The sequence below is a fragment of the Roseovarius albus genome (assembly GCF_900172335.1).
Lineage (GTDB): Bacteria > Pseudomonadota > Alphaproteobacteria > Rhodobacterales > Rhodobacteraceae > Roseovarius > Roseovarius albus.
Map to the genome: position 1 here is coordinate 228,414 of NZ_FWFX01000004.1, position 56,789 is coordinate 285,202.

At 51.9% G+C, this 56,789-nt stretch carries 57 protein-coding genes (2 of these 57 cut by a window edge); 28 read left to right on the forward strand and 29 right to left on the reverse strand.

What is annotated here, in order from left to right:
* On the forward strand, positions 1–698 hold the 3' portion of the coding sequence (gene tsf, locus ROA7450_RS08465) for a translation elongation factor Ts (RefSeq protein ID WP_085805268.1). It extends 178 nt beyond the left edge of the window; only the last 698 of its 876 coding nucleotides appear in the window; the start codon falls outside the window, past its left edge; it ends in the stop codon at positions 696–698.
* Positions 699–746: 48 nt separating this feature from the next.
* Here tsf and ROA7450_RS08470 read toward each other — a convergent pair whose 3' ends face one another.
* A complete protein-coding gene (locus ROA7450_RS08470; RefSeq protein ID WP_085805269.1) occupies positions 747–1,301 on the reverse strand; it encodes a GNAT family N-acetyltransferase in 555 nt (184 codons plus the stop codon).
* A gap of 208 nt (positions 1,302–1,509) precedes the next feature.
* Between ROA7450_RS08470 and ROA7450_RS08475 the strand changes: the two genes are divergently transcribed.
* Positions 1,510–2,634, forward strand: coding sequence for a serine/threonine protein kinase (locus ROA7450_RS08475; protein WP_085805270.1), 1,125 nt, complete (start codon positions 1,510–1,512; stop codon positions 2,632–2,634).
* A gap of 295 nt (positions 2,635–2,929) precedes the next feature.
* Here ROA7450_RS08475 and ROA7450_RS08480 read toward each other — a convergent pair whose 3' ends face one another.
* The gene (locus tag ROA7450_RS08480; RefSeq protein WP_085805271.1) at positions 2,930–3,679 is read right to left on the reverse strand and encodes a LuxR family transcriptional regulator; all 750 of its coding nucleotides are present in this window, start codon (positions 3,677–3,679) and stop codon (positions 2,930–2,932) included.
* Positions 3,672–4,115, reverse strand: a complete 444-nt coding sequence (aroQ, locus tag ROA7450_RS08485; RefSeq protein ID WP_085805272.1) for a type II 3-dehydroquinate dehydratase — start codon at positions 4,113–4,115, stop codon at positions 3,672–3,674. Before aroQ ends, ROA7450_RS08480 begins: the two co-directional genes overlap by 8 nt.
* Positions 4,116–4,552: 437 nt before the next feature.
* Here aroQ and ROA7450_RS08490 point away from each other — a divergent pair, with 437 nt between their 5' ends.
* On the forward strand, positions 4,553–5,248 hold the full coding sequence (locus ROA7450_RS08490) for a DUF4336 domain-containing protein (protein ID WP_085805273.1): 696 nt from the start codon (positions 4,553–4,555) through the stop codon (positions 5,246–5,248).
* 378 nt (positions 5,249–5,626) lie between these two features.
* The gene (locus tag ROA7450_RS08495) at positions 5,627–6,379 is read left to right on the forward strand and encodes a DUF502 domain-containing protein (protein WP_085805274.1); all 753 of its coding nucleotides are present in this window, start codon (positions 5,627–5,629) and stop codon (positions 6,377–6,379) included.
* Here the strand turns inward: ROA7450_RS08495 and ROA7450_RS08500 are convergent.
* Positions 6,376–7,389, reverse strand: a complete 1,014-nt coding sequence (locus ROA7450_RS08500) for a patatin-like phospholipase family protein (RefSeq protein ID WP_085805275.1) — start codon at positions 7,387–7,389, stop codon at positions 6,376–6,378. The genes ROA7450_RS08495 and ROA7450_RS08500 overlap by 4 nt on opposite strands.
* 149 nt (positions 7,390–7,538) lie before the next feature.
* On the opposite strand from ROA7450_RS08500, the gene ROA7450_RS08505 reads away from it, so the two are divergent.
* A complete protein-coding gene (locus tag ROA7450_RS08505) occupies positions 7,539–8,333 on the forward strand; it encodes a crotonase/enoyl-CoA hydratase family protein (protein ID WP_085805276.1) in 795 nt (264 codons plus the stop codon).
* Positions 8,334–8,431: 98 nt separating this feature from the next.
* Here the strand turns inward: ROA7450_RS08505 and ROA7450_RS08510 are convergent, their stop codons facing one another.
* The gene (locus ROA7450_RS08510; RefSeq protein WP_085805277.1) at positions 8,432–9,205 is read right to left on the reverse strand and encodes a 3-hydroxybutyrate dehydrogenase; all 774 of its coding nucleotides are present in this window, start codon (positions 9,203–9,205) and stop codon (positions 8,432–8,434) included.
* Between the two features lie 514 nt (positions 9,206–9,719).
* On the opposite strand from ROA7450_RS08510, the gene ROA7450_RS08515 reads away from it, so the two are divergent.
* Positions 9,720–11,546, forward strand: coding sequence for an extracellular solute-binding protein (locus ROA7450_RS08515; protein WP_085805278.1), 1,827 nt, complete (start codon positions 9,720–9,722; stop codon positions 11,544–11,546).
* Here the strand turns inward: ROA7450_RS08515 and ROA7450_RS08520 are convergent, their stop codons facing one another.
* The 3 genes from ROA7450_RS08520 to ROA7450_RS08530 form a co-directional block, all read right to left on the reverse strand.
* On the reverse strand, positions 11,547–12,845 hold the full coding sequence (locus ROA7450_RS08520; protein ID WP_085805279.1) for a metallophosphoesterase: 1,299 nt from the start codon (positions 12,843–12,845) through the stop codon (positions 11,547–11,549). It lies immediately after the preceding gene.
* 37 nt (positions 12,846–12,882) lie between these two features.
* Complete coding sequence (locus tag ROA7450_RS08525) at positions 12,883–13,191, reverse strand: cupin domain-containing protein (RefSeq protein ID WP_085805280.1); 309 nt, start codon at positions 13,189–13,191, stop codon at positions 12,883–12,885.
* 88 nt (positions 13,192–13,279) lie between these two features.
* On the reverse strand, positions 13,280–14,131 hold the full coding sequence (locus tag ROA7450_RS08530; protein WP_085805281.1) for a LysR family transcriptional regulator: 852 nt from the start codon (positions 14,129–14,131) through the stop codon (positions 13,280–13,282).
* A gap of 93 nt (positions 14,132–14,224) precedes the next feature.
* Here ROA7450_RS08530 and ROA7450_RS08535 point away from each other — a divergent pair, with 93 nt between their 5' ends.
* Positions 14,225–15,250, forward strand: coding sequence for a permease (locus tag ROA7450_RS08535; RefSeq protein ID WP_085805282.1), 1,026 nt, complete (start codon positions 14,225–14,227; stop codon positions 15,248–15,250).
* An 81-nt stretch (positions 15,251–15,331) separates the two neighbouring features.
* On the opposite strand, the gene ROA7450_RS08540 is transcribed toward ROA7450_RS08535, so the two are convergent.
* Positions 15,332–15,955 (reverse strand): helix-turn-helix domain-containing protein, encoded by a 624-nt coding sequence (locus tag ROA7450_RS08540; RefSeq protein WP_085805360.1) that lies wholly within the window; start codon positions 15,953–15,955, stop codon positions 15,332–15,334.
* Between the two features lie 65 nt (positions 15,956–16,020).
* Between ROA7450_RS08540 and ROA7450_RS08545 the strand changes: the two genes are divergently transcribed.
* From ROA7450_RS08545 to ROA7450_RS08570, 6 genes are all read left to right on the forward strand, one after another.
* The gene (locus ROA7450_RS08545; RefSeq protein ID WP_085805283.1) at positions 16,021–17,550 is read left to right on the forward strand and encodes a class I adenylate-forming enzyme family protein; all 1,530 of its coding nucleotides are present in this window, start codon (positions 16,021–16,023) and stop codon (positions 17,548–17,550) included.
* Positions 17,537–18,193 carry a DsbA family oxidoreductase gene (locus ROA7450_RS08550; RefSeq protein WP_085805284.1) on the forward strand — a complete coding sequence of 219 codons (657 nt, stop codon included), beginning with the start codon at positions 17,537–17,539 and terminating at the stop codon, positions 18,191–18,193. Before ROA7450_RS08545 ends, ROA7450_RS08550 begins: the two co-directional genes overlap by 14 nt.
* The gene (locus ROA7450_RS08555) at positions 18,190–18,672 is read left to right on the forward strand and encodes a metal-dependent hydrolase (RefSeq protein ID WP_085805285.1); all 483 of its coding nucleotides are present in this window, start codon (positions 18,190–18,192) and stop codon (positions 18,670–18,672) included. Before ROA7450_RS08550 ends, ROA7450_RS08555 begins: the two co-directional genes overlap by 4 nt.
* Positions 18,669–19,007: a potassium channel family protein gene (locus tag ROA7450_RS08560; protein ID WP_085805286.1), complete on the forward strand. Its 339-nt coding sequence runs from the start codon at positions 18,669–18,671 to the stop codon at positions 19,005–19,007. The genes ROA7450_RS08555 and ROA7450_RS08560 overlap by 4 nt, the downstream gene beginning before the upstream one ends.
* 110 nt (positions 19,008–19,117) lie before the next feature.
* Positions 19,118–20,332: an NADP-dependent isocitrate dehydrogenase gene (locus tag ROA7450_RS08565; RefSeq protein ID WP_085805287.1), complete on the forward strand. Its 1,215-nt coding sequence runs from the start codon at positions 19,118–19,120 to the stop codon at positions 20,330–20,332.
* A 130-nt stretch (positions 20,333–20,462) separates the two neighbouring features.
* Positions 20,463–20,798 carry a DMT family transporter gene (locus ROA7450_RS08570; RefSeq protein ID WP_085805288.1) on the forward strand — a complete coding sequence of 112 codons (336 nt, stop codon included), beginning with the start codon at positions 20,463–20,465 and terminating at the stop codon, positions 20,796–20,798.
* Positions 20,799–20,815: 17 nt separating this feature from the next.
* Here the strand turns inward: ROA7450_RS08570 and ROA7450_RS08575 are convergent, their stop codons facing one another.
* Positions 20,816–21,034, reverse strand: coding sequence for a DUF6356 family protein (locus ROA7450_RS08575; protein ID WP_085805289.1), 219 nt, complete (start codon positions 21,032–21,034; stop codon positions 20,816–20,818).
* Positions 21,035–21,140: 106 nt separating this feature from the next.
* Between ROA7450_RS08575 and ROA7450_RS08580 the strand changes: the two genes are divergently transcribed.
* The gene (locus tag ROA7450_RS08580; protein WP_085805290.1) at positions 21,141–21,608 is read left to right on the forward strand and encodes an Lrp/AsnC family transcriptional regulator; all 468 of its coding nucleotides are present in this window, start codon (positions 21,141–21,143) and stop codon (positions 21,606–21,608) included.
* 7 nt (positions 21,609–21,615) lie between these two features.
* Here ROA7450_RS08580 and ROA7450_RS08585 read toward each other — a convergent pair whose 3' ends face one another.
* The 6 genes from ROA7450_RS08585 to trkA form a co-directional block, all read right to left on the reverse strand.
* A complete protein-coding gene (locus tag ROA7450_RS08585) occupies positions 21,616–22,245 on the reverse strand; it encodes a pyridoxamine 5'-phosphate oxidase family protein (protein ID WP_085805291.1) in 630 nt (209 codons plus the stop codon).
* 9 nt (positions 22,246–22,254) lie between these two features.
* Positions 22,255–22,719: a nuclear transport factor 2 family protein gene (locus tag ROA7450_RS08590; protein WP_085805292.1), complete on the reverse strand. Its 465-nt coding sequence runs from the start codon at positions 22,717–22,719 to the stop codon at positions 22,255–22,257.
* Positions 22,720–22,793: 74 nt separating this feature from the next.
* The gene (gene hflX / locus ROA7450_RS08595; protein WP_085805293.1) at positions 22,794–24,071 is read right to left on the reverse strand and encodes a GTPase HflX; all 1,278 of its coding nucleotides are present in this window, start codon (positions 24,069–24,071) and stop codon (positions 22,794–22,796) included.
* Positions 24,068–24,307, reverse strand: a complete 240-nt coding sequence (gene hfq, locus ROA7450_RS08600) for an RNA chaperone Hfq (RefSeq protein WP_085805294.1) — start codon at positions 24,305–24,307, stop codon at positions 24,068–24,070. Before hfq ends, hflX begins: the two co-directional genes overlap by 4 nt.
* 131 nt (positions 24,308–24,438) lie before the next feature.
* A complete protein-coding gene (locus ROA7450_RS08605) occupies positions 24,439–25,959 on the reverse strand; it encodes a TrkH family potassium uptake protein (RefSeq protein WP_085805295.1) in 1,521 nt (506 codons plus the stop codon).
* A gap of 3 nt (positions 25,960–25,962) precedes the next feature.
* A complete protein-coding gene (gene trkA, locus ROA7450_RS08610) occupies positions 25,963–27,339 on the reverse strand; it encodes a Trk system potassium transporter TrkA (protein ID WP_085805296.1) in 1,377 nt (458 codons plus the stop codon).
* A 32-nt stretch (positions 27,340–27,371) separates the two neighbouring features.
* Here trkA and ROA7450_RS08615 point away from each other — a divergent pair, with 32 nt between their 5' ends.
* Positions 27,372–27,908 carry a hypothetical protein gene (locus tag ROA7450_RS08615; RefSeq protein WP_143534404.1) on the forward strand — a complete coding sequence of 179 codons (537 nt, stop codon included), beginning with the start codon at positions 27,372–27,374 and terminating at the stop codon, positions 27,906–27,908.
* A gap of 57 nt (positions 27,909–27,965) precedes the next feature.
* On the opposite strand, the gene ntrX is transcribed toward ROA7450_RS08615, so the two are convergent.
* The 5 genes from ntrX to dusB all read right to left on the reverse strand — a co-directional run bounded on the left by ntrX (position 27,966) and on the right by dusB (position 35,133).
* Positions 27,966–29,357, reverse strand: coding sequence for a nitrogen assimilation response regulator NtrX (gene ntrX, locus ROA7450_RS08620; protein WP_085805298.1), 1,392 nt, complete (start codon positions 29,355–29,357; stop codon positions 27,966–27,968).
* Complete coding sequence (locus ROA7450_RS08625; protein ID WP_234999471.1) at positions 29,354–31,624, reverse strand: sensor histidine kinase NtrY-like; 2,271 nt, start codon at positions 31,622–31,624, stop codon at positions 29,354–29,356. The genes ntrX and ROA7450_RS08625 overlap by 4 nt, the downstream gene beginning before the upstream one ends.
* Positions 31,625–31,722: 98 nt before the next feature.
* The gene (locus tag ROA7450_RS08630) at positions 31,723–33,060 is read right to left on the reverse strand and encodes a response regulator (protein WP_085805299.1); all 1,338 of its coding nucleotides are present in this window, start codon (positions 33,058–33,060) and stop codon (positions 31,723–31,725) included.
* A 4-nt stretch (positions 33,061–33,064) separates the two neighbouring features.
* Positions 33,065–34,141, reverse strand: a complete 1,077-nt coding sequence (locus tag ROA7450_RS08635) for a two-component system sensor histidine kinase NtrB (protein WP_085805300.1) — start codon at positions 34,139–34,141, stop codon at positions 33,065–33,067.
* A complete protein-coding gene (gene dusB / locus ROA7450_RS08640) occupies positions 34,138–35,133 on the reverse strand; it encodes a tRNA dihydrouridine synthase DusB (protein WP_085805301.1) in 996 nt (331 codons plus the stop codon). The genes ROA7450_RS08635 and dusB overlap by 4 nt, the downstream gene beginning before the upstream one ends.
* Positions 35,134–35,292: 159 nt before the next feature.
* On the opposite strand from dusB, the gene ROA7450_RS08645 reads away from it, so the two are divergent.
* The 3 genes from ROA7450_RS08645 to ROA7450_RS08655 are packed head-to-tail and all read left to right on the forward strand — an operon-like array spanning position 35,293 to position 37,404.
* On the forward strand, positions 35,293–36,429 hold the full coding sequence (locus ROA7450_RS08645) for a bifunctional 2-C-methyl-D-erythritol 4-phosphate cytidylyltransferase/2-C-methyl-D-erythritol 2,4-cyclodiphosphate synthase (RefSeq protein ID WP_085805302.1): 1,137 nt from the start codon (positions 35,293–35,295) through the stop codon (positions 36,427–36,429).
* Positions 36,426–36,911, forward strand: a complete 486-nt coding sequence (locus tag ROA7450_RS08650; protein WP_085805303.1) for a phosphatidylglycerophosphatase A family protein — start codon at positions 36,426–36,428, stop codon at positions 36,909–36,911. Before ROA7450_RS08645 ends, ROA7450_RS08650 begins: the two co-directional genes overlap by 4 nt.
* A 4-nt stretch (positions 36,912–36,915) precedes the next feature.
* Positions 36,916–37,404, forward strand: a complete 489-nt coding sequence (locus ROA7450_RS08655; protein ID WP_085805304.1) for a CinA family protein — start codon at positions 36,916–36,918, stop codon at positions 37,402–37,404.
* Between the two features lie 585 nt (positions 37,405–37,989).
* Here the strand turns inward: ROA7450_RS08655 and ROA7450_RS08660 are convergent.
* Positions 37,990–38,436, reverse strand: coding sequence for a type II toxin-antitoxin system RatA family toxin (locus tag ROA7450_RS08660; protein ID WP_085805362.1), 447 nt, complete (start codon positions 38,434–38,436; stop codon positions 37,990–37,992).
* Positions 38,437–38,645: 209 nt separating this feature from the next.
* Between ROA7450_RS08660 and ROA7450_RS08665 the strand changes: the two genes are divergently transcribed.
* From ROA7450_RS08665 to ROA7450_RS08675, 3 genes are all read left to right on the forward strand, one after another.
* Positions 38,646–38,915: a hypothetical protein gene (locus ROA7450_RS08665; RefSeq protein WP_085805305.1), complete on the forward strand. Its 270-nt coding sequence runs from the start codon at positions 38,646–38,648 to the stop codon at positions 38,913–38,915.
* 134 nt (positions 38,916–39,049) lie between these two features.
* Positions 39,050–40,357: a glycosyltransferase 87 family protein gene (locus tag ROA7450_RS08670; protein WP_143534406.1), complete on the forward strand. Its 1,308-nt coding sequence runs from the start codon at positions 39,050–39,052 to the stop codon at positions 40,355–40,357.
* On the forward strand, positions 40,350–41,093 hold the full coding sequence (locus ROA7450_RS08675; RefSeq protein ID WP_085805307.1) for a glycosyltransferase family 2 protein: 744 nt from the start codon (positions 40,350–40,352) through the stop codon (positions 41,091–41,093). The genes ROA7450_RS08670 and ROA7450_RS08675 overlap by 8 nt, the downstream gene beginning before the upstream one ends.
* 20 nt (positions 41,094–41,113) lie before the next feature.
* Here ROA7450_RS08675 and ROA7450_RS08680 read toward each other — a convergent pair whose 3' ends face one another.
* The 5 genes from ROA7450_RS08680 to ROA7450_RS08705 all read right to left on the reverse strand — a co-directional run bounded on the left by ROA7450_RS08680 (position 41,114) and on the right by ROA7450_RS08705 (position 46,319).
* Positions 41,114–42,034: a manganese-dependent inorganic pyrophosphatase gene (locus ROA7450_RS08680; RefSeq protein ID WP_085805308.1), complete on the reverse strand. Its 921-nt coding sequence runs from the start codon at positions 42,032–42,034 to the stop codon at positions 41,114–41,116.
* Positions 42,035–42,488: 454 nt separating this feature from the next.
* Positions 42,489–43,475 carry a TraB/GumN family protein gene (locus tag ROA7450_RS08690; RefSeq protein ID WP_085805363.1) on the reverse strand — a complete coding sequence of 329 codons (987 nt, stop codon included), beginning with the start codon at positions 43,473–43,475 and terminating at the stop codon, positions 42,489–42,491.
* Positions 43,476–43,572: 97 nt separating this feature from the next.
* Entirely contained in the window at positions 43,573–44,409 is an 837-nt protein-coding gene (locus tag ROA7450_RS08695) for a hypothetical protein (RefSeq protein WP_143534407.1), read from the reverse strand.
* Positions 44,410–44,472: 63 nt separating this feature from the next.
* Positions 44,473–45,207, reverse strand: coding sequence for an RlmE family RNA methyltransferase (locus ROA7450_RS08700; protein WP_085805311.1), 735 nt, complete (start codon positions 45,205–45,207; stop codon positions 44,473–44,475).
* A complete protein-coding gene (locus tag ROA7450_RS08705; protein WP_085805312.1) occupies positions 45,207–46,319 on the reverse strand; it encodes a Ppx/GppA phosphatase family protein in 1,113 nt (370 codons plus the stop codon). Before ROA7450_RS08705 ends, ROA7450_RS08700 begins: the two co-directional genes overlap by 1 nt.
* Positions 46,320–46,553: 234 nt before the next feature.
* Here ROA7450_RS08705 and ROA7450_RS08710 point away from each other — a divergent pair, with 234 nt between their 5' ends.
* From ROA7450_RS08710 to ROA7450_RS08720, 3 genes are read left to right on the forward strand one after another with little or no spacing between them, the layout of a single operon-like run.
* A complete protein-coding gene (locus ROA7450_RS08710) occupies positions 46,554–46,850 on the forward strand; it encodes a virulence factor (protein WP_085805313.1) in 297 nt (98 codons plus the stop codon).
* A gap of 26 nt (positions 46,851–46,876) precedes the next feature.
* Positions 46,877–47,803, forward strand: a complete 927-nt coding sequence (locus ROA7450_RS08715) for a methylenetetrahydrofolate reductase (RefSeq protein ID WP_085805314.1) — start codon at positions 46,877–46,879, stop codon at positions 47,801–47,803.
* A gap of 10 nt (positions 47,804–47,813) precedes the next feature.
* A complete protein-coding gene (locus tag ROA7450_RS08720; RefSeq protein WP_085805315.1) occupies positions 47,814–48,866 on the forward strand; it encodes a methyltetrahydrofolate cobalamin methyltransferase in 1,053 nt (350 codons plus the stop codon).
* 68 nt (positions 48,867–48,934) lie between these two features.
* Here ROA7450_RS08720 and ROA7450_RS08725 read toward each other — a convergent pair whose 3' ends face one another.
* Entirely contained in the window at positions 48,935–49,540 is a 606-nt protein-coding gene (locus ROA7450_RS08725; protein WP_085805316.1) for a response regulator, read from the reverse strand.
* Between the two features lie 197 nt (positions 49,541–49,737).
* On the opposite strand from ROA7450_RS08725, the gene ROA7450_RS08730 reads away from it, so the two are divergent.
* Genes ROA7450_RS08730 through ROA7450_RS08740 form a run of 3 tightly spaced genes read left to right on the forward strand, consistent with a single transcriptional unit; the run spans position 49,738 to position 53,853 of the window.
* Positions 49,738–50,262 (forward strand): putative pterin-binding protein, encoded by a 525-nt coding sequence (locus ROA7450_RS08730; RefSeq protein ID WP_085805317.1) that lies wholly within the window; start codon positions 49,738–49,740, stop codon positions 50,260–50,262.
* A 4-nt stretch (positions 50,263–50,266) separates the two neighbouring features.
* Positions 50,267–52,846, forward strand: coding sequence for a hybrid sensor histidine kinase/response regulator (locus ROA7450_RS08735; protein ID WP_085805318.1), 2,580 nt, complete (start codon positions 50,267–50,269; stop codon positions 52,844–52,846).
* Positions 52,847–52,872: 26 nt separating this feature from the next.
* Positions 52,873–53,853 (forward strand): LysR family transcriptional regulator, encoded by a 981-nt coding sequence (locus ROA7450_RS08740; protein ID WP_085805319.1) that lies wholly within the window; start codon positions 52,873–52,875, stop codon positions 53,851–53,853.
* On the opposite strand, the gene ROA7450_RS08745 is transcribed toward ROA7450_RS08740, so the two are convergent.
* Positions 53,840–55,366, reverse strand: a complete 1,527-nt coding sequence (locus ROA7450_RS08745; RefSeq protein ID WP_085805320.1) for a trimethylamine methyltransferase family protein — start codon at positions 55,364–55,366, stop codon at positions 53,840–53,842. The genes ROA7450_RS08740 and ROA7450_RS08745 overlap by 14 nt on opposite strands.
* A 197-nt stretch (positions 55,367–55,563) precedes the next feature.
* Here ROA7450_RS08745 and ROA7450_RS08750 point away from each other — a divergent pair, with 197 nt between their 5' ends.
* Positions 55,564–56,789, forward strand: partial view of a GcvT family protein gene (locus ROA7450_RS08750; RefSeq protein WP_085805321.1) — the 5' portion only. The gene runs 1,207 nt beyond the window's last position; only the first 1,226 of its 2,433 coding nucleotides appear in the window; the start codon lies at positions 55,564–55,566; its stop codon lies beyond the right edge, outside the window.

Genomic DNA, 56,789 nt, shown 5'->3' on the forward strand with positions numbered 1-56,789 from the left:
TGGTTGCGGTCAAAGTTGACGGTGGCAAAGGTGTTGCTGTTGAAGTGAATTCGGAAACCGATTTCGTTGCCAAGAATGCTGACTTCCAGAACATGGTAGCATCGGTTGCAGCTGTTGCTCTTGGCACGTCTAACATTGACGAGCTGAAGGCGGCGGATCTGGACGGTAAAACCGTTGAAGAAACCATCACTGCAAAAGTGGCCACCATTGGTGAAAACATGTCCGTGCGCCGTATGGCCGCGCTGGAAGGCGACAATGTTGTAGCTTACGTGCACAACGCAGCCGCTGACGGCATGGGCAAAATCGGTGTTCTGGTTGCGCTGAAAGGCGGCGACGAGGCGTTCGGCAAGCAGGTTGCGATGCACATCGCGGCGACCAACCCTGCCGCGCTGAACGAGGCCGAGCTGGACCAAGCTGTTGTTGAAAAAGAAAAGCAGGTTCAGATCGACATCGCGCGCGAGTCGGGCAAGCCAGAAAACATCATCGAAAACATGATCAAAGGCCGCATGAAAAAATTCATGGCCGAGATCACGCTGGTGAACCAGGCATTCGTCATAAACCCAGATCTGACCGTTGAAGCCGCGGCCAAAGAAGCCGGCGCAGAAATCACCGGTTACGTGCGTCTGGAAGTGGGCGAAGGCATCGAAGTCGAAAAAGAAGACTTCGCCGCCGAGGTTGCCAAAGCAGCCCAAGGCTAAGCTTACGCTTCATGGCTAAGAATTCAGGGCACCTTCGGGTGCCCTTTTTCATTGATCACGCGATGTGCTGTCGAGTGAAATTTGATAGTCCAGCTGTTGCATGGTTTGGCCGAAAGCCGTTGACCAAAATCTGTTTGCAACTTCAAATCCAAAACTTTCATATAATCGACATGCTTCAGGATGCCGGTCAAAGGTGGAAACAACAACAGTTTCAATGCCATTCAGCCCTGCGTTGGCCAAGACATTGCGCAGCATACGCGACCCTATCCCCTGACCACGGTGCGCGTGCTCAATAAAAAACAGTCGTATGCGTCCAACGGTTGCGGTTTCCGAACTAAAGAATATGCAGCCGACCGGTCGGGCCGTTGATTCAGTTATGAGATAGTTGGATTCCGGGTTTGATATTTTATCTTCCAATACGTCCAAAGCGGCATCCACTGCGTTGGTGAATATCACATCAAAATTGTGGAAAGACTGATAGAAATGTGAATTGGCTTTGAGAACCCAAGGACGATCACTGCGTTGATAAGGGCGAAACGTAACCAAATCACACGATCCACATTGTGAAGATAGCAATGGATTGAAGTTAGTTTGGAATGTCAAGAATGGTCAATATAGGCGCTAAATTAACGTTTGCGGCCTGATTTTAACTTTTGCGTAAATTCATGTGGTGTTATGGTCGCGCTCAGCACACGGCGATGGCGTCGCCGGGGGCAGGGGCCCTTGCTTTTTATAACATTCCTGTACGCCGGGACTTTCAATCAGGAGATTGAAGGCCGGGCCTTTTCTCCGACAGTGCAGGAGATGCGGCATGTCATGGTCGCCCGATAATACCCAAGTGAACAGCTGGAACGAATGGGATCCGCTGAAGCATGTCATCGTTGGCCGTGCGGATGATTGCCATATTCCACCAGAGGAACCCGCACTTGATGCCAAAGTTCCGGAAGACAGCGACATGCGCGGGCAGTGGGGCAGGCGGCCGCAGGAAACGATTGATCGGGCGAATGAGTTGCTGGACAATTTTGCCAATCAGCTGAAGGCGCGCGGCATTCGCGTGGATCGGCCGACATCGATTGATCATTCTCAGCCAGCAACAACACCCGATTTTCATACAGACAGCCAGTTTGGCTGCATGCCCCCGCGTGATGTTCTGCTGACCGTGGGTTCTGAAATTCTGGAAGCGACGATGTCTTATCGTTGCCGCTGGTTTGAGTATTTGAACTATCGGCCATTGATGCAGCAGTATTGGGATGAAGATTCTAACTTTCGTCACGAAGCCGCACCCAAGCCGCGCCTGACCGATGCGGATTATCACCCGGATTATTTGTCAGAAAAAATCGGTGTGGAAAAACGCTTGAAATGGGCAGAAGAAAAGTTCTTTGTCACTACCGAAGAAGAGCCTTTGTTTGATGCAGCCGATGTTCTACGCTTTGGCAAGGATCTGGTCGTTCAGCATGGTTTTACCACCAACCAAAAAGGCGTTGAGTGGCTTCGTCGCCATTTCATTGATCACCGCGTGCACACCGTGAATTTCCCTGGCGATCCGTATCCAATTCATATCGACGCGACCTTCACACCGCTGCGCCCGGGATTGATTGTCAACAACCCACAGCGCCGTTTGCCAGAAGATCAGCGCAAGATGTTCTATGACAACGATTGGGAAATTGTCGATGCCGCACAACCAGCGCACAATACGCCACCGCCGCTTTGTTATTCTTCTACCTGGTTAAGCATGAATGTTCTGGTGCTGGACCCGAAAACCGTCTGTGTCGAAAAGTCTGAAGTGTATCAAGCCGAGCAGATGGACAAGCTGGGCATGGAAGTGGTTGAGGTCGAACTACGTGACGCCTATGCATTTGGCGGCGGTCTACATTGTTGTACCGCAGATGTATATCGCGAAGGCACCTGCGAAGACTATTTCCCAAGCCTGAGTTAAAAAGTAAAGGTACCGCCTTTTGCAGGGGCGGCACCTTAAAAATCCAACTGCCCTGTTTCGGGGATGAAATGACAGTTAGGTAGCGCCGGACACCAATTCGAAAAGTTGAAACGGTGCCCGGCATCCGGTAGACCCGGACAATCGGAAGGACCTCAGAATATTGAGGATTGCCGATCAAATGTTCCCTGGCTCAAAGCCACCACTCACGGAACCCGTTTATAATGCCCAATAAATTGCATTCAGAAAAGTAGGCTATTCTGTTCTATCCGTTAGTATATTGTAAATGAACAAAACTTTATGCATCCAAGACGAACATTTGATTTTGAAATGCAGCTTTAAGGACAGCTTGCGCGGTTGTTTCAACGCTAAGGGCTTCTCGTGCGAGTCGCAGATGCTTTTCGATAGTGGCTGGTGTCAATTCTAAAAGCACTGCAATGTCCTGAATTGTTTTTCCGTCACCTACCCAAACAAGAACCTCACGCTGACGCCGGGTCAAGGCGCGTCCGGGGGCGTCATAGGGCAGGGTGAGGATCCTGAGATGAACAACATTATTAAGAGCGATGATGTCTTCACCATGTTCTTTCCAGACCTCATCAGCCTCTTGTTGCGACATACCTTCGCGCGCGGTCAGTGCGATCGCGCCTTTGGTTCGTGGAGAGATCGATTTAAAGCTGATTGAATACCCGGCGACAACGCCCATTGACCGATTGAAGTCAAATACCTTGCGCTCGGACAGGGTTCCAGTTTGCATCATTTGTGCCATCACTGACCAGCTGCAGGCTCCATCGTTTTCCAAGGACCAACGCACCATCGGGGCGTGAAAATAAAGCCCTTCACCTATGAAAACATCTGTATAGCTTGTGTCATGATTGGTCAGAAGAACAAAGTCATTGGGATCGCCTAAAGATGTCGCAGTGCGGTATCTGGTATAGCCATACATGATCCGGTCAAAACCGAATTCGGCCATCTGTCGGGTATGGAAGTCCCAAAGTTCTTCAATATTCGAGAAATTAAGTATCTTAAGTAAGCGCTTTGTTTCAATCATGATTTTGTAAATGGTTCAGCATTGCATCAATCGCCATAAGATACCCATATGCGCCAAAACCACAAATTACACCAACAGCTACTTTGGCAATATAGGAGGTGTGTCGGAACTCTTCACGCGCGTGAACATTTGATAGATGAAGCTCGATTGTCGGGATCTCGGCTGAGCTGATTGCATCCATTAAGGCGATCGAAGTATGAGTGTAAGCTCCAGCATTAAGAATTATGCCGTCCTGTGTATTACGTGCTTTGTGAATGAAATCAATCAATTCACCTTCAGAGTTAGACTGCTCAAAACTCAAAGTAACAGACTTATCTAAGGCAAGAGCCTTGCTCGCATCTTCTATATCTTTCAAAGTTGTGCTGCCATAGATGTGAGGCTGACGTTTACCAAGAAGATTGAGATTGGGGCCGTTCAAAATAAGAATTGAGGTCATGAGTATCGTTCCTGAGATATTATATAATTAATCAAGGATATAGCCGGCTGTCGACCCCTCAGATGCACAATGTATACTTAACATAATACTAATTATGCGAATTTACGATGAACAGTGAGACTCCTGTAAGTTTCCCTTAAAATTGAGACTCCTATTTTGAGACTCCCCTGCGTTTGTTTTCAATGGTCGATGAGTTTCACCAAAGTCTGCTTAGAGCCCAAATTGCCCAATGCCGCACAGCCAAACAATGTTTGGTTCGCAAAAAGAGTGTAAAGCGAGACTATGAGACCGTAATTGCTGCGAGGTGATCTCAATATCAACGCCTGATTTTATATCAAACGAGCCATCAACCTTGGGAATTGATTGGCCTTGCCAGGTCGCTCGACTATGCATTTCGCAATATTACAACGACTTTTTAATTCTTTAGGAGATCAAGAATGTTAATCTCTATTTCAGATGGTCTTTGGGTTGTGGACGGAGAATGCGTTAAGTTCTGGGGTTTTGTTTATCCGACAAGATCAGTTGTAGTCCGGTTGAACAACGGCGGTATTTGGGTCTGGTCACCGATCCAGTGCGGCGAAGAACTGGCTCAAGAGGTCGCAAATCTAGGCCCGGTTACCCATTTGGTCAGCCCCTGTCCAATCCACCATCTCTTCATTGGTGATTGGAAAGAGCGGTTTCCAGAGGCCAAAATCTGGGGGCCTCTTTCAACTCAGAAGAAACGTGCAGACTTAACGTTTGAGCCTGCTTTGACAGACGACGCACCCGACGATTGGTGCGAAGAAATTGAACAATTCCATGTGGATGAATCGCGGGCCAATGATGAGGTTTTGTTCCTTCACCACAAATCCAACACGCTGATCATGGCGGATTTTTCCGAAAACTTTACCGATGAGTTTCTCAAAACCCATTGGCGTCCTTGGCAACGGTGGATTGCCCGTCATTGGGGCGTCGTCAAGGGTAAAGGCTATGCTCCGCTGGACTGGCGCGTCACTTTCCGGAAGCGCACAAAGCTGAAAGAATTGAAAGCCACATTGCTCTCCCGCCCGGTAGAAAATGTCATTATGGCCCACGGAACCATGCAGATTTCCAATGGGCAAGCTTATCTAAATCAATGCCTGGCATGGATCTGAGCCAAGGATTCCAGCTGGAGTGAATCCGGAAGGGTTAATGCCGTAATAAAGCGGACCTTTGGAAGAATGCAGCGAAGGACCGAAAAGTCCGCTATGCAGACATTTAAGCGCCCTGCCCTGACATCAACAAGTGTCGCGGTCCACATATCGCTTACACTGGCGTCAGACGCGAGGGGCGTCACGTCATCAGCAGCATGCGAACAGTCCGGTACTATTTGGGAAAACAGCCGAACCTTAGCGAGATGCTGTTAAAATTCTCCTGAAATAATGCTGAACAAATTAGCAAACCGTTCGATCTAAATTCTCTCGTTTTTTTATACCCATTGTCGCAAGGTAACTTTCTGCTTACATAGCAAAAAAGATTAACCACGGATCGCCATGAACACCCCGTTTGACGAAGAACCCCAAAAACCACGCCAGCCCGGTCTGTTCGCACGCGTGCGCGCAAGTTTTCTGACAGGTCTGGTCGTCATTGCTCCTGTGGGTCTCACGATCTGGCTGGTCTGGACTGTGATTGGCTGGATCGATGGTTTTGTCTGGCCTCTTGTCCCCAACGCCTGGCAACCTGAAGAACTGCTAAACCGCTTTTTAGGGTATCAGCAATATCTTGACCCTCCATTCGACCGCCAAGTTAACCCCGAATGGGTCGAGGTAAATCTGCGCGGTGTCGGTGTGATTGTCTTCTTGATCTTTACGATCTTTATCGGCTGGATCGCCAAAGGGCTCATCGGGCGCTCATTGATTGCCTATGCGGAATCGCTTGTCGACCGCATGCCGGTGGTTCGCTCGATCTATTCCGGGGTCAAACAAATCGCCGAAACGGTCTTTAATCAATCTGATCGCAGCTTTGAAAAGGCCTGCCTGATCCAATACCCACGCAAGGGCATCTGGGCCATCGGTTTCATCTCGACCACAGCGAGGGGCGAGGTCAGCCAGCGTGCTGAAACCAGCGGCGAGCTGCTGTCGATCTTCGTGCCCACAACTCCGAACCCGACCTCAGGGTTCCTTCTATTCTTCCCCAAGGAAGACGTGATCGAGCTGGACATGAGCGTTGAAGAAGCAGCTAAACTCGTCATCTCCGCTGGTCTGGTCTATCCTGACCAAAATCTGCTCGCCCCGGATGACAATTAACTGAACATCGCCTCCAGATCGGTGCTGCTCCTACGGTTCAGATCCTCCTTGTGCTGGTTCAGGAAATGATCTGCGGCCTCTCGGCCCGCATTCTTCAACCTCTTTAACAATGCGGGCGTTGGCACCAGTTTTGTCGCCACAGACAGATCTCTCATCAGATCATCATCAGCAATCATATGAACATTGACCCGCTTCATCGTGCCTTTTGCCATCGCCCCCTGATCCAGCAATCGCTGTACAAAATTGATCGCCCGCAATTCGCGCAACAAGGATGAGTTAAAGCTGATTTCGTTGATCCGGTTGTGGATCTCCTGCGGGCTTTTGGGCACCTCCGGGCGCTCCAGCGGATTGATATTGATCACCACTATGTCGTCTGGCAGATCCTTTGCAAACAGAGGAAACAGCGCCGGATTGCCGGCATACCCACCGTCCCAGTAATGCTCACCTTCGATTTCAATTGCCTGAAACATCGTCGGCAGACAGGCCGAAGCCAATAGAGCCTCTGGTGTGATCTCATCTCCCTTGAATACCCGAATCTTGCCGGTATGCACGTTCGTCGCCCCGACATACAGTTGCGGCCCCTCACCGGCACAGACCTGTCCAAATTCAAACCGTTTTACGATCCGCTCCAATGGATTTTGGTACATCGGACCATAGGCATAGGGCGACACCATCAGGCGCGTAGCTTCACTGATCATGTAGGCTGGTGACATCTCTGCCATCTGGTTCAACAACTCCGCGCCGGGCAACCCCTGCCCCATCCATTCAGGCAGGCCAAGGTCCTGCACCGCGCCCATCTGCCCCCAAAACCAGTTCAGACAGGCCCGCGCGCCGTTATTGCCACCTGACAGATAACCGGATTTGAGAGCAGCCCCGTTCATCGCACCGGCAGAGGTGCCCGAGATCCCTGCCACTTCGATATCATCCTCTTCCAGCAGCCGGTCCAGCACCCCCCAGGTAAACGCCCCATGCGCGCCGCCGCCCTGCAGGGCCAAATTGATGCGCTTCATTGCTATCTCCACCGTGCCGAGTTTCCGGCCTAGTTAACCGCAGCACCATCCAATTGCCAACCACAAGCCGGACTGACGCAACGACAGTCGCACCCGGGCTTCCCATCGCGCCCAACCGCATCAATACTGATTAAAAACACGGAGGTCCCATGTCCGACACAGTTCTACTCAAGCGTAATGGTCCCGTTGCCGAAGTCCGCCTCAACCGCCCCGATAAACACAACGCCGTTGATCTTTCGGTTTTCGAGGGTCTGGCCCAAATCGGTGAAGAGCTGCGCGCTGACACCGGCCTACGCGCCGTGATCCTGACCGGCGAGGGCGAAAACTTCTGTTCGGGTATTGATACGTCACTTTTCGCCGGCGGCCTCTCCCCCAAGGACATCAATGCCCGCATTCTGGATTTCCCCGAAGGCGAAGTCGCCAACGCTTTCCAAAAACCCGCTTATGTCTGGCAGGAAATTGACGTGCCTGTCATCGCCGCCCTGCAGGGCGCAACCTATGGCGCAGGCACCCAGATTGCTCTGGGCGCTGATTTTCGCCTCGCCGCGCCCGATACCCGCATGTCGGTGATGGAGATCAAATGGGGCATCATCCCGGACATGAGCATCACTCGCACCCTGCCCCGGCTGGTGCGCGCAGATATCGCCAAGGAGTTGATCTTTACCGGACGCGTGGTCGAGGCCATTGAGGCCGCCCATATTGGTCTGATCACCCGCATTGTCGATGACCCAAAACAAGCCGCATTTGACATGGCCGACTTGATTTGCGGTAAAAATCCCGATGCAATTCGCCGGGGTAAACGCCTGCTGAACGACAGTTGGACCGCCCCTGCGTCTGAGAGTCTCAAACTCGAAGCCCAGTTTCAAACTGAACTCCTGGGCAGCACTAATCAAATGGAAGCAATCTTCGCCAACCTGCAAAAACGCGCCCCTAATTTCAAATAGATCCTGCAAGGATCCTTTTTTCATCTGACCAGAAATATCGCGGGGGTGCGGGGGCTGGCCCCCGCCTTGGTCGGATCACATCAGTGATCCGATGCATCTTATAGGGCTGTCCAGCCGCCATCGACGCTGATCGTTGTCCCGGTGATCTGCGCGGCAGCGTCTGAGCACAGAAACTGCACAGTTCCCCCCAATTGCTCCACCGTGGCAAACTCTTTTGATGGCTGACGCTGCAACATGACATTCTTGATCACGTCCTCTCGGCTCATGTCGTATTCTTTCATCGTATCCGGGATCTGCGCCTCAACCAGCGGCGTTAGTACATAACCCGGACAGATGGCATTGGCGGTGATCGGCTCTTGTGCCGTTTCCAATGCCGTCACCTTGGTCAATCCAACAACGCCATGTTTTGCCGCCACATAAGCCGACTTATACGGGCTTGCCGTCAACCCATGGGCCGAGGCGATGTTGACCACCCGGCCCCAACCTGCCGCACGCATCACGGGCAAAGCCGCGGCCGTGGTGTGAAAGGCGGATGACATGTTGATCGCAATGATCGCATCCCACTTGCCGCTCGGAAACTGATCAATCGGGCTGACATGCTGAATGCCCGCATTGTTCACCAGAATATCGCAGGTGCCTGCTTTCTCAATTAGCGCCCGGCACTGCTCGCCATCTGACATATCCGCCTGAATGTAACGCACCAATGTGCCAAACTCTTTTGCCAACTCAGCGGCCAGCGCATGATCCTCTTCTCGGTCGCTGAAGGAATTGAGCACGACATCAGCACCTGCCCGCGCCAGTTCGCGCGCAACACCTAACCCGATTCCTGAGTTCGACCCGGTGACAACAGCGGTTTTTCCTGACAATGACATTTGCACTTCCTCTCTGACTTTGATGTGGCACGAATTGCCTGCACTCTGGCATGCTGCACCTGCAAAGGAAATCCCGCTTCTGAACAATATGCTGGAGGAAGGAAACTGTCTTCAGGGTGATAGAATCGGGTGCTCCGCCTCTTGGTGATTCTGCTTGGGCTGCTTTGCGACAGCCAATCCAACTCGTTTGTGTGAACTTTGATAATTTAACGGAACGGATTGTTAGGCGTGGTATTCTCACGCTCCCATCAAAGCCAAGGATACTAGGGTTCAAGCCAGTTCATTGGATCCGATCTCCACTGGTGCAAGGGTAACCACATGCACAAAAAAAACGCCAGCACGAAGCTGGCGTTAAGTTATTGAGGCAGGTTTCATACAGGCAAGAAACCTATCGAGCAGTGATCTCTTTATAAGCAATCTGACGCCACCAGCCAAGCTAAAAGTTTGAAAAGACGTGAATCCCTCTCTACTGTCGCCCTCAAACGAAGCAGTAAATTCCAAGAAAGTCGCCCTGATGCGCCTCGATTTTTTCCGAACCAAGGCCCGGACCACCGCCGCCATCCTCTTGCTTGTTGCCCCACAAATGCCGGCCGCAGAGCCTTCGCATGGCATAGCTATGTATGGCGATCCGGCCCTCCCACCGGATTTTGTGTCCCTGCCCTATGCCAACCCGAACGCTCCGAAAGGTGGCAAGGTCGTTACTGGTAACGTAGGCAGCTACGACTCGCTCAATCCGTTTGCCCTCAAAGGAAGCTCCCCGTGGCAATTGCGCTTTCTGACGCACGAATCCCTTATGGGGAGATCTTGGGATGAACCCTTCACGCTTTACGGGCTTCTGGCCGAATCGGTTGAAACTGGCCCGAACCGCGAATGGGTCGAATTCACCCTGCGCCCCGAGGCGGCCTTTTCCGATGGGACTCCTGTCACGGTTGAGGATGTGATCTGGTCTTTTGAAACGCTCGGTGATGAAGGAAATCTGCGATACCGGAGCTTCTGGGGCAAGGTCGGCACAATCGAGCAAACCGGCCCACGCTCGGTTCGCCTGACTTTCAATGTGCAAGACCGCGAGCTCGCCCTCATCGCTGGCCTGCGCCCGATTTTAAAAAAGGCTCAGTGGGACGGCAAAACACTCTCCGATGCTGGCCCCGACGATATCCCGCTTGGCACTGCGCCTTATGTAGTTGATGACTACACATTTGGTCGCGACGTCACCCTGCGCCGTAACCCCGATTATTGGGGCAAGGATCTGCCGCTGCGCACGGGAACATCGAACTTTGATGAAATCCGCATTGAGTTTTACGGTGATAACGCGGTGATGAAAGAAGCCTTCAAGGCGCAGCTTTTGTCTTATGTGCGCGAGTTCAACGCCGAAAACTGGGCAACGCAATACAATTTTCCTGCGGTGGAACGGGGCGACATCGTGCTCTCAGAAATCCCCCATGAAAAACCTTCCGGAATTTCGGGATTTGTCATGAACACCCGCCGCGCCCCGTTGGATGACTGGCGCGTGCGCGATGCACTAATCCACGCCTTCAATTTTGAGTTCATCAATGATGCGCTCACCGGAGGGCGTCAGCCGCGTATAACATCTTATTTTTCGAACTCCGAATTGGCCATGCAGCCCGGCCCAGCTGAAGGACGCGTGCTTGAACTGCTAGAGCCGTTCTCCGATACCCTCCTGCCTGGCACAATCGAAGGTTATGCCCTCCCCCAAAGCGACGGCAGCCAGCGCAACCGGGCCAATTTGCGCATCGCGATGCAGCTACTCAATGACGCGGGCTGGGACGTCAAAGACGGCGTCTTGCAAAATGCGGAAGACACACCTTTGAAGCTCACAGTGTTGCTGCAGCAAGACGGTCTCATCCAACAAGCTACCGCCATGATGGATATCTATTCCCGCGCACTGGAACGTCTCGGTATCGCACTTGAAATCCAATCCATCGACCGTGCCCAATACACCGAGCGCGAAAGCCAATTCGATTTCGACCTCACCTTCATGCGCCGCGCCCTCACCCTCAGCCCGGGTAACGAGCAATACTCCTACTGGGGCATCGATTCCGCCGATACCCCGGGCAGCCGCAATCTGATGGGTGTAAAATCCTCGGCTGCCGAAGCAATGATTGACACCATGCTTAACGCCACGGATCGCGTCGAGTTCATCGCAGCGACCCGAGCACTCGACCGGATTCTGACGGCCGGTCGTTATGTCATCCCGATCTATCAATATTCAATTGGTCGCATCGCTCATCTCAAAGAGCTGAAATACCGAAAAGATAGCCTGCCCATCTACGGGGATGGCATTGGGTTCCTGCCCGAGGTCTGGTGGTACGAGGAAAGCTGATTACAGCGCAGGCTCTGTGCAAGCTGAGGTCACGGCCTCCTCAAGTGGGCTCATTACAGGTCCTGAGATCGGTGAAGCCTGAACAATATTCCAGCTGCGCCAGGCAGAGGCCTGTCCTTGTTTGTCCAAAACACAAACTGTCATAACCGTCTTTGCATGATCGCGGTCCAAAACCACGTATGAATACCCTTCACCGTATATCGTATCAGTGATCGCGTGCTCATCCAATTTGGTTCCACTCCCTCCGGCAATGACCTGAATGGCTGCCTTGGGTTTGTCTTGAACCGCCTGAAACAAGTGAACATGCCCGCTGAGGATCAGGCTAACCGCTTCCGGAATCCCATGTCTGAAATTTGGAAGACCTTCTGGCGCCGGGACATAACGTGTGCGCCAGAAAGAAACGAATGGAATATGAGTTGCGATCCATGTCTCTTCGGTTTCACCAACAATAGAAATGAAATCCTTCCAGCTTGGATCGAGACCGGCCGCACTATCATGTGCGAATATATTCAACGCGGGTGCGGAACCCGCTGAAAATCTGATCATTCTAGAGGCCGCCGTATCAAACTTTGCATCCAGGCAGTCTTTCAATGTGCTTGCGACAGGGGCGTCTGGTGTCGCCTGTGCTGGCACCATCGACAAAAATAACATCCAACCTCTCCAAGCGCGATTTCGGCTCCGGCAGTCTTCATGATTTCCGTGCAGAAATATCCAGGGTGCCACAGGCAGAAGTTCAGACACCGGGTCAAAGAAATCGTCTTTCCAAATGCTCCAGTCGCGCAGTTGATGCGATTCACCGCATCCTTCTTCTCCCCGGCCACAGTTATAGCGATAGATTTGATCCCCAACATGAACGATCAGATCCGGCGCAGTTTTCTTCGCTGCTTTCGCCAATGCCTCAAACGGCCAGTCCGCCCCTTCGCATTTTTGATCCTCTGGGTTTCCAAGCATTTTGCATCCAGTATCACCTAACACGACCACACGAGATGGCGCCTCACGAGCAAAGTTGAAAAGATGCCCCTCGACGGTTACCGAATTGATTTCGCTTTTCCTCAAATCTATCAGTGCTTCGCACACCGCAATTTTCGGATTTGCCTCAATTGTATTGTCTAATCGTTCCGACAGCGCGATTGAGGCCTTCAATTCCTCGCAGGACCCTGTCGAAATCGCGCGAACACTGAGAAGGTCAGTGTCTACATATTGAAGCCAAACATATGGTTCATTTGCACCCGCTGCTCCCAAATTTGCGGAACCGAGTATTAGCGAAAATGTTGCTGAAATTAACAGTGACAATTTCATCTTCAAAGGCCTACGGAATATTGCCTACCCTCAAATCTTATCGGCGCGCTTCCAACAGCTCAACCTCAACAAAGGCACATTCAAAATCATTGCCATTGATCACGTCATGTTCAACACCGATTTCTCGGTAATACGGTACACCATTCTGCATCTGAGCAATCACGCGTTCACCCTTTCCCAGATCGATCTCTAAAACACCATCAAACAAAGGCACCACCACATAATCATATTCGTGCCGGTGCCATCCCGTATTGTCACCCTTTGCTTTGAATCGCCACTCTGTGACCCGCACACGATCATTGTCGATCTTGACGGTTGGTATGGCTGTTCCTGCTGTACCGCACATGATGAAGACCTCCCAAGCAATTCATAATATGAGCCAATCACGGAGTGCTCAAAGACCCTATAGCCAGATCAGACCGTTCCTCGGTCCATCACACCCGAAACGCACTTCTGATCGCGTCTTTCATCGCCTCAGAAGCGTCTTCATGGGCAACGTTGCGACATCCCAAAACCAGTTTTGATGCAGGTGTGGGCGCAAGGCCGAATTCCGAGCCGACTCGTTTCAGGGTGTTGTCAATTGAAGTTTGTCCCAACAGGCCAATCGCAATCCCTGCTTCAATGGCGGCGATTATTCCAGACACGCTCTGGCTCGAATACACCACACGATAGGACCGCCCACTAGCCTGAACCGAGGCAAGCGCCACATCCCTCCACCAGCAAGCTTGATCGAACACTGCAATCGGTAGCACATCCAACGCCGCAAAGTCGCGGTATGGACTCGCAACCCAATGAGTTGGATCTTCATACAAGATTTCTTCATGCTCTGAAGCATCAGAAACCTCATAAACAGCTATGTCCAGACGACCTTTATCCAATGATTCCGGGAACTCAGGGCTCAATGCGCAAGTAACATCCAGCTCAACTTTTGAGTGACTACGGCTGAAATCTGCAATGATTTGCGCTAGTTTCACACGTCCATGATCCTCGGGAATGCCAACCCTCAGCTTACCTTTGAGCGGATTATCCGACAGATCCCGCAAAGCCCCATCCAGACGCGCCGTGACATCCCGAGCAATGGGTAACAGAAATTTTCCTGCCTCTGTCAAAACAACGCCGCGCCCGTGACGCTCGAACAAAGGCCGCTCAACAACATCCTCTAAGCGCTTGATTTGCAAACTCGTTGCAGATTGAGATCGATAAATTAAAGCAGCCCCATCTGTGACGCTGCCTGTATCGGCCACAGCAATAAAAGTACGAAGCAAATCGCTATCGAGATGTTCCATTTAAAAATCCAATAACAGAAGTTTAAACTATTCGTTTCATATATTACATACAGTTCCGTAGCTTTGTGTCAAACCCCAGACAGGAGGCGCAAAATGAGCGAACAATCCCTCACTCAACCGTCACGCAGCAACAAGAACTGGCGTTACATTACCGTTTTAACCGCATTCGCAATCTGTCTGGTCATCTGGCCTGTCCCCATCAAAAACGCATTAATGTTCTCTTTGCTGGGGCTGGTACAGGTCGCGCCGTTGGTTGTCCCTGGAATCATCGTCGCGGCCTGGATCATCGCCAGCGGTGCGGACACTCTGGTGCGCAAAGCCTTTGAGGGGCGTACCATGATGACAGTCCTCGCGGCCTCTGCCATCGGCGCCATCACCCCCGTATGCGGTGTCACAGTTCTGCCGCTGATGGTTGGACTTCTCGCAGCAGGCGTGCCTCTGGCCCCAATCATGGCCTTCTGGCTAGCCTCACCAGTCACGGATCCTGCAATGCTGGCCACAACTGCCGCAACTTTGGGAATGCCCTTTGCCATTGGTAAAACCGTCGGGGCTTTCGGTCTTGGAGTGTTTGGCGGCTCTGTGACCGGTATGTTTTCCAAAACTCCATGGTATGCCAATGCCTTGCGCAACAATTCTCTTGCAAATCAACTCAGTTGCCAACGCTGTGGCGAAACCACCAGCTACAACCCGCGCATCTGGTCTGAACCTGAACGTGTTCAAGCTTTCCGAAAGCAGGCCTATGCAACGTTGCGCCTGATCCTGATCTGCCTCATCCCAGCCTTTGCGGCAGAATATGCCCTCAACGCCGTCATAACCCCAGGGTCTATCGCCACCTATGTTGGCGAAGATCAGTGGTGGGCCATACCAGCCGCCGTTTTTGTTGGCGCCCCTGCCTACATCGACGGTTACGCTGCCCTGCCACTGACCCGAGCGTTAATAGACAACGGCATGTCTGCGGGTGCGGCGATGGCATTTCTGGTCTCGGGCGGTGTTGTCAGCATCTGGGGGGCCATGGCCATCGCCCCGGTTTTGCGTCCCAAACCCTTTGCGCTCTACCTGCTGCTCGCGGTTAGCGGATCACTCGCCGTCGGATACATTTTTGGGTGGATTATGGGCTGATCACCGTGAATGGCATCAAAAGTCAGGAGTTTTTACAAAACCCGCGTACGACTCGTACAACTTGTATATAAATTCCGGACCTTACGCGACGGACGTCACCCACAACAAGGTGGCGTCTTCGTCGCTGACCGAGATCACATTGTGTCCCATCGCCGCATCGTAATAAGCGCTGTCACCCCGGCGCATCTCTACCGGCTCATAAAACTCGGTGTAAAGCTTGATGATCCCCGTCAACACGTACAGAAACTCTTCACCATCGTGACGCACCCAACCATCGAACTCCTCGATTGAACGAGAGCGAATGCGCGCACGATACGGTAGCATTTGCTTGTTGGCCAAGGTCTCACTGAGCAGTTCATGCTCATAAGTCGCGGTCGCATGCTCAGTGCCGCCACCAGATTTTGTCACTGCCATCCGGCCATTGATCTGGTCTGAACGTGTCGGCGTAAACAGTTGAGGAACCGTGATTTCCAGCCCGATCGCCAGCTTCTTCAACGCCTCATAAGTCGGAGACATTTGACCATTTTCGATCTTGCTGAGGGTCGAACGTGCCAACCCGGCTTGCTGCGCTGCCTGTTCAAGCGTCCACTTGCGTGCCGTACGCAATTCACGTACGCGTTCGCCAAGATCGAGCGGCTCGATATCTTGGTAATCACTGTTTTCGCGATTAACGCGGATCAGGGGGCCAGGGTTCAGTTGTGACATATAATTTTTATAAGTCCGGCGCCCGACACTTGCAACCGTGCCTCCGCCCGCATAAGCCATTTCTTATGACTTCCGTTGTTGACACCCGCCATCTGCAAAAACCTTGCCCGCCGTCATTCAATATGGCGGCTTACGTTCTGGGGCGTGCAGACGATAGTCCTGACAAGATTGCTTTGGCGGTTCTCGGCCTGTCAAAAGCTGAGCGCTGGAGTTACGCCCGGCTTAAGGCTGCAGTTCTGGGAACGGCCACAGGTCTGTTAAATTCAGGATTAAATCCCGGCGACAAGATATTGATGCGACTGGGAAACACTGTTGATTTTCCCATTTCATATCTAGCGGCGATTGCCGTGGACCTGATCCCAGTTCCAACCTCAAGCCAATTGAGCGAGGTGGAAGTCAGCAAGATGATTTCCACCCTGCAACCCCGCGCTATTTTGCATGCAGAGGATGCCGCCCTGCCCGAGACCGATGTAACGGTGATACGAACCAATGAACTTCAGGCCATGCGCAACCTTCCAGCTGCAGACTGGCAGATGGGTGACCCGGATCGCCCGGCCTACATCATTTACACCTCTGGCACATCCGGTCAGCCACGCGCCGTCGTGCATGCCCACCGTGCCATTTGGGCGCGGCAGATGATGTTTGATGGCTGGTATGATTTGAAATCCGAGGACCGGTTGTTGCACGCAGGCGCGTTTAACTGGAGCTACACCCTTGGCACTGGCTTAATGGATCCGTGGACCAGGGGGGGCACCGCATTGATCCCTGCAGCGGGCATCGACGCAGAGGCTATACCGTTACTTATAAAACGTCATGATGCAACTATTTGTGCTGCAGCACCGGGGTTTTACAGAAAAATCCTAAAGTTAAAAAACCTTCCAACGTTCCCCCACCTTAGGCATGGATTATCCGCTGGGGAAAAACTCTCCGACACCTTGCGTGCCGCGTGGCAAAGTGCCACCAAAACAGAGGTTTACGAGGCTTTCGGCATGTCGGAATGCTCGACTTTCATCTCGTCCTCACCGACTCATACTTCTGAATCGCATTGTCTGGGTAAACCGCAACCGGGTCGCTGCGTGGCGATTTTGGGCTCCGATGGCCCTGTCGACCGAGGTGAAGAAGGTGTGATTGCGATCCACCGTAGCGACCCTGGCCTGATGTTGGAATATCTCAACGCACCAGAAGAAACCCAATCCCGCTATCAAGGCGATTGGTTTGTGACAGGAGATCAAGGGGTTATGGATGGAATTGATCAGATTTCTTACTTAGGCCGCGCCGACGATATGATGAACGCCGGTGGCTTTCGCGTCTCTCCGATTGAAGTGGAAACCGTGCTGAACACTTATCCCGGAGTCACGCAGGCCGCAGTAACCGATATCGAGGTCAAACAAGATGCGCGTTTGATCATGGCCTTTTATACCGGCCCCGAGCCCCTATCTGAAGAAGAACTGAAACGCTTTGCGGCCAACAATCTGGCCGATTACAAGCAGCCCCGAGGGTACTTTCATGTGGACGCCCTGCCAAGTGGGGCCAATGGCAAAATCCTGCGCCGTTCCTTGCGGCCGATCTATGAGGCCCTGAATGGTCAAGCTTGATATCATTTCCGATCCGATCTGCCCGTGGTGCTATATTGGGAAAACCCTGCTGGACAAGGCACTGACCGAACGTCCGAACCACCCGTTTACCATGCAGTGGCATCCGTTTCAGTTAAATCCAGATATGCCTGCCCAGGGTATGGATCGTCGCGAATATCTGGAGACCAAGTTTGGCGGCAAAGACGGCGCTATTCGGGCCTATGCCCCCGTTTTGGAACAGGCTGAGGCCGCCGGGTTGAACATCGACTTTGGCGCCATCAAACGCACTCCAAATACGCTGAACGCCCATCGCCTGATCCATTGGGCTGGCATCGAAGACCGCCAGATCCCAGTTGTGATGAAACTATTCAAAGCCTATTTTGAACAAGGCGAGGATATCGGCGATATAGACGTGCTGGCCGATATCGCCGATGGTGTCGGCATGGATGCCGCTGTGGTGCGTAAATTGCTACTGTCCGATGCGGACGCAGAGGACATCCGAACGCGTGATCGGCAGTTTCGCGAAATGGGCATCACCGGAGTGCCTGCGTTTGTCATCAACGGCCAGCACGCCGTACCTGGTTGCCAACCCACCGAATTGTGGCTCAAAGTGATTGACGAGATCAACGAACAAATTGACGGGCACGCTGAAACCGCCTCATGATCACTGCCCATTTACCTGCAGGATACATAACCGGAAGGAGTCTGGCACATTCTGGTCCTGTTGTTTTAGCTGCTGTGCTTGGTGGAATCTTTCCTGACCTGGATCTGATCAGGTTTTATTTCGTCGATGGCAGATCCATTCATCACCATAACTATTGGGTCCATGTTCCCGCATTTTGGGCCATCGTCACTTTGGTGTTTCTCATTTTGGAACCCCGCATATCTGCCTCGTTGAGACAATGCGGATGGGCCTTTCTACTAGCAGTTTCTGTTCACATTTTGCTTGATGGTCTCGCTGGCGGCATCAAGTGGCTTTGGCCGCTGTCCGATCAGCTTTACTATATAGTGACAGTCCCTACCAGGTTCGAAAACTGGATATTGAATTTCATACTTCACCCTATTTTTTTGTTTGAAATTGCCATATGGGCTGTGGCAATTCGTCTTTGGTTTAAAGAACCAGCTGGAGGGACAACACCATGAAACAAACATCTCCTTTTGTTATCCTCATTACGTCGCTGGTCGTCATTGTCTCCAGTGCCACGGTGTTTTTTCACTATCTCGAAGGTTGGAGCTGGATTGACTCTTACTTCTTCACTGTCGTGACGCTATCGACGGTTGGCTACGGTAATCTTGTGCCTGAAACTGAGATCGGAAAAGTTGCAGCTTCTATTCTTATTTTCACCGGGATTGGGATATTTGCACTGACAATTCAGAGCTTCGCCAGCCTGACCGTAAAACGCCGTTTGCGTAAATCGCGCGAGCACAAACGTAAATTGGCCCAGAGCAAGAAGAGCAAAGATACCGGTCCATCTTAAAGTTCAATAATATTTCTGTATACAATCGCATACCATCTTTCATGCAGTCCCAGACTGCGCTATGACGCAGGCAGTAATCGATTCTCGCCAGCCCTGAAAGGACATGCGCTATGACAAAGATTAAGGTCGAAAATCCCGTCGTCGAACTCGACGGCGATGAAATGACCCGGATCATCTGGGACTTCATCAAGAAAAAGCTGATCCTGCCCTATCTGGATATTGATCTGAAATACTACGATTTGGGTATCGAGGCGCGCGACGAGACCAACGATCAGATCACAGTGGATGCTGCCGAGGCCATCAAACAATATGGTGTTGGCGTCAAATGCGCGACCATCACACCTGATGAGGCAAGGGTTGAAGAGTTTGGTCTGAAACAGATGTGGCGCTCGCCCAACGGCACCATCCGTAACATTCTGGGTGGCGTTGTCTTCCGTCAGCCGATCATCTGCCAAAACGTTCCGCGCCTGGTTCCCGGTTGGACACAACCGATTGTCATTGGTCGTCACGCCTTTGGTGACCAATATCGTGCGACTGACATGAAATTCCCCGGTCCCGGCAAGCTGACAATGAAGTTCGTCGGCGAAGACGGCACAGTGGACGAGCGCGAAGTCTTTGACGCCCCCGCCTCCGGTATCTTCATGGGCATGTATAACCTTGATCAATCGATCATAGATTTTGCACGTGCCTCGATGAACTATGGTCTGAACCTTGGTTGGCCAGTTTACCTGTCAACAAAGAATACCATCCTCAAGCAATATGACGGTCGATTCCTTGAGTTGTTCCAGCAGGTCTATGAAGAAGAGTTCGAAGAGCAGTTCAAAGCCAAGGGCATTCATTACGAGCACCGCCTGATCGACGATATGGTTGCCTGTGCGATGAAATGGAACGGTGGCTTTGTCTGGGCCTGCAAGAACTACGACGGCGACGTACAGTCCGACACTGTTGCACAGGGCTTTGGTTCGCTTGGCTTGATGACCTCGCAGCTGATGACACCCGATGGAAAGATTGTGGAGGCCGAAGCGGCGCACGGCACCGTGACCCGCCACTATCGCCAGCACCAGAAAGGTGAAGAGACCTCGACCAACTCGATTGCATCGATCTTTGCCTGGACTGGTGGCCTGAAGCACCGCGCGAAACTGGACAGCAACGAGCAATTGATGAACTTCGCCAGCACGCTGGAAAAAGTCATCGTCGATACCGTCGAAAGCGGCCATATGACAAAAGACCTGGCCCTGCTTGTTGGCCCGGATCAAGGTTGGTTAACCACCATGGGCTTCCTCGAAAAGGTCGACGAAAACCTGAACAAGGCACTGGTTGGTTAAACGCTTCAGCAAGGAAATTCTCAAGGCCGCCTCCGGGCGGCCTTTTGCGTTTAGAGGAGTTCGATAGTCTCTTGACCTATAAAAAGAAAAGGCGCCTTGTGGATGGATCATAGCTGATTGGAGTGCCGCAATGGGCAAAGGTTATCTGCTTTTATTTTTCGCCGTTTTGTTCGAAGCCGTCGGAACCACTTCACTGCAGGCGTCACAGCAGCTTTCGCGCTTTTGGCCCTCTGTCGGTGTTTTGGTTGGCTTTGGAACCGCACTCTACCTATTAATGCACGTGTTGAAATATCTGCCGCTGGGAATCACTTATGCGGTGTGGTCTGGCATGGGGATATGTCTAACAGCGCTGATTGGTTGGGTCGTATATCAACAAAAAGTCGATGTACCCGCCCTGATCGGGCTCGCGATGATCGTGTCGGGCATTGTCGTCATCAATCTGTTTTCGACAACGGCCAGCCACTAACAAACTACCGAGCTGGATTAACCGCGATTGTGAGTTTTGGCATACATTTCTGCGATCATCTTGCTGGCGGTTTTTTCAAACAGGACCGGAATGATTGCATGAACCAGCGCGGCACCGGCGGCCAAAAATAGTTTGAAGCTAAACTTGCTGGCAAAAACCGCATGCTCGAGATAGCTCTCATCGACTTTGCGTGGGTGTTCCAGAAATACCTTGGTCAGCATTGTGTTTCCTCTCATTCTGTTCGCTTTCGTTAAACATAAGACAGAGGCAGGTTGATGCTTTCCCAAAGCTTTACGAAATTTGATCTGTACCTGTGATATTTTCCCAATTAACATACATATTATGGTGAATATTGACGAAATTGATAAAAGAATCCTAACAGAACTGCAGCAAGACGCTGATTTGCCGCTCGAATCCCTAGGCGAGAGGATTGGGCTGTCGCGCAATGCATGTTGGCGTCGCGTCAAAGCCCTTGAGACCGCAGGTGTCATTCGCAAACGTGTGGCGCTAGTTGATCCAAACATGATCGGTCTTAGGCTCAGCGTGGTGATGCAAATCAAAGCTGCCAAACATGATGCCAGTTGGTTGGAGAAGTTCGCCCGCACCACCCGCAGCTTGCCCGAAGTCCAAGGCGTGTACCGGATGACCGGCGATCTGGACTACCTTATCCGGGCACGCGTGGCGGATATGGCGGATTATGATCGGTTCTACCAGACCCTGATTGCCCGAGTCCCAATGGGGGATGTATCCGCCAGTTTCGTGATGGAAGAGATCAAGGAGACTACCGAGCTCCCTGTTCATAGAGCTTGAATTAACTTTAAGTTAGGCTAGCGATCTTTTGTTTCAATAATTTGTTTTCTTCTTTCAGTTGCGCCATCTCTTGTTGAAACGGGGCAAGGATGGGCTGCATTTCTTCGATCGTCAAACGCACTGGCAAATGTTGCGGACAGTTCCAATCGAACCCTTCCACGGTGACGACAACAGCACGTTCTGGCCGCCCCTTGTAAGTCGTATCCTGAAGTCGCTCCATCAACGCCGGATCATCCACCATCTCAACTAATTTAGCTCGCCCCAAGATCTTGATACGCGCCGAATTAGGGTAATCTACCAAAATCATAGCGATCCGATCATCATGTGACAGGTTGCCTGTACTGATATACTGACGATTGCCGCGAAAATCTGCGTAAGCGATTGTTTTTTCATCCAGAACCGTAAGAAAACCACGCGGGCCACCGCGAAACTGAACATAGGGCCAGCCGCTTTCCGATACTGTGGCTTGATAAAATCCATCCCGCATCGAGATAAACTGCGTTTCTTTATCGCCCAACCTGTCATTGGCGGGGGCTTCTTCAGCCATCTGCCGTGCGTAAAGGCCAAGTGCGCCGTTTTCATCCTGCATGGCTTGCACCGCATCCGTGAACAGGTGGTCATAAAATCGTTTGCTCATCTAAGCCTCCTACAGCCCTAGTTCGCTTAATCCCGGATGATCATCCGGGCGTCGGCCTTGTGGCCAGCGAAACTTGCGGTCACTTTCTGAGATTTTCTGATCATTGATACTGGCATACCGATTGGCCATCAGGCCATCGTCAGAAAATTCCCAGTTTTCGTTGCCATAGGATCGGTACCACTGCCCCTCTGCATCGTGCCATTCATACGCGTAACGCACTGCGATGCGATTACCGTCATGGGCCCAAAGCTCTTTGATCAGGCGGTATTCTTGCTCGTTGTGCCACTTGTTGGCCAAGAACACCTCAACCTGATCACGTCCAGTGACGAAAGTATCGCGGTTACGCCAGCTGGTATCGGACGTATAGGCCAGTGCAACTTTGGCCGGGTCGCGGCTGTTCCAGCCATCTTCGGCTAAGCGCACTTTTTGGATAGCTGTTTCCCTAGTGAATGGGGGCAATGGTGGGCGGGGCATGACAAGCCTTTCTTAACCGTTCGGTACACCATAAATAGTTCCATGTACCGATCTGTCAAGATTGAAACCCCAATTTACATTTTCTCGAAAAGCGCTGCCTGATGTGGATTCCATTTCACCGTCAGATGAAATCCATCTTCGCCCTGCTCTTCCGACTGAACCAACCCTTTTTCATAAAGCCAAGCGCGTTTACGGCCATCACTATAGCCAAGGACCATCTCTTCTTCTCGGGTATGACCGGCCAAACCAATGGCAATCGCTTCGATTAACCCATCAATTCCTTCGCCAGTCAAAGCAGATACGAGATGAACGTCATCCGCGCGCCCTGCTTGATTGGCCACTGCAGCCTTGTCTTCCTGTGCAACCTGATCGGCTTTGTTCCAAACCTCAATATGTGGCGTGTCTTTCTTAACTCCCAACCCTTCAAGGATGGTTTGCACATCCTCGGCCTGAATTTCGCTCTCAGGATGCGAAATATCCCGGATGTGACAAATCAGGTCAGCCGCCAACACCTCTTCCAATGTTGCTCGGAAAGCCGCGACTAGTTCAGTCGGCAGGTCGCTGATAAAACCTACGGTATCCGACAAGATGACCTCGGGGCCGTTGTCTGACAATTCGATCTTGCGCATGGTCGGGTCGAGCGTGGCAAAAAGCATGTCTTTCGCCATCACATCTGCACCTGTCAATCGATTGAAAAGAGTAGACTTTCCCGCGTTCGTGTAGCCAACAAAGGCGACGATTGGTAACGGCACTTTGGCGCGTGCTGCCCGATGTAAAGCGCGGGTTTTCACCACCTTTTCAAGCTGTCGGCGCAAGCGTACCAATTGATCATCAATAGCACGGCGGTCCGCCTCGATTTGGGTTTCCCCCGGTCCGCCAACAAAGCCCAATCCGCCCCGTTGACGTTCTAGGTGGGTCCAGGCGCGAACCAGGCGGGTGCGTTGATAACTCAGGGCGGCCATTTCGACCTGTAGTACGCCTTCGCGGGTGGCGGCACGGTCGCTGAAAATCTCAAGAATCAGACCTGTGCGGTCCAATAGCTTCAGACCAAGCGCCTTTTCAAGGTTGCGTTGCTGTACTGGGGACACCGGCCCGTCGATCAGCAACAGGTCAATCTCCTGGCCCTCGATCAGGGCTTTCAGCTCTTCAATCTTACCCTTGCCAAACAATGTCCCTGGGTGAGGTTTCGGCAGGCGCACGACATCCCCGCCAAAAACTTCAATACCCGGCAGCGCCAAGGCCAAAGATTTGGCTTCAGCCAAAGCGTATTCAGGCTCTCGCCGATTGGAGGAAGCTGGTATATCCGGATGCACGACCCAAGCGCGGGTGCGTGCGGTATCATTCTCGCTCAAGACGCGTCGTCACCATCATAGAGGTTGACCGGCTGCGATGGCATAATGGTCGAAACTGCGTGTTTATATACCAGTTGCGATTGCCCATCCCGACGCAGCAGGATGCAGAAATTATCAAACCAGGTGATCACACCCTGTAGTTTGACACCGTTAATCAAAAAAACAGTTACTGGAATTTTTGTTTTTCTAACCTGATTCAAGAAAGCATCTTGCAGGTTCTGTCTGTCAGTCGCCATAATTGTTATTGCCTTTATTCTTGCGAGCGCCGCGAACCGGCACTGTCTCCCGTGGCCGGAGTATGGATCGGTGCGGCGTGACTTTCCAGCCTAAAATTATTTTTCCTTTGACCCAAGGGAGCTTGCAGCGATCAGTCACGCCAAAACGTGGGGTTACACAGCGCAATAATTGCAAGCGTTTCGAGCCGGCCAATGACCATGGCAACACACATCACAAGTTTGGAAATGGGCGACATCTGAAGAAGATCAATTGCCTGCTCCCCTGCAACCTGTGTCAATGGACCAGTGGTTGAAAGGGCTGAAATAGCCAATACCAGCGACTGTTCGAAATCCTGCCCGAGAAGCGCCAGTATTACCGTGATCACCGCTAAGGAAAGAGCGAACAACATAAAAAATAGCCAGGCAATAAAGGCGCCTTGTCGCCTGATACGCCGCCCAATCGTCTGGGAGCGCCCCACCGAAGAGGGATGAATTAGGCGCTCCATCTCGCGCTGACAGTGCAGATAAAGCGCATAGACGCGAAGGAGTTTCACACCGCCCGCCGTTGTTGCAACACCCCCACCGATCAGGGCCAACCCCATCAGGATCATGCCCGGTGTCCCCAATCCTGACCAATCACGCGCGGCATCCCAATAAGAGCTTTCAAAGCCGGTGGTCGACAGAAAGGACAGGGACGTGAACACCCCGCCCCACAGAGTTTGCAGCATAAGGCCAAGATTGGTTTCCTCGGAAACTTCAGCCGCGCCGATCCAGTGCCGGATCACCAAAATAATCGGCAGGAGGATCACCACAAGCAATCCAACCCGAAACTCAGGATCGTTATGCAGGCCCGGGCGCGCACTGGTGATCGTGTCTGACGAGAAAGTCAGCCGCGACAGGGCAAACATCATGAACAAAAAAATCAACACTTCTCCGGCAAATCCAGATCCGGTTTGCGCCATGCCTTCTATTGCGCTGATGCCACTGGTAGACAGTGTGGCCATGGCATGCATTAAGGCGTCGAAGGGAATTTCGCCGCTAATTGTCAGGAATAGCCAAAGAGCAATCGTCAGCCCGATGTAAAATGGTGCCAGCAACCGCGTCGATTCAAAGATTCGGCGTGCAGTATCCGCACGCTGAAATTGGGTTGTTCGCGCGCCGCTCTGCCCGGGCTCGGCCGTGGCAGTCACTTCGAACCCACCAAGATTAAGAGGTGCGAGAACTGCAGAAGCTGACACCCAAATCAGCAGGCCACCCAACCAACCCACCAGACCCCGCCACAAATGCAAGCTATACTCCAACCTCCCGGGGACATCGAATAAGGTGGCCCCCGTGGTAGTGAAACTCGACACCATCTCGAAATAGGCGTTGAAATAACTGGTGGTTTGCAGACCTTCGTAAAACGGAAGAGCCAAGTATAGCGGCAAAACCGTATAGGCCATGAATAGCGCCCAGAGGTTCTGCAAATCACGGTCACGCCGTTTGGGTGCAGCCGATAGCGTGAGGCCAATCACAAAGACCAATATAAGCCCCAACACGGAAGAATAGAAAAACGCCCGCGCCATGCTGTGATCATCTTGATAAAGTGCATGAGCAGCAGGCACCAACATGGCCAGCGCAGACAGGCCAGACAGGATCAGAAACAATGGGTATCTGAGCAGGCGCTTCATCATGTATCAGAAGAAATCGATCGAAACCTGAAGCAATTGCTCGACCTCAGGTACGTCCGAGGACAGGCTAAAGAGTACGATTACGTCTCCGGAGTCGATGCGCAGGCTGCCGGTAGGTTTAAGAACCTCATTCCCCTTCTTCACGGCCCCAATCAAAACGCCTTCAGGGAAATCGATGTCGCGGATCTGTTGCCCGGCGATGCTTGAGGTTGAAAGCACTTCGGCCTCAATTACTTCCGCCTCTGCATCACCGATGGAATAAACTGCTTTCACCCGACCATGGCGAATGTGACGAAGGATCGAACTCACTGTAGTCGCACGCGGGTTGATGTAAGCATCGATGCCCAGTGGCGACATCAAGGGTTGCAAAGTAGGATCATTGATCAGTGCAATCGAATAGGCGCAGCCTTCGGCCTTTGCACGCACTGCCGCCAGCATGTTGGTTTTATCATCGTCGGTCACCGCGAGAATGGCGTCTGCACGATCAATCCCGGCCTCGTGCAACAGGGTTGCGTCCAGCCCATCCCCATTCAGAACAATTGTGCGTTCCAACGCATCAGCTGCGCGTTCGGCGCATTTGCGGGTGCGTTCAATCACCTTGGCGCGGGTGCGTGTCGCGCGTGTTTCCAGCGCCTGCGCAACGGCGAGGCCGATATTCCCACCACCCACGATAACCAATCGTTCCTGATTTCGTTGCGATTTACCGAAGACTTCCAGCGTGCGCGGGATGTCTTCGGTCGGGGCAAAGATGTAACACTCATCATCTTCAAAGAGTTGATCGCTCGCCCCCGGAACAAACAGTTTTCCTTTGCGCCGAATGCCTATCACTAGCACGCGCAGGGTGGAAAACAGATCAGTCAATTGGCGCAATGGGGTATTAAGAACCGGACAGTCCTCCTCCAGCCTCAAGCCCATCAATTGACCTCGACCTTGCAAGAAGGTTTCCGTATCAAAGGCCGCCGGTGCTGCCAGACGTTGCAGTACAGCCTCCGCGACCTCGAGCTCGGGGCTGATCACCACATCGATCGGCATGTGGTCGCGACGGTAGATATCAGAATAAATCGCATCCAGATAAGACTGGCTACGCAGGCGCGCAATCTTGCGGTTGATGGCAAAAGCCGAGTGCGCCACTTGGCAGGTCACCATATTGACCTCGTCCGAATGAGTGGCTGCAATGATCATATCTGCATCCCGAGCCCCTGCCCGCTCCAGTACGTCGGGATAGCTGGCAAATCCGGCGATGCCTTTCACGTCCAAAGTGTCTGTTGCACGTTTTACAAGATCTGGATTGTTATCGACAACAGTCACATCGTTTTTTTCGCCTGACAGATGCCGTGCGATCTGCCAACCAACTTGACCTGCGCCACAGATAATGACCTTCATTCTGCTTGCCTTATCCTACGTGAATATGTTGCATGACAGATGGGGTATGGATGGTCAATCGCTTTGTCCTTAAGGTTGATTTTATAGATTGTAGGAGACTTTTAAACATGCGGAAGGGTTTATTTGGGACAACCGCACTTGTCATTTTAAGCAGTTGCTCACCTCCAGACATATTTTACAAACAAGGTGTGACCAACGCACAAGTTGATACTGATCAAAATGCGTGTCAGGTGCAGGCAACAAACGAAGTGCCTCCGAATATCCAAACCCGGTATATTCCGCCGGTTTACAGCTATCAGCCAGTTTGCAACGGAGACTACTGCTACAATCGTCAGATATTGGTCCAACCTGGCCGGTGGGAGCAGTATGATGCCAATGCAGGCCTTCGCGCTTCAGTTGCCGATCAATGCATGCTGTCAAAGGGTTACGGTCAAGTGAGCCTCCCGCGTTGCGACGAAACGGTCTTGAGCAATACTCAAGTGGCAAGCAATTTGCCTGCTCCACCGATCAGCAAGCAAAGCTGTGCCGTCAAAACAACCAATGGCGATTGGCGCGTTGTAACCCCGTAAAACAAAAGCCGAACCGACACACTGGGCGGTTTGGCTTTGTTTTTATGCGCTTTCAGCTTAATCGCTTGCCTGATCTTCACGCGCAGCTTTTGCTCCGCTGACAACGCCAAGCGATTTTAACTTTCTATGCAATGCGCTGCGTTCCATCCCGACGAATTCAGCGGTACGGCTGATGTTTCCTCCGAAGCGGTTTATTTGCGTCATCAGATATTCACGCTCAAACGCCTCGCGGGCTTCGCGAAGCGGCATGGTCGCGATCGCGCCTGAAAGAACCACTCGGCCATCCTCAGCCGCTGTTTCGCTTTGTTCGGGCACTTCATCCGCGGTGATTTCGCCACTGCTGTCACCCAAGATCAGCACCCGTTCAATCACATTGCGCAACTGGCGGACGTTGCCCGGCCATTCCATTGTTTGCAACAATGCAGTTGCTTCTCCGCTCAAGCTACGGGCAGGTAGCCCTTGTTCCCTGTTCAATGTGTCGATGAAGTACTCCGCTAACATCGGAATGTCTTCGCGCCGTTCCTCGAGATCTGGCACAGCAATCGGCACAACATTCAAGCGGTGATATAACTCACTGCGAAAACGCTCTGCTGCAATTTCCGCTTCCAGGTCGCGACTGGTCGAGGAAATCACTCGTAGATCAACCTGAACCTTGTCGTTGCCCCCCACTCGCAAGAAGGTTTGATCGACAAGCACACGCAGAATTTTTGACTGCGTTCCAAGCGGCATATCGGCTACTTCATCAAAATAGATAATACCGCCATTGGCCTCTTCTAAAAGTCCTGACTCGACCCCACGCTCGGGGCTTTCGCGACCAAACAAAACTTCTTCCATGCGATCAGATTCAATGGATGCACACCCAACGCTGACAAAAGGCGCCATCGCCCGATTGGAGTTGGTGTGAATATATCGCGCGGCCAACTCCTTACCTGATCCAGCTGGACCAGTTAGCATGACACGACCGTTGGAATTGGTGACCTTATCCAGTTGACTGATAAGGACCTTGTAAGACGCCGAATCGCCCAACATTTCACTAGGCCCTGAATCCTTTTGTTTCAGCTCGATGTTTTCGCGACGTAAACGGCTGGTTTCCATGCCACGCCGGATCACCACCATGAGTTGGTCGATATTGAAGGGCTTTTCGATAAAGTCATAGGCCCCTTGTTTGATCGCCGCGACTGCAATCTCAATATTGCCGTGCCCCGAAATGATCACCACCGGCACCTCGGGGTAGTCCTGTTTTACTTTTTTGAGGATATCGATCCCATCCATGTGGCTGTCTTTTAACCAGATGTCCAAGATCATCATGGCAGGTGTTTTGTCACCGATTGCAGCCATGCATTCGTCGGCGTTACCTGCCATGCGGGTTTTAAACCCTTCATCCTGCAAAATATCCGAAACCAGTTCCCGAATATCTCTTTCGTCATCGACAACTAAAATATCGCTCATTTCGTCCTCACCAATTTATCGTTATTACTCGAACTCTTTTGCAGCGTCGCTAGCAACGGCAAGCGCACAACCGCACAGGCCCCGGAACGTGCTCCCTCGTCGAAGGGGCGCGCGTCTTCAAGTGCAAGAGTTCCACCATGTTCCTCAATGATCTTCTTCACGATCGGCAGCCCCAGCCCAGTGCCCTTGTCACGCGTTGTGACATAGGGTTCGAACAATCGTGATCTATCTTCTGGCAGCCCTATACCATTATCGGAAATCCGAATTTCGGCCTGACCTTCTGCAACCAGACTTCTGATCTGTATTTGCGGTTCATGTCCCTTTGGGGCACCTTTTTCCTGCAGGCTTTCAATGGCTTCACCCGCATTCTTTATTAAGTTCGTCAGGGCTTGGCTGATCATGGTTGAATCGACCTCAGACCAAAGGTCATCCTGCGAGAAGTCTGTCGTAAACTTCACATCTGGCTGGCCCGCCTCTTGCAGCATTACAGCCTCGCGCAGCAATTGCGACAGATTTTCCCTCCGCGTTTCCGGTTCAGGCATGCGCGCAAATTTGGAAAATTCATCAACAATGCGACGCAAGTCATTGGTTTGCCGAACAACCACATCGGTTAACTGTTCAAGACTCTCGGCCTGATCTTGCTCAAGCTGACGGCTGAACTTTCGTTTGATACGTTCTGCGGACAGTTGAATAGGCGTCAGCGGATTTTTGATTTCATGCGCGATACGGCGGGCGACGTCCCCCCAGGCGGCGGTGCGTTGAGCCGTTACCAAATCGGTCACGTCGTCAAAGGCCACAACGTAGCCCTCTCCTTCGCCCTCTTCAGACCGGCGCGTCGACATTCGAACCAACAGGTTTTCCTGTCGTCCATTTCGACTAACTTTGATCTCTTCTTGTACAAAACCCGCCGGGCTTTCCTTGAGACGGTCAAAGAGTGCGCCAAACTCAGGAACCGCGACAATGAGGTCAACCGATTGCTGGCCCTCATCCCAATCCAGCAACCGCTCTGCTGAGCGGTTTACAAAGGTAACCTGCCCACGCGCATCAAGCCCAACTACGCCAGACGAAACAGACCCCAATACGGAATCAAACAATCTGCGGCGGCGCTCGATCTGTTGGGTGTTGGCAATCAACGTATCACGCTGCCCCTTGAGCTGCCGGGTCATCTGGTTGAAGTAGCGGCTCAGCAGCGCAATCTCATCGTCACCCTCTTCTTCGCGGACTTTGACCTCTAGATCGCCGCCTCCAACACGTTGCGCTGCGCTGGTCAATCGACCCACAGGATTCGATAGACGCTCCGCAAACCACATTCCCAACCAGATTGCAGCCAAGATCAAGATGACGGCAAAGCCGAGGTACAGAATTCCGAACTCGAACAGGACACGCCCGCGTTCGTTTTCTCGTTGCTGATAAAAGCGGGCAGTTTCTTGCGTGTCATCAAGTAAGTGAAGGATGTCTCCATCCACATTCCGGCTAACATACAAATAGCGATCTACCAACGTATTAAGAGGCATCAAGGCGCGGTATTCGTTGTTTTCCCAATCCGGGATGATCAAAATGCCGTCGGCATTCGCCTTCTCAAATTGTTCGCGTGTTGGTTCTTCATAGTCAAATAGATATGACCGTTCCCCCCGCGCACGGATTTCGCCGGTGCCATCAATGACAAAAGCCTCGCGTAGGCCGCGCTGAATTTCGCGTTGCCCCCGCGACAGCATCTGCCGGATATCGCCGTCATCCAGAAACACCACCGCCCGTTTCGTCGCTTTGATTAGATTCGCCAAAGCACGCGCATCTGTTTCCAGGTCGCGCTTATGCTCATCTTCGTAGGCCTGCGCAGCTGCAACCGAGCTGCTGACAACGCGACCCACACGGTCTGAGAACCAAGCCTCCAGGCCCATGTTCACCGATAGTGTGGCAAACACCGCCACAGTGATCGTGGGTAGTAGCGCCATCAACGCGAAAACACCGGTCAGGCGCAGGTGCAATCTAGACCCGGCGGAGCGTCGGCGTCGCGCCGCGATCATCTGAACTACGCGCTGCAAAACCAGTGCCGCAACCATGATAATATAGATCATGTCCGCCAGCAGAACGACCCGGAGCGAATTTGATGTGCTCGTTTGGTCCAACGGTCCGAGAACGAGATAGGTCAATAGCGCCAGAACCGGGCCCAACACGACCAATCCGAGCGCTGCTGTATTTTGAACACGCTGCAAGCGCCGCAAACGGCTGACGCGGTTCCAGGATAATCTACGTGTCGTTGTTGCCACGTAATCCCCTCTGCAGGTTGTAGCGATCCATCAAACTGTCACAACATTTGGTTAGTTCGGTGGAGTGAATCCGAACTCGCCGCAATGCTGTTGCAGTTTTACATCAACTTTCTGCGGCGTGTCACGCGAATATCGAGCTCGGTCAGCTTCTTGCGCAAAGTATTGCGATTGATGCCAAGCAATTCGGCGCATTTGATCTGATTGCCCGAGGTGTAATCCAGAGCAATTTCAATCAGGGGGAGCTCAACTTCGCGCAAAATTCGGGCATAAAGCCCCGGTGAGGGCAGCATCCCCTCGTGCAAATCAAAATAACGTTGAAGATGCTCGGCAACTGATTCCGACAGGGTTTCGTGTTTTTGAGCCGACGCCATCGGGGATGCCACAGTGGTGGCCCCTCCTCCCATTGCTGCCTGAAGGTCCGCAACTGAAATAGTATTGGTTTCGGCAATCAACCCTACCCGGCCCATCAAGTGTTCCAGTTCACGCACATTTCCCGGCCACAGATGCTCGCGTAGTAGATCCAAAGCCGGATCAGAGAGTTCCATTGCTGAAAAACTTGCTTGATGGTTCAGGAAATGATCGGCCAAAGACGCAATGTCATCAATCCGTGCTCGAAGTGGCGGCACATCTATCAACGCGCCACTTAACCGATAATAGAGATCTTCACGCAATCCAGATTGACCTCCATCCCGACCAGTCGCCACAAAGCGAGTTTCGGTTTCTGCTGATGTGTCCAACAAACGCACCAAACGGGACTGCGCCTCAGCGTTCAACTCGCCAACCGCCTCGAAAGCGATGGTCCCGCCTTTTGCACGTGTCAGCAGCTTTTCGGGACGCACTAAATCTTCTGAGGTGGCTAAGATGAACGGGCGCTCTGCTCGTGGTGAGAAATCGTGCAGAGCCCGCAGAATCAACGATTTACCGACACCCGATTCCCCGGTGACGAAAACGGGCATGTCGCTTTGCACCAAACGAGCCACCATGCGAAAGACGCTTTGCATCGCAGCACTTCCACCAATCAATGGCAAGTCTTGCTCCGCCGAAGTTTTGGGCTCGGCTCTGGGGGCAGCTGCGTTTTGTGCTAGAGCACGCGCAACTCGTTTCATCAAGTCCGGCAAATCGAACGGTTTGGGCAAATAGTCGAAGGCGTTCGCTTCGGTCGCACGAATGGCCGTCATAATGGTGTTTTGCGCCGAGATGATGATGACCGGCAGGTCCGGGCGGTCTTCGGCGATTTTGGGCAGCATTTCCAAACCGTTGCCGTCGGGCATCATTACGTCAGAAATGACGACATCTCCCCGCCCCTCTGACACCCATCTCATCAAGGTCGTCAGCGAGCTGGTGGCATGAACCCTGCACCCTGCACGGGTCAGGGCCTGGGTCAACACTGTCCTGATCGTACGATCGTCATCTGCAACCAGAACTGTTCCGTCCATCGTCCTATTCCTCGCTCAAGTCTTTTGGGGCCAGTGGCAGGGAAATCCGAAACAGCGTTCGGCCAGGTCGGCTCTCGACTGATATCCCTCCGCCGTGGTCCGAGATGATCTTGGCCACCAGCGCCAATCCCAATCCAGTGCCATTTTCGCGCCCTGAAATGAAAGGCTCGAAAATGTCATCTGCAATCTCTGCGGGAAGGCCCGGGCCATCGTCTTCAATCTCGATCTGAACCGGCACAGCACGGCCACCAGTCTCGCTATCGTGCAGACGCAACCCGTGATCATAGTAACTCCGCAGGCGAATGACCCCACCAGCAGGATCTGCGGCCTCAGACGCGTTTTTTAACAAATTTTGCAAAACCTGTAACAACTGATCCGCATCAGCCGAAACCAATGGCAAAGACGGATCATAATCGCCATTGATTTGCATATGCCGAGCGAAACCTACGCTGGCCGATTGTCGTGCCCGGTCCAATACGTCATGAACATTCGAGGCTTTCAGATTCGGTCCACTCAGATCCCCAAATTGTTCAACTTGATCCAACAACCCAACGATACGACGACACTCACTCACGATCAGCTCGGTCATTTCCTGATCTTCAGCCGGAAGATTCATTTCCAACAGTTGCGCCGCCCCGGTTATGCCTGCCAGAGGGTTTTTGATTTCATGAGCCAGCATTTCGGCCATTCCTATTGCAGATTTGGCTGCCGAACGGGCTATCCGGCTTGTCGCGGCATGGCCCGCGGCACGTTTCGGGGAGATCAAAACCAACAAATGCCCGGACGCATCCGCAAACGGAACAATCTGCAGGTCGCATTGGACGGTTCCCTTGTGGCCAACTTGGATCTCAATGTCGGTCGCATAGAGCGGCGCAGATCCCTCCCGCACACGCGCTAAAGCATTGCTAAAGGGCGGCTTCACATTCACCTTTTCCCACGCAGACAAGCCGATCAGGGTCTTTTCGGACGCATTAATAAAATCTTCAGCTGCAGGGTTCAGATGCACAATGCTATCTGATTCATCCAACACCACAGCAGGCATCGGCAAAACCGACCAGATGGCCTCGTTCGGCACGCTCATGCAGCCACCTGTGTGCAAGTTGCCAGAGCCTCTGGCAAAAGCTTCAACACCTGCGCCGGCTCTTTGCTGACCAAGATAGGTTTTCGCAGGCTCGGTTCTGTTCCAACCGTGTCCATATACCAACCCAGATGCTTACGAGCGACGCGATTGCCCAGCTCAACGCCATAAAACCCGAGCATCGCCTCGTAGTGATCACTCACAAGATCTATCAAAGCATGGCCAACGGGAATTATTGGTGCTGGACAATCAAACACTTCATGTGCCACCTGCGCCAATTGCCAGGGCCGCCCCTGCGCGCCCCGCCCGATCATAACCCCATCAGCCCCAGACAGGCCCAGTGCCCGTTGAGCTGTTGAGGCATCAATTATATCGCCGTTGGCAATCACCGGAATAGCAACGCTCTCTTTGATGGTTCGAATAGCCGCCCAATCCGCATGTCCCTTGTAAAACTGGCATCGCGTGCGGCCGTGTATCGTGATCATCTGAATGCCCACATCCTCGGCCCTGCGGGCGAGTTCAGGCGCGTTCAGCATATTGTCATCCCACCCTAGGCGGGTCTTTAAGGTCACTGGAACAGCAACCGCGTCCACCACAGCCTTGATCAGCGATAGCGCATGATCAAGATCTTTCAACAAGGCTGAGCCACTAGCCCCAGCCCCGCTTGCGCTGGTTACTTTTTTGGCCGGGCAACCCATATTAATATCAATCAGCTGTGCACCGTTACCCTGTGCCAGCTTGGCTGCCTCTGCGATCCAATAGGCATCGCAACCGGCCAATTGTACGGCTGTATTCACGTTGCCAAATCCCAGTTCGGCCTTGTCCCGCACGCCGGGTTTGGCCTGCACCATCTCTTGACTGGCAATCATTTCACTGACCACAAGCCCTGCCCCGAATGACGACACGAGATTTCGAAACGGCAAATCCGTGATTCCCGCCAAAGGTGCCAAAAACACCGGCGGAGTAATTGTGCGATCACTGAGCATCACGGACATTTGCTTAATCCTTAGGCACTTTGGTCACTTCATAACCCCACACCTGTAATCTCACAACATTTCAGGCTGGCTTTCCTCACAATACACGATGGTATTGCACACTTTTTAGGCAACAGCTTGACCATTGCACTCTGGATGGTCGTTGCGTAATCAGTTGACATGAAGACTGCTGCCCTCATCGTAGCCGCCGGCCGGGGCACCCGTGCCGGTGGCGAATTGCCAAAACAATGGCAATCCCTCGCGGGGAAGCGCGTGATCGATTGGACGCTGCAAGCCTTCATCAACGCGCCGGAAATCACCGATATTGTTGTGGTTTTGCATCCCGACGATATGAACCTTTTGTCTGATCCTGACGTACTTCTGGCTGCGGGTGGAAAAACACGCGCAGTGTCGGCGCAAAACGGGTTGGAAGCGCTGTCCGATCGTTCGGTCAATCAAGTCCTTATTCACGATGCCGCCCGCTGTTGTATCACACCCTGCCAAATCTCAAACATCGTTGAACAATTGTCTCAGACAACTTGCGCCGGCGTTGCCCCGGCCTTGTCAGTGACTGATGCCCTTTGGCGTGGCGACGACGGCAAAGTGAGCGGCACGCAAGATCGCACCGGATTGTTCCGCGCACAAACACCGCAGGCTTTTGATTTTTCAAGCATTCTCGCCGCCCATCAAAGTTATGATGGTGGTGAAGCTGCGGATGATGTTGAAGTCGCGCGCAGTGTTGGATTAGACGTTGAGATCATAGAGGGCTATGAAAACAACCTCAAAATTACCTATGCGGAGGACTTCCTGCGCGCAGAAAAATTACTGAAGGGTCAAATGGATATACGCGTAGGTTCAGGCTTCGATGTTCACCGATTTGGGCCCGGGGATCATGTGATGCTTTGTGGTGTGGCGATCCCGCATGAGCGCGGGTTACAGGGGCATTCCGATGCAGATGTCGGTCTACACACAATCACTGATGCCATCTATGGTGCATTGGCCGAAGGGGATATTGGTCGTCACTTCCCGCCCAGCGACCCACAGTGGAAAGGCGCAGAGAGTCACATTTTCTTGCGCCATGCCGTGCAGTTGGCTGCCGAAAAGGGTTTCAAAATCAATAACATCGACATCACCATGATGTGCGAACGCCCTAAGATTGGACCGCATGCAGATGCGATGCGGGCAAAACTATCCGACATCGTAGGAATCGATATCTCCCGCGTGTCCGTCAAGGCCACCACAACCGAACGGTTAGGGTTCACTGGACGCGAAGAAGGTATCGCAGCACAAGCCGTTACAACGTTGGTATCGCTATGAATATTTCGCAGCTCATTGCCACCGTCTGTGGCGTCGGACATCTGAAACCCGCCCCCGGAACCTGGGGATCCGCTGTGGCATTGCCAATTGCGTGGCTCATACACGTGATCGGCGGGCCTATTTTGTTGGGCATTTTCATAGTTACTGGTTTTCTCAAAGGCTGGTGGGCCACGGTCCAAGAAACCAAGGGGAAAGACGATCATGACCCGTCGGAAATTGTGGTCGATGAGCTGGTCGGTCAGTGGATCGCCTTTCTGCCTGTATCCATCGGTGCCGCAGCCATGGGTGCCCCGCTGACAGCGCTTTGGCCCGGCTGGATCACCGCGTTTGTGTTGTTTCGCCTGTTCGACATCTGGAAACCAGGCCCCATTGGCTGGGCAGACCGCCGTGGCGACGCCTTGGGCGTGATGCTGGATGATGTTATCGCTGGCATCTTCGCCGCCATTGGAGTTACGATCTTTGCCGCAATTTCACACATGTAATGACATGAGCTTGACAAAACAATTAGTTGATATTGCATCAAATAAACGACTGAAATTGACAACAGCAGAAAGCTGCACCGGCGGGATGGTTTCTGCAGCGATCACCGATATTCCTGGGTCGTCCAACGTGTTCGAGCGCGGATTTGTGACCTATTCAAATGCTGCTAAAATCGACCTCCTTGGCGTGTCTGCTGACACTTTGGAGGAACACGGTGCAGTCTCAGAGCAAGTAGCCGATGAAATGGCGAAAGGTGCACTTCGACTGGCCAATGCGAGCCTCGCGGTATCCATAACAGGCATCGCAGGTCCGGGTGGTTCTCAGTTTAAGCCAGAAGGTAGGGTTTGCTTCGGTTTGGCTATGTCAGGTAGAAATATCAGATGTGAAACAGTAGAGTTTGGTGCTTTGGGACGCCAAAATGTTCGTCAACACGCCACCGATCACGCCCTCACTCTGCTTCTTGCTGCGGTGGATGAAGCTAGTGCCGCAGATTGAAGCACAACATCGCATAGTTTTCGTGTCGCTTATGTTTTCGATTCCGCCCGCTGTGCAATGTTACTTAGCTCTTCCTTGAAGAACTTTTAAAGTCTTTTTAGGAGCTTTACCGACTCGCAATTCGCGCACAAAGAGCGTTTCAATCTCTGCTCGTTTGAGGCAGTCGGTTGGCTCACTTTTACTGACACCATTACCCGCCTGCCAAGGTGGGATCACAATCCTAACGGATTTCCGTTGAAAACGATCTTTTAAATTTAAAAATAGTCGCATTTTCAGACCAAGTATCGTTATCGTCAACTTTCGCTATGCTAGAATTATACAATTATAAGTTGGCTACCCAGAGTGGTAAATGCAGATTAACAATCCCAAATTGAGTTAGGACGAACCGACCTAACTTAAGTACTTGGTTTGGGTCTAAAAAAGTAAAAATGTGATCAAATTATGATCAATATTACGTTGCGTCACTAATTAACTATATCGCATAATTTCACCAATTTTGTTGCGCAAATTTGTGCAATTCAAGCGCGGAAGGCGCGAATCAACCACCCCCCCACCGCCTTAAAAATTAGGATACCAATCCGAACTTCAGCCATATAGATCTTCTGCTCTTTCTTCAAAGGCGCGAACAACACGCTGCATGGCTTCAAAAAAGAACAAACCCGCAGCTGATTGAAGGATCTTGTTGCGGAATTCAAAGTCAACATCAAAGGAGACGTCGCAACCAGACACCGTATCGGTGAAGGTCCAATTTGAAACGAGGTATTTGAATGGCCCATCCAAGTATTCGGTCTCGATTCGTCTGTCTTCTGGCCACAAAGTCACGCGACTTCCAAATCGTTCTCGGAATACTTTAAAACTGATAACCAGATCCGCGAACATAATGGACGATCCATCTGGCTGCGCCGTTACACTCCGCACACGTGCGGCAGAAGTCCATGGCAGAAACTTCGGATAGAGCGCCACATCCGCCACCAGGTCATACATTTGAACCGCCGAGTATGGCAAAGAGCGCGTTTCCGAGTGTTTTGGCATTGCGGTTTCCGTCTGAGGCGATTTGACAACCTGCTTTTCGGTAACCGCCATAAGAAATTCAAGTGCAGAAATTGGAACGCACAGAATAATTCTGCTCATGAGTGCCGATGCTTTCAATCAGATGGCGAAACTGTGAACAGGATTTCATTGTTTGTGTGACCTGAAGATATAATTTGACCTTAGTTGACGAAACACTTGAGGACTCGACCATGGAAAATTGGATGGCTCACCTGAAAGCACCCCTGATCGGGGCATTTGCATCCGCGTTTATCGCAGGGAGCGCACACGCAAATCTTTGGTTTGAGCCGACACCCGTCGATGCGCCTACTGCAGCATTTGCCGCCTCAAATTCGATAGAACTTGCACAATCGTCGGCAACAAAAACACCCGCTCAGCTTGCGGTGGAAGAAGCAAACAAAAACACCAAGAAAAAGAAGAAAAACAAAAAGAAGAAAAAGCGCCGAGGTAGCTTTAAGTAGGTTTGTTGACCGTTTTCCAGCCACTCAAAGATCAACTAAAGTTGCAACCTATTCTGGGCTGGTTGGTTTTGGGTGCTCTCTTGTGTGTTTCGGCGCTGACACTACGCGTCACAGCCCCGTTGTTTTCCTATGATGTGCCACTGGAAGACATGCCGCTACTCAGCTTTGTGACTTTGTATGTTGGATTGAGCGCCGGAAGCGCAATTGTCTTGCCTTGGTTGGTGCAAGCGACGCCTGCATCTAAACAAAATCGGATTTTGATCTTTGTCCTATTTGTTGGCGTTGCAATGCGCCTATCGCAGTTCGGCACAGAACCTATCCTTGAAGATGACTACTTTCGATATCTTTGGGATGGAGCTGTGACTGCCAATGGGTACAGCCCATATCAATACACACCGGAGTCGTTTCTTGATGGAACTGACATCCCGTTCTCGGCGGCGTCCTTATCGACGCAGGCTGCGCCAGTATTAGAACGCATAAACTACCCGGAACTGAAGACAATCTACCCACCGGTTGCCCAAGGTGGTTTTGTTCTGGCGTATTGGATTTCGCCCCTAGACCCTGACGCATGGCGCATCTTGGCTTTAACAACTGAAGCTGTGATGCTTGCTTTCTTGATCCTGATCCTTCAGCAAACGAGTCGTCCTGCATTATGGTGTGCTCTGTACTGGTGGCACCCGATTGCGATAAAAGAGATTGCAAATTCCATGCATATGGAGCCCTTGCTCATGCTCCCAGTGGTGATTGCCGGCTGGTTGATCCTTCGCACCAGGAACACACTTTCATCTGTCACTCTCGCCATCGCTGCCGGTGTCAAGGTTTGGCCTGTGATGCTAGCCCCCGTTCTTTGGCGGCAAATGTTGAACCGGCCGATCCAGTTGCTCTTAGCAGTCGGAAGCACGGGCCTTATCCTTGGCCTTATTTTCTGGCCCATTGTCAGTTCAGGGTTGGATCAGAGCTCCGGTTTTGTCGCCTTTGCCCAGGAATGGCGCGCCTCGTCGGCGGCTTATCTTGTGGCGGAGGCAATCGCCTCACTGTTTACAGCAGAGTATTCATCTCAATTCGCACGGTTCATTTTAGTGCTCATCGGAGCGGTAGGCATGATTTACCTGTGCCGTTTTACATCACGCGACAGTCAGGCCTTGTTCAAGAGATATGTTTTCCTCCTCGCCTTGCTATATTTGCTTCTGCCGTCACAAACACCATGGTATTATTTGTGGATCGCTCCCTTTTTGTGTGTTTTCCCGATGAAGGCCCTGCTCGTTGCAGGCGCTTTGATCCCACTCCATTACACATACTTCTTTTTTGCAGCTTATGATTTGGAAGCTTTTTATCACTATGGAATGGTTTGGATAATCTGGCTGCCGGTTTGGGCGAGCTTACTCATGGACAAAATTCGAGGCTTGCAAAACTTCCTCATAAAATCGAAGCGCCATGTTTAACGACTTTAAGATCGCTGTAATAATCCCCGTGCTGAACGAAGAGCAAGGCATCGCCAAAGTGTTGTCAGACATCCCCCGATGGGTGGATCAGATTATCGTCGCTGACAACGGCTCATCAGATCAGACTGTAAATGTCGCGCGTCAACACAAAGCAGAGATCGCCTTTGCGCCGCAACGTGGCTACGGCGCAGCCTGCCTGGCGGGGATTGAGATCCTCAAACCTTGTGACATTGTGGTGTTTGTTGATGGAGATTACAGCGACTATCCTGATCAAATGGAGCGCCTCGTGCGCCCCATCGCGGAGCAACAGGCACAATTGGTTATCGGTTCGCGGGCTTTAGGTCATTGTGCTTCGGGTGCGATGACCCTACCGCAGCGCGTTGGCAACAAGTTGGCCTGTTCGATGATCCGAAGGTTTTGGGGTCAAACCTATAGTGACTTGGGGCCATTCCGAGCGATTACACGGGATACACTTTCGAAGATCGATATGCAGGATCGCGCCTTTGGCTGGACCGTAGAGATGCAGCTTAAAGCGATCTTGCATCAGTTGAAGGTGATTGAAGTGCCGGTGGATTATCGCGCACGCCTGACCGGCCGCTCCAAGGTGTCTGGTACTGTCAAAGGCGTAATTTTAGCCGGGACAACCATTATCGGAACGATATTGATGACAGCCCTGCGGGATCGCAAACACGAGCGAAAGGCTTGCCCTATAACCAAAACGCCGGGTCGTTTCTGACCCGGCGTTTTAAAGTGCACTTAGACTGCGAGATTAGGAATGATCTGCTTTTTGCGGCTCATGATGCCGGGCAACACCACTGCATCGCCGTCCACAGAAGCACCAAAGGACTTTTCAGCCACGGATTTCACCAGATCGTTGGGCACCAGAAGCGTGGCTTCTTCTTTTAGAATGTCGACGACAAACAGAAGAACCTGATCAACACCATCTTCAGATTCGACGGTCTTGAAGCTCTCCATCAGGCTGTCCTTACGGCCAAGTGGGATTTCCGGCGCCGTGGTTTCCAGAACGGAAACGCGGAATTTTTTACCGCTAACTTCGTATTCCTTGCTGTCCATGCGGATCAGTTCGGCATCGGAAAAATCAGATACATCTGATTTAGCGGCAAACATTTCCGCCGCATATTCCGTCACGTTCAGACCCAGATCAGCGGCCAGCTTTTCGGCGACTGCGCGATCGTGATCAGTGGTGGTCGGGCTGCGGAATTCCAGCGTGTCGGACAGGATGCAGGTCAGCGCAGCGCCTTTGATGGCGTCGGGCATCTTGACGGCATCGTCACCCATCAGATCGATCATTATGGTGGCGGTACAGGCCAGCGGGCGAATGGTGATGTCAATCGGACCTTTGGTTTCCAGACCGCCAACCAGTTTGTGGTGATCGATGATCGCCTGCACGTCGGCGCCATTGATGTTGGCAGGCAGTTCAGCCGGGTTGTTGGTATCGACAACAATACAGGGCTGATCGTCGGCGACATCAGCAATGATCTCTGGCTTGTCAAAGCCCCAGCGGGACAACATGAAGGCCGCTTCGGTGTTTGGCTCCCCCAGCAAAACGGGTTTGGTGTTGGCCCCTTTTACCTCATTAAGGTACCAAGACCACAGGATCGGTGATCCGGTGGAATCTGTGTCGGGAGATTTGTGGCCAAAAACAAGCGTGGTCATAAGCTGCGGTCCTGCAAGATAAGAGAATTTGCGCGCCTTATAGAAGGCCCTGCTTCCCTTGTCACCTGCGCATGTGACATGGCTGCAATGTCGGTGGGGAATAGGCTGCTTAATCGCATGACATTGTTCAAACTTGGGGTGAAATTTAGCCAGCTACCGTCACTGCCATTGTAAGTGCGCCCCAGATCATCAAGATAATTACTAACAAAAACAATGAATAACTGACCAGTTTGCGCTCTTTCGCCAATTTTGGGGATTGGAACATCTCATTTGTAAAATTCATACGTTTTTCGATGGAAGCCCAAGCCAATAGATCTCGCCACTCCCAAACCATTAGGTCTTGCCATTTTTTTGCCCTTAAGAACTGAACGTATAGAATTAGCAAGCAAATCCAAATCCAACCCAAACTAAGGATTAGTAAAACACCAAAAAAGTTTCTAAATTCTACCAGCACTTACAAGCTCAACCGCTCAATCGCATAACCCTGCGCTTCAAGAAGATACAGCACGCCGTTTTTCCCAGGCAGATGCCCTGCCCCAAACGCAACAAAAACCTGAACTGGCAATGCGGGATCCGTCAGCACCTCGATCCAGTCATGATTTCGGCGGGTCAGCATTTTTTCTTCCAACAGGGCAAAATCCTCTTCTGCTCCCTCATCCCCCTGTTCAATCGAGATTTTGCGCGAATATTCCCACAGCAATGCGATGTTCTGCTCCAGATATTGCGCCTTGAGTGTGTAAGACAAATCATCAGCACTGAACGGTAGGTCCAGCGACAGGCGGATCATGTCCAGCTGATCCTCTTGCGGCAGATCATCCAGCATGCCCATCAGGACACGAAAGTCCTCTAAGGATCGGCTCGGATTTCCCAGCTCAGCCGCATAGTCACCAATCAATGTGTCAATGCCGCCGCCTTCCATTGCGCCGTTACGCATCTCGCACGGACCAATGCCAAGCATCATAGAGGCCCAGAGCGGTTTGAATTTCGCCGCCATAAACGACGGGATCGCCCGATCCGTCATTTGTTGTGAATACGACTGCCACTCTGCTTCGCTGAGCATATCCACCAAGGTGGGCCCCTCGGTGATGAACATCATCGAAGGGTCATCGGCCATTTCCCGCGCCATCTGATCCTGCTTATCGTTGGAGATTTCCAGATAAATCGCATCGGCCTCTGTGATCACGGGCTTTAATGCCTCTAGGTGGGCTTGGGTTTGGGCGTGGGAAAAATGGTAGGTGCCAAAAATAGTGATGCTCCGCGCGCCTTTCGTGGCTTTCCAGAATATACCCTCTGGATACGGAAGTGCTGTGGCTTGTTTTTCAAGTTCCGCCAACTCGTTTGCGGGCAATGTAGCGATCAGGTCGATGCCTGTGCATTCCGCTTGTGCCATGGCGAATTGAGGGGAAACGGCAAACAAAACAGCGGCGATCAGACGGCGCATCAGCAAGCAACCTTTATGAGTGTTCAAACTGATCAGCACTTTACCGAGGCCAATCCCACGCACAAGCAGAAAGCCTAAACGAAATTTGGACTACAGGTTATCCGTCTATAAAATCGATATTGTAATCGGAGAGATCCAGAAAGTAATCTTTACTCAATTTCCCACGGAGCGGCCACGAGGACGCTGCCCATGTTTTAAATTTACTTTTCAATCTTTTAGACGACGAAGATAAACCATTTGAGTAAGACCGAGTGTCGGTCCCCTCTGCTTGCAATACATCATGAAGAAAGCGACTGCCCAAATCCCGCCAGATCCGGCGTTTCCAGCGATTGGTATGCAGCAAGTGATAGATATCTATGCCATCAGATGGTAGACGTTTGACGCCTTGATTGATCACGCTCACAGGAATGAAATGATCCCACCACGGCAGGCCAAAATACATGCCATTGTCCGGCATACGCGCAAGGTCCTCGGAATGAAACACAAAGAAATCGTAGCCAGAGCGGTATTTCTCTGCATTTTCCAAGGTTATGTCCTGCACGTCGAAACGCTTTACAACGATGCAATTTCCGGGTTTTAGAGTGCTGATACGTTCGCGGGCCTCTTCGCTCAGCTCAAGCAGAATATCGGCGTTTACGATGGCCACAGGGCCACTGAAGCGTTCGGCCGCCACCTGCATCATGTCGGCAATCGGCACATATTTCTTTTTGAACCGCTCAGATCCATCGCGCTGTACCTGAAGCCGTCCAAATTTTTCGATTCTTGGGAATTTATCAACGCTTTCGGACACGGCGTTCACCGTATAGGGATCAAATCCGTTGTCGTGCCAGGACTTCAGACAGCGATCCAGCCACTCCATGCCGACATCCTCGCCCGCGTCGTTGATGCGGGGAAAACTTGGCGGCAATGAGGTGATAATTGGGATACTGCTCACGAGAATACCATTTGATTAAATTCAGTTGATCGGCCCATTTCGCAAGGCAGGCTGACTGTCAAGCTAGGCATCGCCATTCGTTTCGGGGCGATACCCCATCGCCACAACAAACTTTTCCGAGCTGTCCGAGCGTGATGACGGTGGTTTGACATTCATGACTTTGGTAAAGCGTTGCTTGAGTAGCTTTTGAAGATCGCCCTCGGCACCGCCGGCGAGTACTTTTGAGACAAAAGTTCCACCTTCTTCGAGCACATCGAAGGCCAAATATGCGGCTGCCTCACATAGAGCGATGATCCGAAGGTGGTCTGTTTGTTTATGGCCCGAGCTGGAGGCTGCCATGTCAGACATAACAACATCGGCCTTGCCGCCCAGCCATTCTTTAACTTTAATGTCAGCGTCATCTTCCATGAAATCCAGTTGATGGAACTCACATCCCGCCAAGGGTTCAACCTCTTGCAGGTCGACACCCAGAATGGTGCCTTGTGGTTTGCCTTCTATTTCACCCAAAGCGTTGACTCGTGGCACGGCCACCTGGCACCAGCCACCCGGGGCGCAGCCAAGGTCAACGACACGGGCACCTGGCACCAGAAACCCGAATTTGTCATCCAGCTCCATGATCTTGAAGGCCGCCCTGCCCCGGTATCCTTCGGCCTGAGCGCGTTTGACATAGGGATCATTGAGCTGGCGTTGCAGCCAACGGGTTGACGATGATCGACGCCCACGCGCTGTTTTGACCTTGATGGTCAGGTCACGCTGGCCGCGTCCAGAGGTGTTTTTTCCATCAGGTCGTTTCGCCATCACTCTATCTCGTTTTCCAGAACGCCATCATTGGCCATCATTGCATACAGCATGCCTTCGCGAAGCCCTCTGTCTGCGACGGACAGTCGATCCGTGGGCCAGCACCGCAAAAGCGCCTGCAAGATCGCTGCACCTGACATAATCAGAGCTTGCCTGTCCAGACCAATGCGTGGATCACGGCGCCGACCTGCGGGTCCCATGGCAAGATAATTGCGAATGACCTTGTCAATCTCATCGCTGGTCATTTGCAAACCGTCTACTTTATTACGGTCATAGCGTCTGAGATCCAGATGGCTGGCGGCAACGGTTGTCACGGTACCTGAGGTGCCAATGATTTGAAACCCTTCACGTTTTTGCTCGTACTTATAAGGAGCAAATTCCGATAGGTTTTCTTCAAAAAACCAACTCATAAGCGCAAACCGGGCGCTATCATCCTCAACATCACGAAATTGATCACGTAGCGTGGCCACACCGAGCGGTACACTGATCCAGTCAACAACTTTAGCACCACCATTTGTGCTACCGCGGGCGGCAAAACCACCATGCATGCTCATAATCGACTTGGCCCGATCTTTCCGAGGCACGGCTGTCAGGTCGATCCAAACCAGTTCCGTTGAGCCACCACCAATATCCACTACCAAAAGCTGATCGGTATAAGAATGAACCAGCGGCGCGCAGGAAACGACCGCCAACTGGGCCTCTTGCTGGGTATCGATGATATCCAGCACAAGCCCGGTCTCACGTTTAACGCGGGTCATAAATTGCGCACCGTTGGCTGCCCGTCGGCAAGCCTCTGTGGCAACCAGCGTTTTCCGGCTGATGTTGTGACGTTTCAATTTTTGCTGGCAAACTCGTAGCGCCTGAATGGTCCGGTAAATAGAAGATCGCGACAAACGCCCGGTTTTTTCCAGCCCAGCACCAAGTTGAACGGATTTTGAAAAGCTGTCCACAACTTGAAACTGGCTTCCCTGAGGTCGGGCGACCAGCATACGGCAACTATTTGTCCCTAGATCCAATGCCGCATAAAGCGGCCCGGACTTAGGAGAGATCAGTGCGGGGCTCTCAACCTTTTTCGGGATCGCGCCCGCACTTTTGGGACGCTTGGGCGTCATAACTGTACGCCCTCCATTTCGAGTTACTTCGAGCTTATGCATTCACTTTCGACGGCGCAAGGGGGGCGAAGTCTCAGGCGATCAATTCACAGCAGAAACTCGTACTTTATTGGATGCCGCAAACTGCTTATGGTGCAGCAAAACGTCGCGACTTGTATTTGTTCTGTCGAAAAAAGACGTCGAATAATCTTTGCCCTGCTTTAGAGAAGTGGGACCCAGCAAGAGGAATCATCAATGGTTGATGTCACAATCGTTTATTGGCGCGACATTCCGGCCCAGGTTATCGTGGGCAAAGGTCGTCGTGGCGCAAAGAAGCAATTGCCTGAGCGCTTTGAACAAGCGATTGACCGCGCCGCTATGAAAGTTGGTGCAGAAGATACCGATGCCTACCTTGCTGAATGGCGCAAGGCAGAACCATACCCAATGGATGGTGATGCAAATGAGGTTGTCGAAGCCGAGGCAGCGCGGATCGACGCGGAATATGATCAGGATCGCATCAAGCAACTGATCGCCAACGATGGATGGGCTTGATCCCTACTCTATGACCGGAGGCCAAGATGGCTCTTTTGAATTTCAAGAAACGTGACAAGGCGGCGGCAACGCCAAATGAACAGGTTCACGCGTTTATGCAGGATTACTCAATCGAAGTAATGCCGCGCACCGCTGAAAAGGTCGAAGATTTCCGTGATCTTTTACCTGCTGGCACCCGGGTATATATTGCCCACATCGAAGGTACACCCATCGAAGACATGGTTGCCACGGCCAAACGCATCGCAGCCGAAGGTTTCCCAGTCATGCCGCACTTTCCTGGGCGCATCATTAAGGATCAGGCAACCCTGGCCGACTGGATTGCCCGCTACCAAGGCGAAGCCAATGTTAACCAAGCCCTGCTGCTGGCAGGTGGTGTGGACAAGCCTCATGGCGATTTCCATTCATCGATGCAGCTGCTGGAAAGCGGTGAGTTCGACAAGGCGGGCTTCAAGCGTTTGCACGTTGCGGGTCACCCAGAGGGCAACAAAGACATCGACCCAGATGGATCGACCAAGAACGTTGACGACGCCCTACGTTGGAAACAGAAATTCAGCGACAACACTGATGCCGAGATGGCGCTGGCAACACAATTTGCATTTGACGCCAAACCAATCATCGAATGGGCAAATTCGCTTAGCGAAGCTGGCATCACTATTCCGGTTCACATCGGCATTGCCGGTCCGGCCAAACTGCAGACCTTGATCAAATTCGCCATCGCCTGCGGCGTTGGGCCCTCTTTGAAAGTTCTGCAAAAACGCGCTATGGACGTGACCAAGTTGCTACTGCCTTATGAACCAACCGAGGTTCTGGCGGAACTGGCAGCCCACAAAGCGGCGAACCCGGACTTCAACATCACGAATGTCCACTTCTTCCCGCTGGGTGGTATCAAGACAAACGCCAACTGGGCGATCGAAAACGGTGGCGAAGCCGCTAAACCTGTAAACGCGTCGTGAAGGACTGCAAATGACCCGCACTATTGTTGAAAGCAAAACCAAAACCGCTGTCATGGGCTTTGATGAGCCGTTTTGCGTCATCGGTGAACGGATTAACCCAACCGGCCGCAAAAAACTGGCTGCCGAGTTGGAAGCTGGCGATTTCTCAACCGTAGAAAGCGATGCCATCGCTCAGGTTGCAGCAGGCGCGACCATTCTCGATATCAACGCTGGTGTTGTTTACAACTCCAACCCAAACCCGAACGAGACAGAGCCACCGCTGATGACCAAGGTTGTCGAACTGGTACAGGGGCTGGTTGACGTGCCACTGTGTATCGACAGCTCGGTTCCAGGTGCGCTTGAAGCCGGTCTGGCCGCAGCCGAGGGACGCCCATTGCTAAACTCGGTCACCGGCGAAGAAGACCGTCTGGAAATGGTTCTGCCACTGGTTAAGAAATACAACGTTCCTGTTGTTGCGATCTCCAACGACGATACTGGCATCTCGGAAGATCCTGACGTGCGTTTCGCGGTTGCCAAGAAAATCGTTGAGCGCGCTGCTGATTTCGGCATTCCGGCACACGACATCGTGGTTGATCCGCTGGTGATGCCAATCGGCGCGATGGGCACAGCTGGCTTGCAGGTTTTCACTCTGGTTCGTCGTCTGCGTGAAGAGCTGGGCGTGAACACCACTTGTGGCGCCTCGAACATCTCCTTCGGCCTGCCAAACCGCCACGGTATCAACAACGCCTTCCTGCCAATGGCAATGGGTGCTGGCATGACTTCTGCAATCATGAACCCGATTGCCCTGCCCGTGAAGCAAGCCGAAATCGCAGCCAAGAAAGAGGCTGTAGCGGCCGCTGGTCTGGTTTTGCCAGAGGACATGGATGACGAAACTTTCTGCCAATTGTTCGGCCTGGGCTCGATGAAGCCACGTGCAGGTAAAGAAATGGAAGCCATTCGCGCCGCCAACTTCCTGACCAATAATGACCCGCATGGCGGCAACTGGATCAAGTTCAATAAACCCCCTTCTGCTGATGGCGAAGGCAGTGGTCGTGGTGGCGGGCGCCGACGTCGTCGCGCCTAAGCATAAGCACCCTGAAAATAGAAAGCCCGGCCGTTGTGCCGGGCTTTTTACATCAGCCTCGTGAAAATTTATAAAAGGCCTTTGTCTCGCGCCAGCATCGCGGCATGCGTTCGATTGCGCGCCCCAAGTTTACGGGACAAGGTTTTGACATGAAGCTTCACAGTCACTTCCTGCACATCCAGATTTCGCGCGATTTCCTTGTTTGAAAGCCCTTGAGCCAAACCAATGAGAACATCCTTCTCACGAGGTGTGAGCAACACGAGATCTGAATCATCGTCACTCTCCCTTGACAGTTCCTCGGGAATATAAACATTTCCATCCAGAATATGCTGGACAGCGGCCAACAAAACTGCAGGCGTCAGGGTTTTGGGTAAAAATCCATCGGCACCGGCCTTGATCGCGGTGCGCGCAATATCAGGTGGTGCGGTTCCAGATATAATTGCAATCGGACAATTTACCAGCTTCTGCATTTTCTCTAATCCGGACAAAGCTTCCATGCCTGGCATCGAATAGTCCAACAAAATCAAAGAAAACGGTGCTTCATTCGCATTCACTTCAATGGCGTCTTGCAAACTTGAAGCGCAAAATACTTCGAAACCGCTGCTAGAGCGAAGGTACTCTGCAATCGTTCCACGAACCAGGTCGTGGTCATCAGCTATAAGAATCTTTTTCATCACGACGTCTCTTGCCCAAGGCATGACGTATTTAGGTTAACGAACATACTCTTCAAGTGACTTGTGCGCCTTATACAAAGTACCTAACGTCATGGCCAGATAACTTATTGAAAAGTGACATAAACGGTGCAGCAATTCCCTCAACCACCTACCTTCACAGACTGTCTTCATGTTATAGCCACTCAAAGGATAATACTATGCTAAAGTATATCATGGCTTTTGCGCTTTCGCTACTGTCTTCCTTCTCCCCCACGGTATCCTCGGGTCAAGTTTCAGATGAAGAAATTTTGATCATTCGAATGCATACTGAGGACGACTCTGAGCCAAAAATTCACAGTTTTTCCATGTCGGACTTGGAAGCCCTGCCAAGGTCTTCCGTGACGACAAGTACAATTTGGACTGAAGGGGAGCAAACTTTCACCGGCGTAAGTGTTCAAAGTCTTTTGGAACATTTGAACGTTCAGACCGGTCAATTGGAATTGATCGCCCAAAATGAATATTCGATTGAAGCGCCTGTCGAGGATTTCTATCAAGACGCTGCTTTGCTCGCTTACAATCGCAATGGCGAATCTATGAGTTTGCGGGAGTACGGGCCACTGTGGCTCGTCTATGACTACGATTCAGACGCAAAGTACCGCACAGAATTCTACTATCTGCGAAGTATCTGGCAGCTTCATAAAATTGAAATTCAAACTGAATTAGAGGTCGAACTAAATCGCTGATCAAATGCCAAAAGGTCTGATAAACTTCCTAACATCACTGAAAAGCCAAATTCGGCTATTTAGTTTTTTGTCGGTCGTATTTTTCACGGCAACGATTGCGATGACTGCTCAGGTTTTCTTTCAGATCGACAAATATCGAACAACTGTAAATGACAATTTACGTTGGTCGCTGACCCAGATGGAGCGTGATCACCTCCAGTTCATCCTCGCACTTGAACGGGTAAAGTCTGCGGACACCGAAAGCATCCTACAAGCTAAACTCAGGTATGATATATTGTACAGCCGAGTCATGAGCGTGAGTGAAGGAAGTACGTTCAAAGAGGCCTTCACCTTGTCAGAACCTCAAGAACAGCTTCAAAGAATTGTCGATACTCTCGACGACGCTATGCCATTAATAGATGCAGAAAAAGAGAATTTCTTCGCAAATGTCACAACCCTTTTACTTTTATTTGATCGCTTAACTCCATTGATGCGTGACTTATCCTTGGACAGCATCAAGGCCGAGGCCAAAAATGTTGCGCAGGAACGTACGATTCTGGCAAGTCGGCTTCGTCAGCTTGCGGTCCTAAGCTTGCTCCTACTATCTGGGCTTCTTGCACTCTTGTATTTCTTGTGGTTGAGCGCTCTTTCCCATCGACAAAAATCAAAGGGAAATTTAATTACACTCAATCACTTACAGACCATACTTGACACATCCCTTGATGCCGTTCTTGTTGTGAACAAGGATGGAACTTTGCTAGAAAGCAATTTAGCTGCAACCGAACTTCTTGACCTGACCGATAAAAATAAAGCTGCCATAAATATCAATGATATTCTGTCACAACGTCTAGACAATTTGCCGGAACGAAAGGTTCAAGCAAACGATTTGTTTAGATTTTGTGCGCTTGGCCCCATACGGAGTACAGATTTCGCGGCGCAAGCAATCAATTCGCATAGCTTTCCAATTGAGCTTTCCGCAAAAATTGCTTCGACAGCAGGCAACACGGTTTGCGTCTGTTTCTTTCGTGACATCTCAAGACGATTGAGCGCTGAAGAAGCCGTCGCCCATTCTCGAGATGAAGCGTTGGCCGGCGAGCGGGCCAAGGCGCGTTTTCTTGCAGTCATGAGCCATGAAATGCGCACGCCTCTTCAAGGCATATTTGGAACTCTTGATTTGCTTGAAGAAACGCCACTTAGCGCCGAGCAGGATCGACACCTTTCAATATTACAGTCTTCCAGTACTCTTTTGTTGAATCAGGTGAACGACGCCGTTGAAATGTTAAGGTCGGGAAACACCAATACACTGGTCAAAAAAGACACGCAGTTCAATTTTTGCCAGATGATGTCGGAAGTCGTCCTCTCAGCCTCTCCCACAGCACACAAAAACAATAGCACAATCAAGAAAGTACCCTCCAAACGAAAAGTTGGAGACGTAGAGGGTGATCAGGAAAAGTTGCGGCAGGTGTTGATGAACCTGTTTACAAATGCCGCCAAATTCACCGTTGACGGCACCATCACTGTCGAAGCAGCCCGTGTCGGTGAAAAGGACAGCGACTGGGTCGAAATTCAAATTACTGACACGGGCATTGGTATTAAACCCGAAGATTTGCCACGCATATTCGACGAATACGTACGATTGAACGAAGAAGACACAGGAACTCCAGAAGGAAGCGGATTAGGGCTGAGCATCACCAAACAACTTGTTCAGCTTATGGGGGGAGAAATAGGTGTCGAAAGTGAACCAAATGAAGGGAGTGTGTTCTGGGTAAAGCTTCCCTTGCCTGCAGTAAATCAGAAGTCAGCAGTTTCTTCTAAGGTGGGTGCGATCACACCCAAGGAAAACAACTTTCCACAGAAAATCTTGCTGGTCGAAGACAACACCAGTAGCCGCGTCGTACTTGAGCAGATGTTGTCCAATGAAGGCCACAATATTCAGTCCTGCAGCGATGGCGAAACCGCTGTATCTTACGCATCGATACAGAATTTTGATCTCGTCATAATGGATATAAATTTGCCTGGATTGAGCGGAATCGAGACCGCTGAGTTGATCCGGGATCGGGCAAGCATTCAAAACCCACCACGAATTGTTTTTTTGACGGCCCTCGCAGCTCTGGAAGCACGATCATATGGTGATAAGGAAGGAAAAGAAGAAATTTACACAAAGCCTCTCAGGAGAGAGGAACTTAGAGGTTTGGTTGCAAAAAAAACTTCAAAAACCGCTGTAGATGATCGCTCCGCTCATTCGGATTTCGATGCTCAGACCTTTCACGAGTTTCGTGAAACGCTGGATGAATGCGAGTTTGAAAATCTTTTGGATTGCTTTCGTCAAGAGGGTGACGACCTCATCGCTCGCTTACAAGATTTTGAAGGGCAAACGCCGAAAGATCTCGCTCGGATAATTCATCAATTGGCAGGCTCCTGTGCGACCTTCGGCGCAAACGCGATGCAGGCTATCCTCAGTCGGGCTGAAACAGCCGTCGCAGACGAGGATCTAATTACGGCGCGCAATGAGCTAGATGCATTGCCTGAGGCTTGGAAATTGGCCTGCGATGCTCTGGATGTCCTGCAAAATCAAGCCAGTTCGAAACAGTCCCACTTCCGATAGGAAAAACTTCGTGCTAGCCGTGTGAAATGAAAAAAACACGGCTGAGCCTGAAGTGGCTTGAAATATTTCTGCTGATCACCCGGCACGGCTCATTACAAGCCGCTTCAGAAGAGGCTGGTCTTTCAATCAGTACCGTTTCTCATCACCTGCGCAGTCTTGAAGATGAATTGGGGGTTAACCTGTTCGACCACAAACGCCGTCCCATTCGACTAACCGCAGAAGGGAGCATTTTTCAGCGCAATATCAGCGAGGCGATGCGTCTGATTCACAAGGCCGAAAGTGAAGTGACAACAGCCAATGTTGCGCAAACCCGAAACCTAAAGCTGGCTTTGATCGAAGATTTCGACAGTGAAATCACCCCGGAACTTGCGCGCAGCCTCATCGACAGCATGCCCAACTGCCGATTTCAACATTTGACCCGGCCGAGCCATGACATTCTGGAACTGCTCAAGAACAACGATATCGATATCGGGGTAGCCACGCGCCCGCAGTTTGAACAGCCAGACCTGATCGAAACACCCCTTCTACGTGACCCGTTTGTGATGATCTTGCCGGTCAATTGTGGGCATCCTCCAGAACAGCTACTCGACAAGACAGGGCCCCTGCCCTTGCTGCGCTACAATCAGAACCAGATTATTGGCACGCAGATCGAAACACAGCTTCGCCGCCTACGCGTATCACATCCGGTGCAATTTGAGTTCGACAGTAATCAAACCTTGATGAACATGGTGGCCGAAGGACACGGATGGGCCATTACGACGCCCACCAATTTCATGCGGGCTCGCAGATTTCACCGACAGATCAAACTGGTGCCCTTCCCCGGCAAGGAGTTTGCGCGCTTTGTCTCGATCTTCTCTACCGAATTGTGCCCTCCGCATATTTTGATGGCGGTCAATCAAACTCTGCGCAACCTGATCCAATCACACTCAATTACGCCCATGACCGAAAAGTTCCCGTGGCTCCGCGATCAGTTCAACTTAATGCCTGATGGCCTTACAGAATCTTGAATTTTGTCCGAATGGCCGCGTCTTGTTCCGCTGTTAGATACTGAGGCCGATGCTCTGCCAGAACCGATTTGGCTTTGGCATTCGCCATTTGCCAGGCGTCCTGCGCGCCGTTGTCTTCCCAGGTGCGCGGGTTCTCACGATCAGCAAGACTGGGATAGAAGTAATCCCGCTCCATCGCCTCATAGGTATGGCTACCGCCAAGAAAATGCCCTTCACCCAGAACTGCATCGCAAATCGCGTCATAGCCAAGGTTTTCCTCGGTCACTTCAACACCGCGCAAAATGCGATAGGTATTGGAGTGCATTTCATCATCCAGAATGAAGGCTTCATAACTCGCTCCAAGTAGCGAGGCGGTCATCCCAGAGGATTCATAAATCAGATTGCCTCCGGCCAAGGCCGCCGCAACTGATGTCATTGCCTTTTCCGCACCGTATTGTGCATCGATGGCCTTTGCATCCGTCATAGATGCAGCAACGCCCGACGGAAGCCCCAACCAGTTACTGAGTTGGGCAGAGGCCGCATTGAGCACTGAAATCTCTCCTCCGCCACCAGCGAACGCACCGGTTCGCAAGTCAATCACAAGGGGCCAGTTGGCAAACACCATCGGATGGCCAGGTTTGATGGCATTCACCATCACAAGACTGGCAAGCGTTTCAGCGAGAGATTGCGCCAAGAAACCCGCTAGTGTTGCAGGTGCCGTCGCTCCTGATTGCGCAGCCGTGATGCAAGACAGTGGCATGTTATGTTTGATGCATTCAAACGTCACATCCACGGCATCTTCACCAAACCGCATGGGCGAAATCACCGGGCTGATATGTACCTTGAGGAACGGTTTGCGGGCAAATTCACCCGGACCACCGGCAACGATGTCAAACATCTCGACAATCGGATCGACGTGTTCCGCCAGTGTAAAGGCCGTAGCCACCGGTTTGTTGGTATTCTTCATCAAGGCATAAGCGGTATTTACATCCAGCTCGTAGGGGTCCTCGACGTCCGTGGCAATACAGCAGCGCGTGAACCAACTGACATTGTTCAATGTGTCTTGGAGTCGGGTAAAGTTGTGCAAGTCTTCCAAAGTCGAAGGGCGATACAGCCCCGTATCCAAGTCCAGCGCCTGGACCGCAGCGCCACCAGTGCCAAAATACACTGTATCGCCCCCCACTTCGATAGACCGCTCGTCATCCCGCCCATGCAAGATGAAGGTCTTGGCCGCCTTGCCAATCATGTCTTCGACCATGGCGCGAGGGAAGCAATAACGATCCCCCGCAATGGGCTCGGCTCCTGCTTTGACCAGAACCTTGGCCAGATTGTCAGGCACATCGCCCATCCCCAACTCTTCCAGCAAGCGAAGCGCCGTATTATAGATCGAGATCAACTCTGCCTCGGTGAGAGGTTGATAAGCACCACCTATCTGACCCGGAGGTGCCGGGTTGACCTTTGGCGGTGCCGCACTTTTGGCAAGCCGCTTACGGCGGCCAGATCTGCGTGCCTTTTGTGCTACCTCTTCGGTCATCTGTGCCCTCTTTGCTCAGAATGGGAAACGTTGGACCTGTTATGCACAGTCATCCCCCCTCATTCGCAACCCTGTTCGCGCAAGCTTCGAATTTATCGAAGCCAGAGTATCAAAATTTAAAATTCCGTTAGATCGCAATTGACCACCGGGGTCGAAACGCAGTCCTTACACACAAACCTTAGCTCGCGGAGACTCCCATGAAATCGCAGACCCGTTGTGTTGTAATTGGCGGCGGCATTGCCGGTTGCTCGACCCTCTACCACCTTACACAGGAAGGCTGGACCGATGTTGTCTTGGTCGAACGTAATGAGCTGACCAGTGGCACGACATGGCATTCTGCCGCGCAGGTCACCAACTTTGGCATGAACCAAACTATGGTGGGTCTGAAGACGCATTCCATCAACCTCTACAAAGAACTCGCAGAAGATCCCGAATATCCGATCAACTATCACCATGCCGATGGCGGCATTCGTCTGGCCAATACCGAGGCGCAGATGGAAGGGTACCGCCACTTCTCGTCCATGGCGCGTGGGATGGACGTCGAATTCGAAGTGATCGATGCCGAGGAATGCGCCCGCCGCCACCCTCTGATCTCAACCGAAAACCTTGTGGGTGGTCTTTGGGACCCGCTTGATGGTGACATCGACCCCGCGCAACTGTGCCAGGCGCTGGCGCGTCGCGCCCGTAAGGCCGGTGCTGAGGTGTACCGCAACACGCCGGTGACCGGCCTGACCCAGCTCAAAGATGATAGCTGGACTGTTCACACAGAACATGGCGACATTGATTGCGAGGTGGTGGTCAACGCCTGTGGCTACCGCGTGAACGAGGTTGGCGCGATGATGGGCGTGCACCACCCGGTCATGTCTATGGAGCACCAATATTTCCTGACTGAAGAGATTCCTGCGATCAAGGAAGCGGGCCACCGTATGCCGCTGCTACGTTGCCCGATCTCCGATTACTACTCGCGGCAGGAAAAGAACGGCCTGTTGGTCGGCTTCTATGAGCAGGATTGTAAGACATGGGGCATGGACGGAATTGACCCCAACTTTGTCAACGCGCTGTGCCCAGATGATTTGGATCGGATTACAGACGTCCTTGAAGGGGCGTTTGAGCGGATGCCAGCCCTCATGGAGGTTGGCATTCATACGGTCGTCAACGGTCCGATCACCTATACCATTGATGGCGCGCCTCTGGTTGGCCCGATCCCTGGCAAACGCAATGCCTTCTGTATTATTGGCCTGCGCGCTGGGCTGGGCGAAGGCGGCGGGCATGGCTGGCTATTGGCACAACAGATCGTCCATGGCGAGGCGTGCTATGACACTTGGTGCTTAGACCCGCGCCGTTTTACTGGCCACACCAACGTGGAATTGACCGCCTTAAAGGCGATCGAGGATTATCAGAATGAATTCCGCTTCCACTTCCC

Bases quoted from the DNA above. Each gene is read 5' to 3' on its own strand.
- ROA7450_RS08475 (WP_085805270.1), top strand. From the start codon at position 1,510: ATGTCATGGTCGCCCGATAATACCCAAGTGAACAGCTGGAACGAATGG.
- ROA7450_RS08480 (WP_085805271.1), bottom strand. From the start codon at position 3,679: ATGATTGAAACAAAGCGCTTACTTAAGATACTTAATTTCTCGAATATT.
- aroQ (WP_085805272.1), bottom strand. From the start codon at position 4,115: ATGACCTCAATTCTTATTTTGAACGGCCCCAATCTCAATCTTCTTGGT.
- ROA7450_RS08490 (WP_085805273.1), top strand. From the start codon at position 4,553: ATGTTAATCTCTATTTCAGATGGTCTTTGGGTTGTGGACGGAGAATGC.
- ROA7450_RS08495 (WP_085805274.1), top strand. From the start codon at position 5,627: ATGAACACCCCGTTTGACGAAGAACCCCAAAAACCACGCCAGCCCGGT.
- ROA7450_RS08500 (WP_085805275.1), bottom strand. From the start codon at position 7,389: ATGAAGCGCATCAATTTGGCCCTGCAGGGCGGCGGCGCGCATGGGGCG.
- ROA7450_RS08505 (WP_085805276.1), top strand. From the start codon at position 7,539: ATGTCCGACACAGTTCTACTCAAGCGTAATGGTCCCGTTGCCGAAGTC.
- ROA7450_RS08510 (WP_085805277.1), bottom strand. From the start codon at position 9,205: ATGTCATTGTCAGGAAAAACCGCTGTTGTCACCGGGTCGAACTCAGGA.
- ROA7450_RS08515 (WP_085805278.1), top strand. From the start codon at position 9,720: ATGCGCCTCGATTTTTTCCGAACCAAGGCCCGGACCACCGCCGCCATC.
- ROA7450_RS08520 (WP_085805279.1), bottom strand. From the start codon at position 12,845: ATGAAATTGTCACTGTTAATTTCAGCAACATTTTCGCTAATACTCGGT.
- ROA7450_RS08525 (WP_085805280.1), bottom strand. From the start codon at position 13,191: ATGTGCGGTACAGCAGGAACAGCCATACCAACCGTCAAGATCGACAAT.
- ROA7450_RS08530 (WP_085805281.1), bottom strand. From the start codon at position 14,131: ATGGAACATCTCGATAGCGATTTGCTTCGTACTTTTATTGCTGTGGCC.
- ROA7450_RS08535 (WP_085805282.1), top strand. From the start codon at position 14,225: ATGAGCGAACAATCCCTCACTCAACCGTCACGCAGCAACAAGAACTGG.
- ROA7450_RS08540 (WP_085805360.1), bottom strand. From the start codon at position 15,955: ATGTCACAACTGAACCCTGGCCCCCTGATCCGCGTTAATCGCGAAAAC.
- ROA7450_RS08545 (WP_085805283.1), top strand. From the start codon at position 16,021: ATGACTTCCGTTGTTGACACCCGCCATCTGCAAAAACCTTGCCCGCCG.
- ROA7450_RS08550 (WP_085805284.1), top strand. From the start codon at position 17,537: ATGGTCAAGCTTGATATCATTTCCGATCCGATCTGCCCGTGGTGCTAT.
- ROA7450_RS08555 (WP_085805285.1), top strand. From the start codon at position 18,190: ATGATCACTGCCCATTTACCTGCAGGATACATAACCGGAAGGAGTCTG.
- ROA7450_RS08560 (WP_085805286.1), top strand. From the start codon at position 18,669: ATGAAACAAACATCTCCTTTTGTTATCCTCATTACGTCGCTGGTCGTC.
- ROA7450_RS08565 (WP_085805287.1), top strand. From the start codon at position 19,118: ATGACAAAGATTAAGGTCGAAAATCCCGTCGTCGAACTCGACGGCGAT.
- ROA7450_RS08570 (WP_085805288.1), top strand. From the start codon at position 20,463: ATGGGCAAAGGTTATCTGCTTTTATTTTTCGCCGTTTTGTTCGAAGCC.
- ROA7450_RS08575 (WP_085805289.1), bottom strand. From the start codon at position 21,034: ATGAGAGGAAACACAATGCTGACCAAGGTATTTCTGGAACACCCACGC.
- ROA7450_RS08580 (WP_085805290.1), top strand. From the start codon at position 21,141: ATGGTGAATATTGACGAAATTGATAAAAGAATCCTAACAGAACTGCAG.
- ROA7450_RS08585 (WP_085805291.1), bottom strand. From the start codon at position 22,245: ATGAGCAAACGATTTTATGACCACCTGTTCACGGATGCGGTGCAAGCC.
- ROA7450_RS08590 (WP_085805292.1), bottom strand. From the start codon at position 22,719: ATGCCCCGCCCACCATTGCCCCCATTCACTAGGGAAACAGCTATCCAA.
- hfq (WP_085805294.1), bottom strand. From the start codon at position 24,307: ATGGCGACTGACAGACAGAACCTGCAAGATGCTTTCTTGAATCAGGTT.
- ROA7450_RS08605 (WP_085805295.1), bottom strand. From the start codon at position 25,959: ATGATGAAGCGCCTGCTCAGATACCCATTGTTTCTGATCCTGTCTGGC.
- trkA (WP_085805296.1), bottom strand. From the start codon at position 27,339: ATGAAGGTCATTATCTGTGGCGCAGGTCAAGTTGGTTGGCAGATCGCA.
- ROA7450_RS08615 (WP_143534404.1), top strand. From the start codon at position 27,372: ATGACAGATGGGGTATGGATGGTCAATCGCTTTGTCCTTAAGGTTGAT.
- ntrX (WP_085805298.1), bottom strand. From the start codon at position 29,357: ATGAGCGATATTTTAGTTGTCGATGACGAAAGAGATATTCGGGAACTG.
- ROA7450_RS08630 (WP_085805299.1), bottom strand. From the start codon at position 33,060: ATGGACGGAACAGTTCTGGTTGCAGATGACGATCGTACGATCAGGACA.
- ROA7450_RS08635 (WP_085805300.1), bottom strand. From the start codon at position 34,141: ATGAGCGTGCCGAACGAGGCCATCTGGTCGGTTTTGCCGATGCCTGCT.
- dusB (WP_085805301.1), bottom strand. From the start codon at position 35,133: ATGTCCGTGATGCTCAGTGATCGCACAATTACTCCGCCGGTGTTTTTG.
- ROA7450_RS08645 (WP_085805302.1), top strand. From the start codon at position 35,293: ATGAAGACTGCTGCCCTCATCGTAGCCGCCGGCCGGGGCACCCGTGCC.
- ROA7450_RS08650 (WP_085805303.1), top strand. From the start codon at position 36,426: ATGAATATTTCGCAGCTCATTGCCACCGTCTGTGGCGTCGGACATCTG.
- ROA7450_RS08655 (WP_085805304.1), top strand. From the start codon at position 36,916: ATGAGCTTGACAAAACAATTAGTTGATATTGCATCAAATAAACGACTG.
- ROA7450_RS08660 (WP_085805362.1), bottom strand. From the start codon at position 38,436: ATGCCAAAACACTCGGAAACGCGCTCTTTGCCATACTCGGCGGTTCAA.
- ROA7450_RS08665 (WP_085805305.1), top strand. From the start codon at position 38,646: ATGGAAAATTGGATGGCTCACCTGAAAGCACCCCTGATCGGGGCATTT.
- ROA7450_RS08675 (WP_085805307.1), top strand. From the start codon at position 40,350: ATGTTTAACGACTTTAAGATCGCTGTAATAATCCCCGTGCTGAACGAA.
- ROA7450_RS08680 (WP_085805308.1), bottom strand. From the start codon at position 42,034: ATGACCACGCTTGTTTTTGGCCACAAATCTCCCGACACAGATTCCACC.
- ROA7450_RS08690 (WP_085805363.1), bottom strand. From the start codon at position 43,475: ATGCGCCGTCTGATCGCCGCTGTTTTGTTTGCCGTTTCCCCTCAATTC.
- ROA7450_RS08700 (WP_085805311.1), bottom strand. From the start codon at position 45,207: ATGGCGAAACGACCTGATGGAAAAAACACCTCTGGACGCGGCCAGCGT.
- ROA7450_RS08705 (WP_085805312.1), bottom strand. From the start codon at position 46,319: ATGACGCCCAAGCGTCCCAAAAGTGCGGGCGCGATCCCGAAAAAGGTT.
- ROA7450_RS08710 (WP_085805313.1), top strand. From the start codon at position 46,554: ATGGTTGATGTCACAATCGTTTATTGGCGCGACATTCCGGCCCAGGTT.
- ROA7450_RS08715 (WP_085805314.1), top strand. From the start codon at position 46,877: ATGGCTCTTTTGAATTTCAAGAAACGTGACAAGGCGGCGGCAACGCCA.
- ROA7450_RS08720 (WP_085805315.1), top strand. From the start codon at position 47,814: ATGACCCGCACTATTGTTGAAAGCAAAACCAAAACCGCTGTCATGGGC.
- ROA7450_RS08725 (WP_085805316.1), bottom strand. From the start codon at position 49,540: ATGAAAAAGATTCTTATAGCTGATGACCACGACCTGGTTCGTGGAACG.
- ROA7450_RS08730 (WP_085805317.1), top strand. From the start codon at position 49,738: ATGCTAAAGTATATCATGGCTTTTGCGCTTTCGCTACTGTCTTCCTTC.
- ROA7450_RS08735 (WP_085805318.1), top strand. From the start codon at position 50,267: ATGCCAAAAGGTCTGATAAACTTCCTAACATCACTGAAAAGCCAAATT.
- ROA7450_RS08740 (WP_085805319.1), top strand. From the start codon at position 52,873: ATGAAAAAAACACGGCTGAGCCTGAAGTGGCTTGAAATATTTCTGCTG.
- ROA7450_RS08745 (WP_085805320.1), bottom strand. From the start codon at position 55,366: ATGACCGAAGAGGTAGCACAAAAGGCACGCAGATCTGGCCGCCGTAAG.